This is a genomic window from Nostoc sp. (assembly GCF_036917315.1).
GTDB lineage: Bacteria > Cyanobacteriota > Cyanobacteriia > Cyanobacteriales > Nostocaceae > Nostoc.
In genome coordinates this window covers 1-57,671 of the sequence record NZ_JBALDR010000031.1, presented here as the reverse complement: position 1 = coordinate 57,671, position 57,671 = coordinate 1, and the positions used below count along the sequence as shown (strand labels likewise).

Annotated in this window: 54 protein-coding genes and 1 pseudogene (1 of these 55 running past the window's edge); 32 read left to right on the top strand and 23 right to left on the bottom strand. The window is 41.8% G+C overall.

Annotation, left to right across the window (positions count from 1 at the left end):
* A protein-coding gene (locus tag V7K84_RS14965) for a GAF domain-containing protein (RefSeq protein WP_334839167.1) crosses the window boundary here: on the top strand, nucleotides 1–1,569 show its 3' portion. 1,581 nt of this gene lie to the left of the window's left edge; the window shows 1,569 of its 3,150 coding nt (coding positions 1,582–3,150); its start codon lies beyond the left edge, outside the window; it ends in the stop codon at nucleotides 1,567–1,569.
* Between the two features lie 201 nt (nucleotides 1,570–1,770).
* Here V7K84_RS14965 and V7K84_RS14960 read toward each other — a convergent pair whose 3' ends face one another.
* Nucleotides 1,771–2,670 carry a DUF4351 domain-containing protein gene (locus V7K84_RS14960; protein ID WP_334839165.1) on the bottom strand — a complete coding sequence of 300 codons (900 nt, stop codon included), beginning with the start codon at nucleotides 2,668–2,670 and terminating at the stop codon, nucleotides 1,771–1,773.
* 7 nt (nucleotides 2,671–2,677) lie between these two features.
* On the bottom strand, nucleotides 2,678–2,842 hold the full coding sequence (locus tag V7K84_RS14955) for a hypothetical protein (RefSeq protein WP_334839163.1): 165 nt from the start codon (nucleotides 2,840–2,842) through the stop codon (nucleotides 2,678–2,680).
* Nucleotides 2,843–2,990: 148 nt separating this feature from the next.
* Between V7K84_RS14955 and V7K84_RS14950 the strand changes: the two genes are divergently transcribed.
* On the top strand, nucleotides 2,991–4,025 hold the full coding sequence (locus V7K84_RS14950; protein WP_334839161.1) for an HNH endonuclease: 1,035 nt from the start codon (nucleotides 2,991–2,993) through the stop codon (nucleotides 4,023–4,025).
* Between the two features lie 188 nt (nucleotides 4,026–4,213).
* Here V7K84_RS14950 and V7K84_RS14945 read toward each other — a convergent pair whose 3' ends face one another.
* The 3 genes from V7K84_RS14945 to V7K84_RS14935 form a co-directional block, all read right to left on the bottom strand.
* Complete coding sequence (locus V7K84_RS14945; protein ID WP_334839159.1) at nucleotides 4,214–5,620, bottom strand: NAD(P)(+) transhydrogenase (Re/Si-specific) subunit beta; 1,407 nt, start codon at nucleotides 5,618–5,620, stop codon at nucleotides 4,214–4,216.
* Complete coding sequence (locus V7K84_RS14940; RefSeq protein ID WP_109009004.1) at nucleotides 5,617–5,910, bottom strand: NAD(P) transhydrogenase subunit alpha; 294 nt, start codon at nucleotides 5,908–5,910, stop codon at nucleotides 5,617–5,619. Before V7K84_RS14940 ends, V7K84_RS14945 begins: the two co-directional genes overlap by 4 nt.
* Nucleotides 5,911–6,015: 105 nt before the next feature.
* Nucleotides 6,016–7,188, bottom strand: a complete 1,173-nt coding sequence (locus V7K84_RS14935) for a Re/Si-specific NAD(P)(+) transhydrogenase subunit alpha (RefSeq protein WP_334839176.1) — start codon at nucleotides 7,186–7,188, stop codon at nucleotides 6,016–6,018.
* A 766-nt stretch (nucleotides 7,189–7,954) separates the two neighbouring features.
* Between V7K84_RS14935 and V7K84_RS14930 the strand changes: the two genes are divergently transcribed.
* The 7 genes from V7K84_RS14930 (at nucleotide 7,955) to V7K84_RS14900 (ending at nucleotide 12,039) form a co-directional block, all read left to right on the top strand.
* Nucleotides 7,955–8,467, top strand: a complete 513-nt coding sequence (locus tag V7K84_RS14930) for a DUF2808 domain-containing protein (protein WP_334839158.1) — start codon at nucleotides 7,955–7,957, stop codon at nucleotides 8,465–8,467.
* A 106-nt stretch (nucleotides 8,468–8,573) separates the two neighbouring features.
* On the top strand, nucleotides 8,574–8,708 hold the full coding sequence (rpmH, locus tag V7K84_RS14925; protein WP_084227158.1) for a 50S ribosomal protein L34: 135 nt from the start codon (nucleotides 8,574–8,576) through the stop codon (nucleotides 8,706–8,708).
* Nucleotides 8,709–8,734: 26 nt separating this feature from the next.
* Nucleotides 8,735–9,157 (top strand): ribonuclease P protein component, encoded by a 423-nt coding sequence (gene rnpA / locus V7K84_RS14920; RefSeq protein ID WP_334839156.1) that lies wholly within the window; start codon nucleotides 8,735–8,737, stop codon nucleotides 9,155–9,157.
* On the top strand, nucleotides 9,144–9,536 hold the full coding sequence (locus V7K84_RS14915; RefSeq protein ID WP_334839154.1) for a PH domain-containing protein: 393 nt from the start codon (nucleotides 9,144–9,146) through the stop codon (nucleotides 9,534–9,536). Before rnpA ends, V7K84_RS14915 begins: the two co-directional genes overlap by 14 nt.
* A gap of 154 nt (nucleotides 9,537–9,690) precedes the next feature.
* Nucleotides 9,691–10,842: a membrane protein insertase YidC gene (gene yidC, locus V7K84_RS14910; RefSeq protein WP_289798075.1), complete on the top strand. Its 1,152-nt coding sequence runs from the start codon at nucleotides 9,691–9,693 to the stop codon at nucleotides 10,840–10,842.
* Nucleotides 10,839–11,366 carry a Jag family protein gene (locus V7K84_RS14905; RefSeq protein WP_190240917.1) on the top strand — a complete coding sequence of 176 codons (528 nt, stop codon included), beginning with the start codon at nucleotides 10,839–10,841 and terminating at the stop codon, nucleotides 11,364–11,366. Before yidC ends, V7K84_RS14905 begins: the two co-directional genes overlap by 4 nt.
* 154 nt (nucleotides 11,367–11,520) lie before the next feature.
* Entirely contained in the window at nucleotides 11,521–12,039 is a 519-nt protein-coding gene (locus V7K84_RS14900; protein WP_334839151.1) for a YceD family protein, read from the top strand.
* Nucleotides 12,040–12,131: 92 nt separating this feature from the next.
* On the opposite strand, the gene V7K84_RS14895 is transcribed toward V7K84_RS14900, so the two are convergent.
* The gene (locus V7K84_RS14895; RefSeq protein ID WP_334839149.1) at nucleotides 12,132–13,253 is read right to left on the bottom strand and encodes an HNH endonuclease; all 1,122 of its coding nucleotides are present in this window, start codon (nucleotides 13,251–13,253) and stop codon (nucleotides 12,132–12,134) included.
* A 130-nt stretch (nucleotides 13,254–13,383) separates the two neighbouring features.
* Here V7K84_RS14895 and V7K84_RS14890 point away from each other — a divergent pair, with 130 nt between their 5' ends.
* The 4 genes from V7K84_RS14890 (at nucleotide 13,384) to V7K84_RS14875 (ending at nucleotide 17,552) form a co-directional block, all read left to right on the top strand.
* Entirely contained in the window at nucleotides 13,384–13,584 is a 201-nt protein-coding gene (locus tag V7K84_RS14890; protein ID WP_334839148.1) for a hypothetical protein, read from the top strand.
* Between the two features lie 2 nt (nucleotides 13,585–13,586).
* The gene (locus V7K84_RS14885) at nucleotides 13,587–15,098 is read left to right on the top strand and encodes an AAA family ATPase (protein WP_334839146.1); all 1,512 of its coding nucleotides are present in this window, start codon (nucleotides 13,587–13,589) and stop codon (nucleotides 15,096–15,098) included.
* A 292-nt stretch (nucleotides 15,099–15,390) separates the two neighbouring features.
* A complete protein-coding gene (locus tag V7K84_RS14880; RefSeq protein ID WP_334839175.1) occupies nucleotides 15,391–15,900 on the top strand; it encodes an SH3 domain-containing protein in 510 nt (169 codons plus the stop codon).
* Between the two features lie 203 nt (nucleotides 15,901–16,103).
* Entirely contained in the window at nucleotides 16,104–17,552 is a 1,449-nt protein-coding gene (locus V7K84_RS14875) for a peptidoglycan-binding domain-containing protein (protein ID WP_334839144.1), read from the top strand.
* Here the strand turns inward: V7K84_RS14875 and V7K84_RS14870 are convergent.
* The 3 genes from V7K84_RS14870 to V7K84_RS14860 form a co-directional block, all read right to left on the bottom strand.
* Nucleotides 17,549–20,575, bottom strand: a complete 3,027-nt coding sequence (locus V7K84_RS14870) for an SMC family ATPase (RefSeq protein ID WP_334839143.1) — start codon at nucleotides 20,573–20,575, stop codon at nucleotides 17,549–17,551. The genes V7K84_RS14875 and V7K84_RS14870 overlap by 4 nt on opposite strands.
* Nucleotides 20,576–21,081: 506 nt before the next feature.
* Nucleotides 21,082–21,750 (bottom strand): hypothetical protein, encoded by a 669-nt coding sequence (locus tag V7K84_RS14865; protein ID WP_334839142.1) that lies wholly within the window; start codon nucleotides 21,748–21,750, stop codon nucleotides 21,082–21,084.
* The gene (locus V7K84_RS14860) at nucleotides 21,743–22,099 is read right to left on the bottom strand and encodes a hypothetical protein (protein ID WP_334839140.1); all 357 of its coding nucleotides are present in this window, start codon (nucleotides 22,097–22,099) and stop codon (nucleotides 21,743–21,745) included. The genes V7K84_RS14865 and V7K84_RS14860 overlap by 8 nt, the downstream gene beginning before the upstream one ends.
* Before the next feature lie 196 nt (nucleotides 22,100–22,295).
* Here V7K84_RS14860 and V7K84_RS14855 point away from each other — a divergent pair, with 196 nt between their 5' ends.
* The 4 genes and pseudogenes from V7K84_RS14855 to V7K84_RS14840 all read left to right on the top strand — a co-directional run bounded on the left by V7K84_RS14855 (nucleotide 22,296) and on the right by V7K84_RS14840 (nucleotide 29,556).
* Nucleotides 22,296–24,506 (top strand): NACHT domain-containing NTPase, encoded by a 2,211-nt coding sequence (locus tag V7K84_RS14855; RefSeq protein ID WP_334839139.1) that lies wholly within the window; start codon nucleotides 22,296–22,298, stop codon nucleotides 24,504–24,506.
* A gap of 400 nt (nucleotides 24,507–24,906) precedes the next feature.
* On the top strand, nucleotides 24,907–25,623 hold the full coding sequence (locus V7K84_RS14850) for a conjugal transfer protein TrbI (protein ID WP_334839137.1): 717 nt from the start codon (nucleotides 24,907–24,909) through the stop codon (nucleotides 25,621–25,623).
* A 1,634-nt stretch (nucleotides 25,624–27,257) separates the two neighbouring features.
* Nucleotides 27,258–27,899: pseudogene (locus tag V7K84_RS14845) on the top strand (S-layer homology domain-containing protein); the annotation flags it as partial.
* A gap of 415 nt (nucleotides 27,900–28,314) precedes the next feature.
* The gene (locus V7K84_RS14840; RefSeq protein WP_334839135.1) at nucleotides 28,315–29,556 is read left to right on the top strand and encodes an S-layer homology domain-containing protein; all 1,242 of its coding nucleotides are present in this window, start codon (nucleotides 28,315–28,317) and stop codon (nucleotides 29,554–29,556) included.
* Between the two features lie 62 nt (nucleotides 29,557–29,618).
* Here the strand turns inward: V7K84_RS14840 and V7K84_RS14835 are convergent, their stop codons facing one another.
* Nucleotides 29,619–30,974 carry a GAF domain-containing sensor histidine kinase gene (locus V7K84_RS14835; protein ID WP_334839133.1) on the bottom strand — a complete coding sequence of 452 codons (1,356 nt, stop codon included), beginning with the start codon at nucleotides 30,972–30,974 and terminating at the stop codon, nucleotides 29,619–29,621.
* Between the two features lie 287 nt (nucleotides 30,975–31,261).
* On the opposite strand from V7K84_RS14835, the gene V7K84_RS14830 reads away from it, so the two are divergent.
* The gene (locus tag V7K84_RS14830; RefSeq protein WP_041566316.1) at nucleotides 31,262–31,579 is read left to right on the top strand and encodes a DUF3155 domain-containing protein; all 318 of its coding nucleotides are present in this window, start codon (nucleotides 31,262–31,264) and stop codon (nucleotides 31,577–31,579) included.
* Between the two features lie 450 nt (nucleotides 31,580–32,029).
* Here V7K84_RS14830 and V7K84_RS14825 read toward each other — a convergent pair whose 3' ends face one another.
* Entirely contained in the window at nucleotides 32,030–32,560 is a 531-nt protein-coding gene (locus V7K84_RS14825; protein ID WP_289798054.1) for a cofactor assembly of complex C subunit B, read from the bottom strand.
* Nucleotides 32,561–32,612: 52 nt separating this feature from the next.
* Nucleotides 32,613–32,960: a PadR family transcriptional regulator gene (locus V7K84_RS14820; protein WP_334839131.1), complete on the bottom strand. Its 348-nt coding sequence runs from the start codon at nucleotides 32,958–32,960 to the stop codon at nucleotides 32,613–32,615.
* A gap of 668 nt (nucleotides 32,961–33,628) precedes the next feature.
* Between V7K84_RS14820 and V7K84_RS14815 the strand changes: the two genes are divergently transcribed.
* Together V7K84_RS14815 and serS are read left to right on the top strand one after the other, a co-directional pair.
* Nucleotides 33,629–34,207, top strand: coding sequence for a DUF3611 family protein (locus V7K84_RS14815; RefSeq protein WP_334839129.1), 579 nt, complete (start codon nucleotides 33,629–33,631; stop codon nucleotides 34,205–34,207).
* A gap of 587 nt (nucleotides 34,208–34,794) precedes the next feature.
* On the top strand, nucleotides 34,795–36,075 hold the full coding sequence (gene serS, locus V7K84_RS14810; protein ID WP_334839127.1) for a serine--tRNA ligase: 1,281 nt from the start codon (nucleotides 34,795–34,797) through the stop codon (nucleotides 36,073–36,075).
* Nucleotides 36,076–36,086: 11 nt separating this feature from the next.
* On the opposite strand, the gene V7K84_RS14805 is transcribed toward serS, so the two are convergent.
* The gene (locus V7K84_RS14805; RefSeq protein ID WP_334839125.1) at nucleotides 36,087–36,230 is read right to left on the bottom strand and encodes a hypothetical protein; all 144 of its coding nucleotides are present in this window, start codon (nucleotides 36,228–36,230) and stop codon (nucleotides 36,087–36,089) included.
* Between the two features lie 10 nt (nucleotides 36,231–36,240).
* Between V7K84_RS14805 and rseP the strand changes: the two genes are divergently transcribed.
* From rseP to rpsN, 3 genes are all read left to right on the top strand, one after another.
* Nucleotides 36,241–37,341 (top strand): RIP metalloprotease RseP, encoded by a 1,101-nt coding sequence (gene rseP / locus V7K84_RS14800; protein ID WP_334839123.1) that lies wholly within the window; start codon nucleotides 36,241–36,243, stop codon nucleotides 37,339–37,341.
* Nucleotides 37,317–38,009, top strand: a complete 693-nt coding sequence (gene nth / locus V7K84_RS14795) for an endonuclease III (protein WP_334839121.1) — start codon at nucleotides 37,317–37,319, stop codon at nucleotides 38,007–38,009. The genes rseP and nth overlap by 25 nt, the downstream gene beginning before the upstream one ends.
* 76 nt (nucleotides 38,010–38,085) lie before the next feature.
* Complete coding sequence (gene rpsN / locus V7K84_RS14790; protein ID WP_012410383.1) at nucleotides 38,086–38,388, top strand: 30S ribosomal protein S14; 303 nt, start codon at nucleotides 38,086–38,088, stop codon at nucleotides 38,386–38,388.
* 77 nt (nucleotides 38,389–38,465) lie between these two features.
* Here rpsN and V7K84_RS14785 read toward each other — a convergent pair whose 3' ends face one another.
* The gene (locus V7K84_RS14785) at nucleotides 38,466–38,795 is read right to left on the bottom strand and encodes a hypothetical protein (protein ID WP_012410384.1); all 330 of its coding nucleotides are present in this window, start codon (nucleotides 38,793–38,795) and stop codon (nucleotides 38,466–38,468) included.
* Nucleotides 38,796–38,897: 102 nt separating this feature from the next.
* On the opposite strand from V7K84_RS14785, the gene aat reads away from it, so the two are divergent.
* Nucleotides 38,898–39,473: a leucyl/phenylalanyl-tRNA--protein transferase gene (gene aat, locus V7K84_RS14780; RefSeq protein WP_334839119.1), complete on the top strand. Its 576-nt coding sequence runs from the start codon at nucleotides 38,898–38,900 to the stop codon at nucleotides 39,471–39,473.
* A 75-nt stretch (nucleotides 39,474–39,548) separates the two neighbouring features.
* Here aat and V7K84_RS14775 read toward each other — a convergent pair whose 3' ends face one another.
* The 6 genes from V7K84_RS14775 to V7K84_RS14755 all read right to left on the bottom strand — a co-directional run bounded on the left by V7K84_RS14775 (nucleotide 39,549) and on the right by V7K84_RS14755 (nucleotide 47,006).
* Nucleotides 39,549–40,916 (bottom strand): diguanylate cyclase domain-containing protein, encoded by a 1,368-nt coding sequence (locus V7K84_RS14775; RefSeq protein ID WP_334839116.1) that lies wholly within the window; start codon nucleotides 40,914–40,916, stop codon nucleotides 39,549–39,551.
* Entirely contained in the window at nucleotides 40,906–43,569 is a 2,664-nt protein-coding gene (locus tag V7K84_RS14770; RefSeq protein ID WP_334839114.1) for a hybrid sensor histidine kinase/response regulator, read from the bottom strand. The genes V7K84_RS14775 and V7K84_RS14770 overlap by 11 nt, the downstream gene beginning before the upstream one ends.
* 9 nt (nucleotides 43,570–43,578) lie before the next feature.
* Entirely contained in the window at nucleotides 43,579–44,556 is a 978-nt protein-coding gene (locus V7K84_RS14765; RefSeq protein ID WP_334839112.1) for an ABC transporter substrate-binding protein, read from the bottom strand.
* Nucleotides 44,557–44,756: 200 nt separating this feature from the next.
* Entirely contained in the window at nucleotides 44,757–44,993 is a 237-nt protein-coding gene (locus tag V7K84_RS34290; protein WP_442940954.1) for a WD40 repeat domain-containing protein, read from the bottom strand.
* 146 nt (nucleotides 44,994–45,139) lie between these two features.
* On the bottom strand, nucleotides 45,140–45,307 hold the full coding sequence (locus tag V7K84_RS14760) for a hypothetical protein (protein ID WP_334839110.1): 168 nt from the start codon (nucleotides 45,305–45,307) through the stop codon (nucleotides 45,140–45,142).
* Between the two features lie 61 nt (nucleotides 45,308–45,368).
* Entirely contained in the window at nucleotides 45,369–47,006 is a 1,638-nt protein-coding gene (locus V7K84_RS14755; protein WP_334839108.1) for an AAA-like domain-containing protein, read from the bottom strand.
* A 123-nt stretch (nucleotides 47,007–47,129) separates the two neighbouring features.
* On the opposite strand from V7K84_RS14755, the gene V7K84_RS14750 reads away from it, so the two are divergent.
* From V7K84_RS14750 to V7K84_RS14740, 3 genes are all read left to right on the top strand, one after another.
* Entirely contained in the window at nucleotides 47,130–47,816 is a 687-nt protein-coding gene (locus V7K84_RS14750; RefSeq protein WP_334839106.1) for a hypothetical protein, read from the top strand.
* A 226-nt stretch (nucleotides 47,817–48,042) separates the two neighbouring features.
* Complete coding sequence (locus V7K84_RS14745; protein ID WP_334839104.1) at nucleotides 48,043–48,357, top strand: hypothetical protein; 315 nt, start codon at nucleotides 48,043–48,045, stop codon at nucleotides 48,355–48,357.
* Nucleotides 48,347–48,715 carry a pentapeptide repeat-containing protein gene (locus tag V7K84_RS14740; protein ID WP_094350904.1) on the top strand — a complete coding sequence of 123 codons (369 nt, stop codon included), beginning with the start codon at nucleotides 48,347–48,349 and terminating at the stop codon, nucleotides 48,713–48,715. The genes V7K84_RS14745 and V7K84_RS14740 overlap by 11 nt, the downstream gene beginning before the upstream one ends.
* A gap of 144 nt (nucleotides 48,716–48,859) precedes the next feature.
* Here the strand turns inward: V7K84_RS14740 and V7K84_RS14735 are convergent, their stop codons facing one another.
* Entirely contained in the window at nucleotides 48,860–49,942 is a 1,083-nt protein-coding gene (locus tag V7K84_RS14735) for a LysR substrate-binding domain-containing protein (protein ID WP_334839102.1), read from the bottom strand.
* Nucleotides 49,943–50,152: 210 nt separating this feature from the next.
* Between V7K84_RS14735 and V7K84_RS14730 the strand changes: the two genes are divergently transcribed.
* From V7K84_RS14730 to V7K84_RS14720, 3 genes are all read left to right on the top strand, one after another.
* Entirely contained in the window at nucleotides 50,153–50,863 is a 711-nt protein-coding gene (locus tag V7K84_RS14730; protein WP_334839100.1) for a cadmium resistance transporter, read from the top strand.
* Between the two features lie 80 nt (nucleotides 50,864–50,943).
* The gene (locus V7K84_RS14725; protein ID WP_334839098.1) at nucleotides 50,944–51,606 is read left to right on the top strand and encodes a hypothetical protein; all 663 of its coding nucleotides are present in this window, start codon (nucleotides 50,944–50,946) and stop codon (nucleotides 51,604–51,606) included.
* A gap of 191 nt (nucleotides 51,607–51,797) precedes the next feature.
* Nucleotides 51,798–52,355: a YidH family protein gene (locus V7K84_RS14720; protein WP_334839096.1), complete on the top strand. Its 558-nt coding sequence runs from the start codon at nucleotides 51,798–51,800 to the stop codon at nucleotides 52,353–52,355.
* Between the two features lie 8 nt (nucleotides 52,356–52,363).
* On the opposite strand, the gene V7K84_RS14715 is transcribed toward V7K84_RS14720, so the two are convergent.
* Entirely contained in the window at nucleotides 52,364–53,086 is a 723-nt protein-coding gene (locus V7K84_RS14715) for a class I SAM-dependent methyltransferase (RefSeq protein ID WP_334839094.1), read from the bottom strand.
* 334 nt (nucleotides 53,087–53,420) lie between these two features.
* Nucleotides 53,421–54,125 (bottom strand): mobilization protein, encoded by a 705-nt coding sequence (locus V7K84_RS14710; protein WP_334839092.1) that lies wholly within the window; start codon nucleotides 54,123–54,125, stop codon nucleotides 53,421–53,423.
* 332 nt (nucleotides 54,126–54,457) lie between these two features.
* Between V7K84_RS14710 and V7K84_RS14705 the strand changes: the two genes are divergently transcribed.
* Nucleotides 54,458–54,784 (top strand): hypothetical protein, encoded by a 327-nt coding sequence (locus V7K84_RS14705; RefSeq protein ID WP_334839090.1) that lies wholly within the window; start codon nucleotides 54,458–54,460, stop codon nucleotides 54,782–54,784.
* Nucleotides 54,785–54,865: 81 nt separating this feature from the next.
* Nucleotides 54,866–57,671 (top strand): CHAT domain-containing protein (locus tag V7K84_RS14700; protein ID WP_334839088.1); only part of this gene is annotated, 2,806 nt, incomplete at its 3' end.

Below are 57,671 nucleotides of genomic sequence, written 5' to 3'. Positions count from 1 at the left end.
TCTCAGCCCCGTTATTGGCAAGATGAAGAAATCAACTTGTTAGCACAAGTTGGCGTTCAATTGGGGGTAGCATTACAGCAAGCTGAGTCCTTGAAACAGATGCAGGTGCAAGCCCAAAAACTGGCTAAAGCTGCCGAACGAGAACGGAAAGCAGCACAAAGGGAAAAGGCTTTAGCCGCAACGGTGGAGAAAATTCGCCAGTCTCTTGATATTGATACTATCTTTGCTACCAGTACAGAAGAAGTCCGGCGATTATTAGAAGTTGAGCGAGTGACAATCTATCGATTCCGCGCTGATTGGAGTGGCGAATTTGTTGCTGAGTCTTTAGCCCAAAGTTTGACACCAGTAAAGGAAATTGTGGCTGCGATGTCTACGACGGGCTATGCCTACGCAAGTAATTACTTGCAAGAAACCCAAGACGGAGATTTTGCTAATAATAAAACTCTTGTTATTAAGGATATTTACAGTACCGATTATTCTATTCCTTATATTGCCCTAATTGAGCTAATGGAGGCTAGGGCATATATTATCGTGCCGATTTTTCAAGGTGATAATCTCTGGGGATTACTAGCAGCTTATCAAAATATCAAACCCCGTGATTGGCAAGAAGATGAGATAGATTTGCTGATGCAGATTGGTACTCAGTTAGGGGTAGGACTTCAGCAAGCAGAATTACTCGAACAAACTCAAGTTCAAAAAGAAGAAATTACCCAGACTCTCAAAGAATTACAGCACACTCAGAGTCAGTTGATTCAAAGTGAAAAAATGGCAGGTTTAGGGCAGTTAGTTGCTGGTATAGCACATGAAATTAACAACCCGATTAGTTTTATTTACGGCAACATGACTTATGTTAAGGAACATACCGAAAATTTATTTAAATTACTGCGCCTTTATCAGAAACAGTATCCTAAGACAACAGAGGAAATTAAAAATCAAGTAACAGCATTAGATTTAGATTTCATTAATGATGACTTGCCCAAAATTCTTGCTTCAATGAAGATGGGGGCAGAGAGGATCTCTCAATTAGTCTTGTCGTTACGAATTTTTTCTCGACTTGATGAAACAGGAATAAAACCCGTTGATATTCATGAAGGCATCAATAGTACGTTGCTAATTTTACAACATCGACTGCAATCACAGACTAATTCTTTTGCTATTGAGGTAGTTAAGCAATATGGTGAATTGCCTCCAGTAGTCTGCTATGCAGACCAGATGAATCAGGTGTTTATGAATATTCTTAACAACGCGATTGATGCACTGGAAAACTCAGCAATTAGTGGAAAAAGAATTGACAATCCTAAAATTTGCATACGTACAGAAGTCATAGAAGAGAATACTATATTGATTTGGATTGCTGACAATGGGTGTGGGATTCCAGAGATTGTGCGATCGCGCATTTTTGAACCTTTCTTTACCACCAAACAACCTGGACAAGGTACTGGTTTGGGGTTATCTATTAGTTACCAAATTATTGTAGAAAAACACGGCGGTAATATCAAGTGTGTTTCTGAACCTGGTAACGGCTGTGAGTTCTGGATAGAAATTCCGATGAAAAGGAAAGTTAGTTAAGAAAAATCAATGACTTCTCTACAAGGCGCTACGCGTAGCTTGCTTAAGACTGAGAACAAGAGGCTACGCCAACGTCTACGCTCTTTTTAACGAACCACAGAGGCGCAGATAACACAGAGCAAGAAGAGAGCGATGCCTTCGGCGGGCTTTGCCTACACACGCTGAAGGTTTTGCAGGCGATCGCTTAGTGGAATCGATATTTTATTGCTGCTGTTGCAACCAAGTCACTAAATCAGCTTCAGTAGAGAAATCTAGTAAGGCTTCGGCTAAATCCTCTAACTGAGTTAACGATAACCCATGCAGTTGCTCTTGTAATTCAGCAGTAATTACACCAATTCGCTTTGTTAATAGACGCTGGATTATTTTCAACTCTCCTTGTTGTATCCCTTCTTCCATCCAACTGGTGACGATTTGCATAACTACCTGCTGTTGAGTTGGTTCAAATTGAGCAATTTCAGTCTGGAAAATTTCTTCTTCTTGAGCATTTAGCCGTAGGTAGGTGTCAATAAACCCAGAAATCAATTGTGTCCGTGCTGGATCTAGCTGCAAGGTAGCTAACAGGCGCAGACACTCAGATTTTACTCTGGGACGGTCTTTTGGCGCTATGTTCATTTTAGCCATGAGCGCACTAGCTACGGGATTTTGCTGTTGCAGATATTCTCGCCAATTCAGGCGATTTAACTGGATAACATCATAGTTGAACTGCAAGACAACTTTATTGGGAAATGCTACTTGATGAAAATTTTTTTCAGCTTTTTTGGGGCTATCGTAAGAAAACAACGCGATGGGATAGACTGGTAGAGCGTATTTTTCATACAGTCTTGCGAAGTAGCGATACATCCGTAAATCAAAAGCTTCTTGATAATAAGCTTGATGTTCTAGATGTACTAGGAAAAACGATTCTTGTCCTCTAAATCTCGCTTTTACTACTAAGTCAGTTTCATATTTTTCTCCAGCAGTCACATCGGTAAATACTTCTTTGTCAATGAAGGAGATGGTGTCCCGTTCCAGATAAGCTGTTATCTCTGGAAAAAATAACTCGATGAATTCCCAGAAGAAGGTTGTTAACAGTTCTTTGAATAGGCGATCGTGGTCTATCATGTCAAATTTATATCATGTTTTGATGGGCGATCGCACGCTGGAGATTTTGCAGGCGATCGCTCTTTTTAATGAACCACAGAGGCGCAGAGAACGCAGAGCAAGAAGAGAGCGATCGCACTGTAGAGATTTGGCGATCGCTCTTTTTAACGAACCACAGAGGCGCAGAGAACACAGAAGAAAAAGAGAACGATCATATACTGCAAATATAATGATATTACTAACATTAGTAATATTTAATTAGCAGATTAATATGAACTTTTTACTAAAGCTCGTTGTTTTTTGGTAGGTTTAATAATAATTACCAAGTAAAAAATTCTAAAATGGGCGAACTAAGTATAGTTGATTATCAGTCACGAGTATGGTTATTACTAATAGTTACGGATGAAGAACAACAGTATGCTGGTAATAGCGGATATGCTGATCAGTTATCGCAAATGTATGAGTATGATAACGATGTACCATACTGTAATCAAGTTTCTGAGGGTGATCTTGTTTTATTACGCAACACAACAAAACTGCTTGGAGTTGCACGAATTCAGTATATTGATGTTTATAAAGGTACTAAAGAAAGATTACTTTGTCCAGAATGTGGAATTTCTAAAATAAAACCACGAAAAAAGAAAAAACCTAAATTTCGTTGTCGTGAAGGTCATTTATTTGACACACCTATTCCTAAAATTGAAGAATGTAAGAAATTTAAAGCTAATTATAGTGGTAGCTTTGTTCCATCTGATGGAGCTGTAAGCCTTGAGGATCTAAAACAAGCTTGGCTTAATAAAAGTAAACAATTGTCAATGCGACCAATCGACTTTCAACGCATTGAAGCTACTTTAGTCAAAAACTCGCCTATGGTTGCTAAATTGTTGAAAAAAACCAACGATTGTAACTATCTCAAGGCTAATGATGCTGATGACAATAAAAATATTTCTGAGTATCTTTCTACAGAAGAAGATAGCCGCAAAATTGTATTTCGGCAAAGAAAAGAACGTCGTGGACAGTCAAAATTTAGAGAAGTATTGTGTAAACGCTATGGCGATCAATGTATGATTACTGGGCTGAAATTCCTTGATGTTTTAGAAGCTGCTCATATCTCACCCTATCGTGGTACTGATGATAATCATCCAGATAATGGGCTTTTGTTACGTGCAGATTTACATACTTTATTTGATCTTAATCTGTTGGGGATTAACCCAGAATCTCTAGAAGTGAAGTTTCATCCAAAAGTTATGGAAACTGGTTATCATAAATGGGAGGGTAGAAAACTTATATGCTCTAAATATAAACCAAGCCAGTCAGCACTTGAGTCTAGATGGAAGCAATTTTTAAACTGTCTTAACGAACATGATGAAAATTGAAAACTTAATTAAAAAGCTTACCTTAAAATTTTTAAATTCCAAAACAAATCAACTATCTTAATTCTTTCTCTTCTTTGCGCCTTAGCGTGAGACAACCTCAAAAAAACTCGCCTCAGAAGCATCACACCTCCAAGGCAAGCCAACTCTCTAAATTCTTTACTTTGCGCCCTTCGCGTCTTGGCGGTTCGTTACAGTTGTTTCACTTCCGAAACCAACTTCGCCACCATATCCTTCGCACTACCAAAAAGCATCGTAGTTTTATCCTTGTAGAACAACTCATTATCTACACCGGCAAAACCCGTACTCATCCCGCGCTTAATCACAATCGTCTGCTTCGCCCGATCTACTTCCAAAATCGGCATACCATAAATCGGGCTATTTGTATCACTCCGCGCCGCCGGATTTACTACATCATTTGCCCCAATTACTAAAGCCACATCTGCTTGTTCAAACTGGGGATTAATATCATCCATGTCATACAACTGCGTATAAGGCACATTTGCCTCTGCAAGTAACACATTCATGTGCCCCGGCATTCTCCCAGCAACAGGGTGAATGGCATACTTGACATCAACGCCCATTTTTTCTAACTGATCTGACAATTCCCGGACGCTATGTTGCGCTTGGGCAACCGCCATACCATAACCGGGCACAATTACCACAGAACGGGCATAACCCAACATCATCGCCCCTTCTTCAGGATCGATGCTGCGGACACTTTGATCGGTTGCACCACCACTAGCAGCACCACCACCAGAACTAGAACCTGTACCAAAAGCGCTGAACAGCACACTAAATAAGGAGCGGTTCATCGCCTTACACATAATTTCGGTAAGGATTAAGCCAGATGCTCCTACCAAAGCACCAGCGATGATTAACATATTGTTCATCACCACGAACCCCGCCGCCGCCGCCGCCACACCTGACAAGGAGTTCAACAGCGAAATTACCACCGGCATATCGCCGCCACCAATGGGGATGACGAACATCACACCCAGCACTAAGGAAACAGCTACCACTCCCAAGAATATGGGTAAGCTATCTGGTGTAATGATTAAATAGACACTGCCTACCAAATAAGCACCCAGAAGCAACAGGTTAAATGGTTGCTGGAAAGGAAATGTAATCGGGGAACCGCTAATTAAACCTTGCAATTTGGCAAAGGCTAAAAAACTACCTGTGAAGGTAACACCACCGATTAACACGTCCAACAGCATGGAAATGTTCACATCTATGGGTATGGGTGCGCCAGAATCCAATAATCGCCAGAATTCGGCAACGGCTACTAGTGCAGAAGCCGCACCGCCTAAACCGTTGAGTAAACCCACCATTTGGGGCATTTCGGTCATTTGGACTTTGTAGGCAACGATCGCACCAATTCCCGATCCAATTGCCAAGCCCAACAATATCATCTCGTAGTTCAACACATGCCGATCTAGCATTGTCGCCACAATTGCCAGCAGCATCCCCACAGATGCAATCACATTACCGTTTCGCGCTGTAGCTGGTGAACCCAGCTTTTTCAAACCAAAAATGAATAAGGATGCAGCGACTAAATATGTCAGCTGAATGCCAGTTGGTAAAAAGTCGCTCACGCCTTAATCTCCTTCTTCTTGAACATTTGCAGCATTCTATCTGTGACTAGAAAGCCACCTACAACGTTGACTGTAGCTAGTACTACAGCGATTAAACCGAGAATTACTGACACACTTGTTTCTCTAGCACCTGAGGCCACTATTGCCCCAAGTACCGAAATGCCAGAAATCGCGTTTGAGCCTGACATTAAGGGCGTGTGTAGAGTCGGTGGGATTTTATTGATGACTTCAAAGCCGATAAAAGATGCCAATACAAATACAAACAAAGCAGCAAGTAATGCCTCTGTCATGAAATCAAAACTCCTTGTATAAATGGGCATTGGGCGATTCAATTTTGGATTTTGGATTTTGGATTAAATTTCAATCTAAAATCTAAAATTCTTACTTGCCACTCCCTAATTAACCGCCGGTTGTTGAGTATTCGATGCTTGTAGCGCATCCCGCACTCGTTGATTGCGAATTTCACCTGCATGGGTAACACAAGCAGCATCAACGATGTCGTCGCTAAAGTCTACCTGCAAAGCCTTGTCTTTAATTAGCAATTGCATCAACGATGTTACGTTCTTGGCATACAATTGGCTGGCGTGAATTGGCATTGATGATGGGAGATTGATCGGGCCGATAATTGTTACACCGTTCCACACAATATCTTTGCCGGGTTCGGTGCAGGCGCAGTTACCACCCTGATCGGCAGCCAAATCTACAATTACTGAACCGGGTTTCATTTGTGCCACCATTTCTTCTGTAACTAGCCGTGGCGCTTGTCTCCCAGGCACTTGAGCAGTAGTAATCACTACATCAGAATTCTTAACGTGTTCGGCGACAACTTCTTGGGTACGTTGTTTGCTAGCCTCAGAAATTTCCTTGGCGTAACCGCCAGCAGCGACGGTTTCTTCGTCTAATTTGACTTCAACGAATTTTGCCCCTAAGCTTTGCACTTCTTCTTTGACGGCGGGACGAATATCAAAGGCTTCTACCACTGCTCCCAAACGTCTAGCGGTAGCGATCGCTTGCAATCCCGCTACACCAGCGCCCATAATAAATACTTTCGCTGGAGCGATCGTCCCTGCGGCTGTGGTTAACATCGGGAAGTATTTCGGTAATGCAGCTGCTGCAATTAATACTGCTTTGTAACCTGCTAATGAAGCTTGCGAGGACAAAGCATCCATACTTTGCGCTCTGGTGGTACGGGGGATCATCTCCATACTCAAAGCTGTGACTTTCCGATTTGCTAGTTGCTGCGCTACAACAGGATTTCCTAACGGATTGAGGAAACTGACTAAAACAGCCCCTTCTTTTAACAAATCAATTTCTGAGCGTCCATCTTCTCGTTCTTGCGGTGGACTGACTTTCAACAGAATATCTGTTTCGCCCCATAATTTGGCAGTATCGCTGATTATTGTGGCTCCTGCGGCTTCATAGTCAGGATCGCTGAAAAAAGATCGCTCTCCTGCACCTGCTTCTACCCACACTTCCAAACCTTGTTTTACCAATCGGGCAACGATGTCAGGAATTAATGCCACACGACGTTCACAAACTTCAATTTCTTTAGCAACTGCTATTCTCATGAAATCTCCTGAAGATAAATACTTAATCTCTGCCAAGTAAGTGATTGTCCAGATGATGCGTGTCCCGCACTCATGGTACTTAGGCAGGAACATCAGCCATGAATTTTACTTGTAGATTGAACCTTGAATCTTTCCTCTCCCACTCTTAGCTCTCCAGGCAAAGCCTCACTTTGCCGCTCGCAGATGTCATATTTTCAGATAGTTGCAAACAGGGTTATGTATTGCACATCCTAAATTGATTCCCAAATTTTGCATCTTTATCTTTAGCTTGTTTTCGGGATTGAGAAATTTTGGTATTCCTTTCTTATAGAGTAATATTGACCGGATTTTGAAAGCTTGATAATTTCCCAATCAAATTTTAATGATTACGACTTCGATTCCAATCCAACTTATTTTAATCAATTTAGCCCAACTTAACTGGCGATCGCTGATGACATGGATCAATTTTTATAACAAAATTCTCAAATTTAGATACACTTATACATATTTGGAAACACAATCCAACCCCCAACTGTGTTTATATCTAGTTCAAATTTGACCAACTTAGCAATCAAATCAGGGCTATATAAGGGTAATGAAGTAAATTCAATATCCGTTGTTTTTACACTAAGTAATTTTACTGTTGCCTAAAATTCAGATAGAATGACACTTTTTTTGGAAATTAAACGTCCATTGTCAGGAAGCGAGTAGTAAAGTTTAGTAAAGAATACTAACACACAGTCATTTTTAGATAACAGATTTATATTTTGGTAGAGGAAGCCCGATTATGCGACGTTTACTTTCTGCTTTAGCCGTGACTAGCTTTTTGGTTACTGGATTACCAGCCTTGACTTTGGCGCAAAGCTTACCTGGATTTACGCTGTTTAGCGGCGTCAAACAAGAAAATCAGCTACCCTTCCGGTTAGATTTTGGGGGACAAGCTAATGGTTGGGATCGATACATATTGAAGATTCCAGCCAAAAGAATGAAATTGGCAGTTGGTCAATTTGCCATTACCTACCCTGATTATTACAAAGGAACTTTTGACCAGAAAAAAATTGAAGTCCGAGTCAAAGGCAAAGCAGTTCCGCTTTCTGAGGTGAAGTGGGACAAAGAAGGTAAACTGATTAATATTTATCCTCAAGAGCCAGTACCAGCAGGTAGCGCAGTCGAAGTAGTGTTATCTAACGTGAAAAACCCATCCTTCGGCGGAGTTTACTATTTTAACTGTCAAGTGCTTTCCCCTGGTGATGTGCCACTACTGCGCTATATGGGAACATGGATTTTGAGCATTAGTTAAGAATAGGGAGTAGGGATATAACCAATCGGCGATTCCCAATTCCCTAACAAAGTGATAAAATTAGAGATTGTGAGTTTTTATAAAAATCACCTAAGAGGAGAACAGTATGAAAAGAACACTGGGCGGTACTAGCCGTAAGAGAAAAAGGACTTCTGGTTTTCGCGCCAGGATGCGGACACCAGACGGCAGAAACGTGATTAGCGCCAGAAGAAAAAAAGGCCGTCACCGTCTGGCTGTTTAGGAAAGATCGAGCGATAAAGAGCATCTGTGGCTTTGCCCAAAACAAATCGGCTAAAATCTCGAAAGGATTTCCAGGCAGTTTTCCGAGAAGGAATTCGGCGTCATGGCTTTTATTTAACATTGAGAGCCTTAAAGCCTTTATGTTCAAAAAAACCTTCTTTGGACACTGCCGCTCAAACTACACAAGCAATTGACTCAAAGCTCCTTGCCAGCACGCGGATCGGTATTTCAATTAGCACGAAAGTCAGCAAAAGGGCAGTGGTTCGCAACCGAATTAAACGGCAAATTACTGCTGCTTTATATAACCTGTTGCCAAAATTATCACCAGGATGGCGGCTAGTATTCATTGTCAAACCCACAGCAGCAGAATCTAAGTGCGTAAGCCCACAATTTCTGCAAGAATTAGAGCAGTTGTTGGCACAAGCTGAGGTCTTCGATGGGAATTCGTGAAGATGTTTATTATGAAGGTGGTCCCCATATTGGGGATTTAATTGTCAACCTGCTGATTGGGCTAACCATTGTCGGGCTACCATTAGCAGTCGGGGCAATTGTCAGGGCATTGTGGCTGCGTTTCCGCATCACCGATCGCCGAATTACTGTGATTGGAGGTTGGCAGGGACGCGATCGCACTGACGTAATTTACTCAGAAATTGTCAAAATCGTCAAAGTTCCCCGTGGCATTGGCTTTTGGGGAGATATGGCGATCACCCTAAAAAACGGCAGTCGTCTCGAATTGCGCGCAATTCCCAATTTTCGGGAAGTCTATGACTACATCAACGAAAGAATTGCTGCGAAAAATCCCGAATTTAGCGCCACTGCTAATCAGTGATGGGAGCAGGGGAAGATGAGGGAGATGAACCAATGCCCAATTCCCAATGCTCTATTTGAATGTGCGGCTATCCGTAGCGAAAGATAGTCGCCGACAAATCATGATTTAGATAAATTAGATTCAGTTTACAGTACCTCAGGTTGAATTCAGAATAATGGATTTTGGTATCGGCTTTCTCTCGAACAACGTGATGCTGCCAATCATAGATTTCTTCTATGGTATAGTGCCTAGCTACGGATTAGCGATCGTTGCTTTGACCTTGATAGTCCGCTTCGCGCTCTATCCCCTGAGTGCTGGCTCAATTCGCAATATGCGGAAAATGCGAATTGTACAACCTCTGATGCAGAAGCGGATGGCAGAAATCAAAGAGCGCTATAAGGATGAACCGCAAAAGCAGCAGGAGGAAATGGTCAATGTCCAAAAAGAATTTGGCAACCCCTTGGCAGGCTGTTTTCCATTACTAGTGCAAATGCCAGTCTTGTTAGCGCTCTTTGCCACCTTGCGGGGTTCACCTTTTGCAAGTGCGAACTACAGCGTTAACCTGCAAATTCTTCCCGCAGAACAAATCGAACAAATTCAACCACAAGCCTTTGCCACTGCTCCTCAAAATATTTATGTTGCAGATGGAGAACACGTTAAAGTAGCTGCCATTCTTCCTAGCGGAAGTAAATTAGCGGTGGGAGAACAAACCAAAATACAGTATCAGACTGTTGAAGGTAAACCATTTCAGGTACTCTTAGCAGAACACCCAGAAAATAAGCTGATTCCTGATTGGAAAATTACCAAGGGTGAAGATAGGATAAAAATTGATGCCGAGGGCAATGTAGAAGCCTTGCAACCCGGAGATGTGACCATTCAAGGAACAATTCCTGGACTAGCAGCAGAAAAAGGCTTTCTATTTATTGATGCTTTAGGCAGAGTTGGCGCACAAGATCCTGATGGCACAATCCACTGGGATATTGTCGCCATGATCGTCTTCTTTGGGATCAGCCTTTATGTTAGCCAAATGCTTTCCGGGCAAAATTCCAGCGGTGGCAATCCGCAGCAGGATACAGTTAACAAAATCACCCCCGTCATCTTTTCGGGGATGTTCTTGTTCTTCCCCCTACCAGCTGGGGTGCTGATGTATATGGTGATTGGTAATATTTTCCAAACCGCCCAAACTTATCTTCTCTCCCGCGAACCTCTACCAGAAGAACTGCAAAAAATCGTAGAAACCCAGGAGAAAGAAGCAGCAGTCACAGAACAAAAAGCATTACCGTTTGAACCAAAAAGTCCTAAGAAAAAGGCAACAGGGGGATCATGAGCGACATTCCGATGCAGCGAGGTCAGCAGTGGTTAAAAACCCTGTTGGAACTCACTGGAATACCTGCTGAGATTCAGGGTCATTTAGAAACTGCCCAATCTCAAGACGGCGATTCTCCAGAACCAGATAACTACTGGTTGACTATTGACCAAACTAATTTGACCTCAGAACAAATCCAAGTGTTAATTGGTGCTGATGGTTCTGTGTTAGATGCGATTCAGTATCTAGCAAATTCGGTTCTAAACCTTAGCCAACCCACGGAAGAACAAGCCTCTTACACCATTGAGTTAAATGGCTACCGGGTCAAAAGAGAAGCCGAAATTCGCGCATTAGCAGAAGCAGCAGCCGATGAAGTGCGCTTTTCTGGTAGAGAAGTAGAAATCAAATCTCTTAGTTCTGCTGAACGGCGTCAAGTTCATACCTTCTTGAAGGAATTTGGAGATTTAGAAACATTCAGTCGCGGTAAAGAGCCACATCGTCATCTGGTTGTCTGTCCAGCTTCGTTGGAAGGAGTTGGGAGTTAGGAGTTAGGAGTTATGAGTTTGGAGTTAATTGAAAACTCATAACCATATATAATTTCAAAATTTCTCTTGTTCTTAAGGGATAAAATAAAGATTCAGTATCAGTATAATTGCTGGTAATCGAGATAAATTTTAGTGAGGATGTCTCACAAATCCTATGGACGCAATTTATATTCCGCAGCTAACTCAAGCCCCGGAGCGGACAGAGGAAGTTCAGGTTAATGAATTTCTGCCTGGTCTGGAAACTTTGACACCAGTTCGCGGCTACGTGCGCGTACAGCATCATGGTAATTACTTACAAGTATCTACTCAGGCAGAAACAATTATTACTTGTACCTGCAACCGCTGTTTGCAGCAATACAATCGACGTTTAGGGCTTGATACGAAAGAGATCATCTGGTTAGACGAAACTGCAAATCAGGCAAATGACTTGCCCTTAGAAAGGGAAGTAGTTATGGAAGAGTTGCTGGAAAGCTTACCGCCCGATGGTTATTTTTATCCCAACGAATGGCTGTATGAGCAGATGTGGTTGGCAGTACCACAACGGCAACTGTGCGATCGCAATTGTCCAGGTATTCCTGTAAGTAGTACTGTTGAGAGTTCTGATAGTCCTGAAACTCCAGTTGATAACCGTTGGGCTTCTCTGGAAGCTTTGAAAAAGCAACTTCCGGGATAGATATTTAATGCGCCGTTTCCTGTATTACGGCGTAATTAATTATCTCTTTGTAAGTATAAATTGCCTAGACTACCTAACACGCCCTATAAACTTTACTCCTGATTAAAAAATCCGTTCTCGTGTAGCAAAGCAGCAATTTTATCAGTATATTCTATAGCTAATTCTGATGCCATTTCTTTAGTAAAAACTGTATCTTGTGGAATATCTTTGAAGGAATTTTCTATAACATTTTCAACTTTTTTGCTGAAGCTCTCATAAATTTGCTTATTATTTATAGTTTTAAATAGGCATCTCAAAGAATTCTGAATTTGCTGCAAGTTATTTTCTCGAAGTGTTACGGTTTTCAAAACTTCATCTCTAGAGAGATTAATCTCACTAACTTTATCCATATTTTTTTGACCCATAACATCAAAAGAATAGAATTCTTGATATTCTTTCCCAATGTAACGATCTGATAGTAAGACTATAAATTTGAAGGTACTAAAAAGCTCGATATAAGCATATAGTATTTTCTCGCTAGGATTGCCTACAACAAATAAAGTATGTAAAACTTCTATACTTTCTGAATTGGAATTAGTAATGTTTTCTGGATAATAGTGCCAAACAGTATTATTTAGCTGACCATCTCTTATATAAGGAATTAAGTGCGATATGTGATTTCGCTCTCCTCCTTTGTAAATATAGAAACTGGTTGCCATTTTACAGATAGCTCGAAATGCTTCATCTCCTCCAAAGGTGAGTTGATACTTAATAGGACTATCAATGAATTCTTGTCGCTTGATTGCATTACTCATAAATTCTTGAACGTCAATCCAGGGGTGATTACGTTTAAGCCCATTAAGCGCCACTTTCATCTGATTTTCATCTCTAGTAGAGACAGAAAGATAGACATTATCTCCATCGACTCTCACATCAATGTTTGGTTCTATTCGTGCTATTTTGCCGCCATGAAGTAGAAAAACTTTTTCAGATGTGCTAATTATTTCTGCTTTGGTGTGCGGATTCTTACCTCTATCGCGCTTGATATCAAGAATTAAACCTATAGTATTTAGCTGCTTACCAAGAGCAGCATCTATGCCATCCAACTGCGGAGCACATTTGTTACAAATCAAAGATGATGATTTGAGCCTGCCTCCTATGGAATTGAGTATTATATGTTCTTTGTAAATATTGTCTGAACTAATTTCGTATTCACAGATGTAACATTTAGACATATATTTTGCTTAACTCCTAGAATAGTCAATATTTATAAATTTTATTTAGCGAAATTAGGCTGAATTTGCTAACGATAAACAATGTTTACATCCAATTTTTAAGCATTTTGTGGCAAGAGTCTGTAAAAAATTGAGTAGTTTTAAGCACCTGATTATCCTGACAGATGATTCAACTATACCCACCACAAAAGAGCGATCGCTCACCCTTGAGGAATATCTCACATATAGCGCTCGCACTGGCAACCGCTATGAACTGGTAGATGTTGGTTTTTTAGTTGTTAGAGGCGATACAAACCTGAACAATGAGAGAAGAACAAATAACCATAGCTAAATATGAACTTCCGTGAAGAGTTTAAACTGCTGCTACGCGCTCGTTACCCCTTAATTTATATTCCCACTTATGAGGAGGAACGGGTAGAAGCAGCTATCCGGGAAGAAGCAACCAACCAGGGTAATCGCCCAGTATATACTTGGGATTTTGTCGATGGCTATCAGGGAAACCCCAATGATGTTGGGTTTGGGCGACGTAACCCGTTGCAAGCTTTAGAATTCATCGAAAAATTACCCGCTTCCGCACCTGCGGTATTGATTCTCCGAGATTATCATCGCTTTTTAGATGATGTAGCGATCGCTCGCAAACTCCGCAACTTGTCGAGACTTCTCAAGTCGCAACCCAAAAATATTGTCCTACTGTCGCCGCGCATCGCCATTCCTGACGATTTAACCGAAGTGCTGACAGTCGTCGAGTTTCCCTTACCCGCCGCCCTAGAAATTAAAACTGAGGTAGAACGCTTACTGCAAAGCACTGGTAACTCCCTTTCTGGCAAAGTTTTAGATGATTTGGTGCGCTCTTGTCAAGGACTTTCGATGGAACGGATTCGCCGGGTTTTGGCAAAAGCGATCGCAACTCACGGTGAATTGCAACCAGAAGACGTGGATCTGGTTTTGGAAGAAAAACGCCAAACTATCCGCCAAACCCAAATCTTGGACTTCTACCCCGCCACTGAGCAAATTTCTGATATTGGCGGACTAGATAATTTGAAAGACTGGTTGATTCGTCGGGGAGGCTCATTTACTGATAAGGCGCGACAGTACGGATTACCGCACCCCCGTGGTTTAATGTTGGTGGGTATTCAGGGAACAGGTAAATCGTTAACGGCAAAAGCGATCGCTCATCACTGGCATTTACCGCTGCTACGTTTGGATGTGGGAAGGTTATTTGGTGGTTTGGTAGGTGAATCAGAATCTCGGACTCGCCAAATGATCCAAGTAGCTGAAGCCCTCGCTCCCTGTATTTTATGGATTGATGAAATAGATAAAGCCTTTGCTGGGCTTGGTAGCAAAGGCGATGCCGGAACAGCCAGCCGGGTGTTTGGCACTTTTATTACCTGGCTAGCCGAAAAAAGCTCACCCGTGTTTGTCGTCGCCACCGCCAACGACATCCAAGCATTACCGCCGGAAATGCTCCGCAAGGGGCGATTTGATGAAATTTTCTTTGTGGGTTTGCCCACTCAAGAAGAGAGAAAAGCAATTTATGATGTTCATTTATCCCGACTGCGCCCCCATAACTTGAAAAGTTATGACATTGACAGGCTAGCTTATGAAACGCCCGATTTTTCTGGGGCCGAGATTGAGCAAACTTTAATTGAAGCGATGCATATTGGATTTAGCCAAAACCGCGACTTTGCTACCGACGACATTTTAGAAGCAGCCAGTCAGATCATACCCTTAGCACGAACTGCCGTAGAGCAAATTCAGCAACTCCAAGAATGGGCTGCTGCTGGGAGAGCGCGTTTAGCATCTAAACACAGTCCTTTGAGCGAACGCCTCCGGCGCACTACGTGAACCCAAAAATAAATGTAGAGACGTAGTATTCCTATGTCTCTACAAGGGTTCTAGATAACGCATATTTAATTTCACCAGATGTCTATTCAGCATAGCTACAATAATCAGTTAGTCAAAAGTCAATAGTTAATGATGAATTATTATGGACTATTGATTCTTATACTGATGGGTTACTTGCTTTTCTACTCGTAACCCTTGAGAGCCAGTTCAATACTGCTCCCCTCAATGGGGGGAAAATACGCAGATGACTGGCTCACCTTCACCCTTGACTCTTGATAATCAGGTTTTAATTATGTTGTCTGGCTTCACAAAGTTTATACTGGGGTTTTTCTTAGCGATCGCTGTGCTAGTAGGTGGCGGTGGTGCAATTGCACTCTATTTTATGAATCGCACCGGCATAGCACCTGCTAAACCCATTTATTCCAATGATAGTCCTTCGGTGAAAGCCCAAGCTCCTAAAAAAACTGAGCCTGGAGGAAGTAAGCCCGCTCTTACACCTGGGACATCTACTCAATCGTCTCCAAGCTCAACCTCTACTCCCACAGAATCACCAAAGGCTACCCCATCATCAAAACCATTACCAGCAGGAGCTTATCAAGGGCGTGTTAGTTGGGCTGAAGGCTTGAGTTTGCGATCGCAACCAAATCAAGAAGCTGAAAAGATTGGTGGGGTTCCTTTTAATCAAAAAATTATTATTTTGTCAGAAAGCGAGGATAAAGCTTGGCAAAAGATCCGTTTGGAAGGTAGCGAACAAGAAGGTTGGGTGAAAGCAGGTAATACTGAAAAAGTTGATGAACAATAAGTATGGGGCATGGGGCACAAGAGGCAGAGGTGCGGAGGGGCAGAGGGGCAGAGGGGCAGAGGGGAAAAACTTACTGAAACTTCTCCCCTGCTCCTCAATCCCCGCTCCCCAGGACACTTACTTGTAAAGAATCATACGAAAAGTAATTCTTACATATAGCTAAGTGGTATACTTTTTTATAGTCATTAACTTTAAAAAAGCAAGTGAAAACAGGGGTAGCTAGCCATTTAATCAAGCTTGCCTCAGTCTACGAGGCATCCGAAAGCATCAAGGTTGTTCCTATCGTAGTTAATTTTAAATTTTTAAATTGGAAAAAGTTATCGACTGGTGCTGCAATGCGTTTTTTGTCTGTGGCACTGATTACGGGGCTTCTAAGTATTGCTGGAGAAGCTTTAGCACTTCAGAAAATAGGAAGTAATGGGCCTGAAGTTAGCAGTAGCCAGAGATGTTTAAAAAAGTTAGGCTATTTTAACGGCCCAGTGACAGGTAAGTTTGCTAGCTTGACTCAAAATGCTACGATCAAATTCCAGCAAGCCAATAGAATATCATCTGATGGAGTTATAGGTATTAGTACTCAACGAGCCTTGCAACGAGCGTGTCAAAGTAGAAGTTCTAATAGAAATATCGGTGGCGCAGCGCGCTCGTCAGTTGGTCAATATCCTACTCTTTCTCAAGGTCAAACTGGTGCAGCCGTCACAAGATTACAACAGCGTCTACGGCAGTTAGGCTACTTTAATACTAATCCCACTGGGAATTTTGGACGAATTACTAAAGATGCTGTAATTGCATTCCAGCGAAGTTATCGCATAACTGCTAACGGGATTGTAAATCGACAAACTTGGAACGCACTAATGGGTTCCTCTCCGACTTCAGGAAGATCGAGTCTTTCCACTCAACAAGTCAGAGAACTGCAAGTGCGTTTGCGGCAGCTAGGTTATTTAAAGGCTGATGCCACTGGGAATGTTGGCCCAATGACTAAAGAAGCTGTAATGGCATTCCAGCGAAATAATGGATTATCTGTTGATGGCATTGCTAATGCCCAAGTTTTGGACTCAGTGCGTAGAGCCTCTGGTGGATCTACTACTCAACAACCAGGTAGAAATTATCTAACTGTAGGCGATCGCGGAGAAAATGTCAGATTAGTTCAAGAGCGTTTAGCGCAGTTGGGTTTCTCTAATACTAATCCTGATGGACTTTTTAACGATTACACCAGACAATCTGTGATCGCATTCCAGCAATCTTCTCGACTTAATTCGACTGGAAATGTAGATTGGCAAACTTGGGAAGCATTAGGGTTGAATAGCTCGACTGAGGGCAATTATACTGAGACGAATGGTTATGTATTCACTAATACTAGTGACTATGTAGCACCTCAGACTAGTCGCTATGTATTACCTCCTCCTAATGACTATGTAACACCTGTTACCAATGGCAACACCTTAGTTGCGAATAATCCTTACAGAGTGATAATTCCAATTTCCAATAATGATACTCTGAGTAAAGTGCAACAATATATACCGAATGCTATAGCGGAGCAATCCAATCTAGGGGATTATGTGAATGCTGGAGCATTTAGCGATCGCGCTCAAGCAGAAACACTATCAAAAAAGCTTCGCTCATTAGGTCTTGATGCACGGGTAAAATACAATTAAATTGACAAGCTCAACTGTGAACCTTCTTGAGTTTTATTGACTTCAATCCTAGCTTGGAAGGCTTCTTTGAGGTGGGGCATGTGGGTAACGGTGAGGATGCAGGCAAAATCGGAAGCGATCGCATTAATCGCTGCAATCAAGCGATCGCATCCTTCAGCATCCTGTGTACCAAAACCTTCATCTACAATCAACAATTGCAATGCCGCCCCCGCCCGTTGCGCTAATAATTTCGCCAAAGCTAAACGGATGGCAAAGTTAATTCTAAAGGCTTCACCACCTGAGTAAGTTTCATAAGCTCGTGTTCCTCTAGAATCGGCGATTAAAATATCTAAGGTGTCTATCAGTTTGGCATTTTTCTTGGTTGATTTAGCACTGCGCCCAGCTTTTTGAGTAATAAATTGTACATGAAATTGATTACCACTCAGCCGCGAAAGTAGTTGATTTGTCTCGGCTTCCAGTTGCGGTAACACATTTTCAATCATCAGTGCTTGGATACCATTTTTACCAAAAGCTTGCGCTAATTCCTGATAAACACGATATTCTTGCTTGCAAGATTGTAATTGCTGCTGCTGTTGTTCATACTGAATTTGCAACGTTTCCAGTTGATGCGCCAGCTGCTCTAAACGCCCCAACTTTGTAATTTGCTCATCGAGTTGCCGTCTGCGTATAGCTAACTGCTGCTCTAAAGCTTGAATTTGGGCAGATGGGTTAGCTGTTGCTTGTAGTTGCTGAATAATGCTTTCGATTTGTCCGCCGAGTTTTTGCCGCTCTGTTACTCTGGCACTTCTAGACTCCTCTAACTCTTGCAACCTCGTCTGGAGTTGCGGATACTGCTGCTGGGCTGATAGCAGTTGTTGATACCGCAAATGCCAAGATTGAGCTTTCTTTGCAGCCATACGCAGATTGTTGTGCTGCTCGGAACTGTAGCCAATTTCGACAATGTGACGCTCAAGAGCCGCGATTTGTTTAGCACATTCAGAATCAATCCGATCTTGCTGGATTCTGGCTTGTAATTGGACAATTTGAGATTGTAATTCTGGTTTTCGGGCTAATAGTTGCGCTTGTCGCTTAGTTGCATCTTTAATTTGCCCTTGTTTAATTTCTGCCCATCGCCACCGCTCAACTTCGCTCCGGGCGAGGGCGTGGTCTTGTTCATTATAATTAACTTGTTGCAGATATTGGTCTAGTTGTCGGAGTTCGGCTTGTTTATCGGGAGCGTAATCGCCAGCTTGGAGCGATCGCTCTAAATGCTGTTTTTCAGCAGCAATTTGTTGTAACTGTTGTTGGACATCAGTTGTCGCTTCTAATTGTGCTGCCAACTGTCCCCGCTGTTCGCGTAAACCATCATAGCCCGCCAATTGTTGGGATATATCGCGATATTCCTGTCTAAGTACCTGAATTTCTCGGTCAGACACAGCCATTTGTTCTCGCACTACCCAAAACTGCCCTTGAGTATCCTCTAACTCACTTTGGGTTTTTTCCACCACCCGACTCCAATGATGTTCGTCTAAAGGACGCTCACATAATGGACAAAGTGCTTCAGGATTTTGGAGCATTTGCAATTTCTGCTCTAATTCTCCCAGCAATTTTTCATAGTCTCGTTGATGAGCTTGCAGACGTTCGATAAAATGTCGCCTTTCTTGCCCCTTTTCTTGGACTCGTTGTAGATAAACCCGCTTTTTCTCCAGTTCCTCAATCTGGATTGCTACATCCATCACCGCTTGTTGTAGTTGCGGTTGGCGGCGGTGCTGGCGTTGCAATTGGTTCTCAGTACTTTGGAGTTGTTCGAGTCGCGCTACTAAACCAGCATGAGTGCGATCGAGTTGACTTTGTAAAGTTGCTCGTTGTTGCAACAAGGGAGTCACTTGCATTTGCAGTTGATCTAAACGAGCAACATGGTGACGGGCTGCGGTTAGCTGTGACAAAGCCGCTTCTACTTCACCTGATTTAGTCAGAGTTTGCTGAATGTCTCTCTCTTGTTGCTGTAAAGCTTCTAGCTGCGCTTGGGCTTGTTGCAGTTGCCGTTCTATTTCGTGAATTTGTTTGGTAAGCTGTTGTTGCTTTTGTTGGCGATCCTGTTGAGCGCGAGTATATTCTTCAAATTTGATAGCAAAAGCTTCTTCTTGAGATTGTAGACTTTGATATTGGGCATATCCAGCCTTAATTTCAGCTTCTTGGTGTAATATTTTTTCTAAATCTGATAGCTGAGAGCCAATAGCTGATTGTTCTTGTTGGAGGCGATCGCAGTCTTGGGTAAGATTTTGGTATTGCTGCTTTATAAAATTAAGTTGTTGTTCCCAATTTTGGCGCTGGTGCTGGACAACTTGCAAACTTTGTAATTGAATATTATCAAATGCTTGTACCTGTTGCAGTTGATTGAGTTCGGCTTCTAACTCCACTCTTTGCGCTTGGGTGATTTCGCGTTGTTGCAGCTGAATTTTTATCGACTCCAAAGAACGCTCTAACTCTACTGCCCTTGCTTTGAACTGACGAGAAGATTCCTTTGCCCGTTCTTCTAAATCATCATACTGATTGAGTTTCAACAACTCCGCTAAAATTTCTTTGCGTTCTGTGGGACGCTTGAGCATGAATTCATCTGCACGACCTTGACGTAAGTAGGCAGAATTAATAAATGTATCGTAATCGAGCTTGATGTGTTCTAAAATCAAATCCTGTGTTGCTCTTACCCCTTTGCCGGTGAGGGAGCGAAACCCAGATGGTATTTCTATTTGAAATTCAAGGACGCTAGTACCTCCCCGAATTCGGGTACGAATCACCCGATATTTTTGCTGGTTACTTTGGAAAGTAAAATCAACCCGAACTTCTTTTGCACCAGAATAGATGACATCATCTTCAACAGTGGCGCGGCTTTCACCCCAAATTGCCCAAGTGATTGCTTCTAAAAGGGAGGATTTACCCGCACCATTGGAACCACAAATACAAGCCGTATGCAAACCACCAAAATCTAAAGTTGCATCACGGTAACTGAGAAAGTTTTTGAGGATAAGTTGTACTGGGATCATTCACCCTATAGCGCCACATCTACTTTTAATAAATAACAGTACAGATGCACTGTTTGTTAGTTTAGCTATCTAGATATCAGGTTTCTAGTCTTGAAGACATCAATTTTACAAAAATTTACAATGTTATGAGTGAATTTTTCTTGTTGCATGAAAAAGTTTTGCTGTCTTTGGAGAAAAATGAAACTTTCCTGGAGGCTTTTGTTATTTCTTTCTGTTGTCTGGGAGGAAAATATGAAAATAATAGTTGCTCTCGGAGTTGTGGGAGATTATTTTGGCTTGATTTTTCCAAGATTCTTTACTTTTTAAAAGGAAGGGTAGCCGGAAATTGTCTTCGCTATGACTGTTTTAGGAGATTAGGCGTAGATCCGAAGGAGCTAGTCATCAGATGTCGCTTTTTGTAAAAAATACTAAAATAATCAAACCCTGCTAAGAAGGTTTTGATAGTGTCAAGTATCACCACAGACCAGAAAATATCTGGGCATGAGTATTGATAAAGAAGCTAAGGTTTACTTAAGCCTTGCTTGAGGATCGCCCCAGCGCCGATCAACAGAAGGTGCACAAAGATGATCGCGATCAGTCTCAAGATACTTAAATGTATTCAAATCACCTTGCCAGAAGCTTTCATCAGCGTATTTAGTGTAGAGAGTATAAACACGTTGATAAACTTCCTCAGCAGTCAAGCCTTCAGCGAAAGCGCGATCAATTTCTGAATCACATTCAAAAAATATATCAGCACTTTGAACAGTAAAAATAAAGTCTATATCGTAACCGAAAAAAGCACGACAACCATGTTGGACAAAATCAACTCCGAGCAGTGCAGCTATTTGGCAGGATAAAAAATGAATAATTTTGCCTTGAGATTCTTCTGTACTGTAGTTTCCGACTGTAAAAATTGGATTATTATATTGACCAGTAAAGGTGTCGTAGCTACCATGTCCCACCCCTGTCAAATATACAACATTAGACCTTCTTGCTGCTGACGTAACATAGATACGGCTAGCCAATTGACCTTGGCAACGTTCAATAAAAAAGCCTCTTTCATATACATAAGGATAAACTTTCTCTTGCCTATAATTAAATGCGGCTGTAGTAGCGAAATCATGGTTAGAATCAATTGCTACTACAACCGCATCCATTTTAATTTTAATTTTTCGGCGCTGAGGCTTATCAATCATTGATAATTCCTTTTAACCGACCACTTTCTGCTTCTTTAATTAGTCGGTTAATTAAACGTTGTTCTGCCTCAACTAAAGTTTGTCCAATTGGTGTTTGTGACTGAATCTCAGCAATTGCCCGCTCTTTACTGATAACATCACCTCCAATAGTGGCAATTGTCACTTCTGGTTCGCGTTTTATCCGTTCTACGGTAAGGTCAACTCGTTGCTTTGGAGTCAAACTTGATATAGAAAGGGACTCTTTATTCTTATCCTTAAGGAAGTGACGCAGAGTAACCTGTTGACCTTTGTAGTCAAAACTTACAGGTGAATCTAGCTGTTCAATGATTGCTTTCGGGAAAGTAGACATTCTTTGACCTCCAAGGTTAAAACTCTAAGTTTTACAAAAATAGGAAGTTAGTTTATCCCTTATATCATTCTCACAGAAGCATGTTTGAGTTTAGATTGAATTCAGGCTTGCGATGAGTATGATTAAAGATTGCAATGGGTATGATTTGTATATAAATTTTTATTTATTATATAATTGATATTATGAATATTTTTATATGACAGGGCGATCGCTTTGCTGTTCTCCAGAAGGTATCCAAAAAGCAAGAAGAGCTTTAATTGGTTATTCTTTAACTCAAAAGGTATTAGCTGATGAGTTAGAAGTAACTCGCCAGCCGATCGGAAAATTCTTTACAGGTAAACCTGTTGACCGTAATCTTTTTATCCAGATTTGTGACAGGCTAGACCTAGAGTGGGAAGAAATAGTTGCTGAACCAGCCAGTGAACCAGAGGTAAATCAAGATAACAGCATTGATATTGATGCGATCATACAATTAGTGCGCGAAAAGATAAAACCCCTCATTCAAGAGCGCTGCGGCACAATGCGGGTGTTAGATATGACTCAACCCATTGGGTTGAATGACATTTACACCAGCGTTAATATCCTGGAAAAAATCACTGGGCAACAACGGCTAGGAATTGATAAATTATTAGAACAGTATAAGAGCCAGGATTTTGACCGCTTTGGACTCAATAAAATTCCTGAAAAACGAGTGCCAGGACTGGAAGCGGTTGAGAAATATTCCAAGCTGATGATTTTGGGTAAACCAGGTGCAGGTAAAACCACATTTTTGAAGTATTTAGCGATTCAGTGTATTGAAGGTAAGTTTCAGGCTGAACGTGTCCCGATTTTTGTTAACATCAAAAACTTTGCGGAAGCTGCCAACAAACCTGGATTATTGCAACACGTCACTGAAGAGACGATAAATTCTATCTTTTCTATCCGAGATGTACTAACCTATGGCAAGGCATTAGTTTTACTCGATGGGTTGGATGAGGTTAGAGAAGAGGATAGCGATCGCATCTTAAAAGAAATTCGTGAGTTTTCTGATCGGTTCCTAAAAAATCAGTTTGTGATGACTTGTCGTATTGCAGCACGGGAGTATACCTTTGAGAAGTTCACAGAGGTAGAAGTTGCTGATTTTGACGATGACCAAATTTCTAACTTTACCAATAACTGGTTTAAGGATAAAGCTGTAAAACCAGAGACTTTTATCAAACGTCTCGAAGAGAATAGCCGAATCAAACAACTTGCTGCAAGTCCTCTGCTGCTGACGTTGCTTTGTTTAGCATTTGAAGAGTCAGGAGATTTTCCTGCAAATCGTTCTGAGTTATACAAAGAAGGACTGGATGCGTTATTGAAAAAATGGGATGCCAAGCGGGGAATTCAACGTAATCAGATTTACAAAAAGCTATCAGTCCAGCGTAAAGAAGATTTACTCAGCAAAATAGCGTTGACTACTTTTCAAAGGAGTGAATATTTCTTCAAGCAGAAAGTAGCAGAACATTACATTACAGAATACATTCGCAATTTACCCGGTGCTAATACTGACGAAGAAGCATTGCAAGTTGATAGTGAGCAAGTTTTGCGTTCAATTGAACATCATCATGGACTAGTTGTAGCAAGGGCAAAAGGGATTTACTCATTTTCTCACCTGACATTTCATGAGTATTTCACAGCTAGAGAATTTGTGGTTGTGAGACAGTCATCAGAGGAAGTGCTACAAAATCTTGTTAGCTATATCACTGAAAAACGCTGGCGGGAAGTCTTTTTGCTGGCGGTTGGGATGTCTCCAAGTGCAGATCGGTTATTGCTGTTGATGAAAGAGAAAATTGATTTTATAGTGGTTGATGATCAGAGGTTGCAGGAGTTTCTTCTGTGGGTAAAAGAAAAATCTCTTTCAGTTAATTTTCCTTACAAACCAGCAGCAGTTAGGGCCTTTTACCTCTCCTTCGACCAATCCCTCTCATTCTCCCTCGACTTTGATCTCTCCCTCTCCCGATCCCTTGATCTCTCCCGAACGTTCGACCTCTTCCTCTTCCGAACCGTCAACCTCGACCTCTCCCGAACCGTCGACCTCGACCTCTCCCCATCCCTCGACTCAGAACTCAAGAATTTGCTGCAAAAACTTCGAGAGCAACTACCAAGTAGACAAAACACGAAAGAATATCAGAAATGGTGGTTAGCTAATTGGAACACTTGGTCTGAAGAATTAAGAGAAGTAATGATTAAATATCGTAATATCGGTCATGATTGGCAGTTCAGTAACGAGCAAAAGGAATTGCTTCAGCAGTATTATGATGCCAATCAATTACTGGTAGATTGCTTAAATAGCGATTGTTATGTTAGCCATGAAGTGCGACAGCAAATTGAAGATACTTTGCTATTACCGATCGCAGAGATTAAACAGCGCCAGCAGCAATCTTAAATACCCGTATAACAGATAGTGAATCATTCGTTAAAAAAGCGAAAATGTTTTCCAATTCATAGCAAATAAATTTATAATAAAAGTAATAGTTCGCAGTCAGCCTATTCGCCTCTATTCAATGGCTTAGATATGTGTATATGAGTAATAAAATAGCATTTTAGAACAAAATGATACTCATTTACGTCGTATAAATGTCTCGCCTCTATTTTAGTGACGCACATTAGCAGGATACAAATTCTGAACAGCGATATCTACGACGGTCTACGCCCACGCGATCGCAAAGACTTCCCATCATAATAAGTACTTGTATACGTCTATAGACAGGTTTAAAAACAGTCAGAAACAAACTCAGTGAATCCTCGTCATTAAATACATCACATACACAAAGGATAACCCTCTTATGACACGCTTACATCAATGGAAATATGGAACCGCTGCATTTATGGCAATGGCCGTTACTACAAGCGTCATTAGCCCCCTATTCAGCTTGGCTCCTGCTAATGCTCAATACAACATTGGGCAAAACAGAACTGGGCAATACGGAAACGCTACCATTCCTTCTGGAGTTGCTCTTCCTGTCACCTACGAAAAAGAGACAATTACTATTGCTCCTGGGGAAAGTAAATCTCTAACCTTGAGAATAGCGAACGACATTATCGACAGAAATAGAAATGTCTTAATTCCTGCTGGTACTAAAATAAATGGACGGCTAGAATCTGTTGACTTAGATAGTTATTCCAGAGATACAAGAGATGAGGATAACCAAGGAAAAGGCGTAAGATTTGTCGCTCAAGAATTAGAATTTTCTAACGGTCAGCGTCAGTCGATTAATGCAACTTCTCGGACATACACCACAACTCAAAGAGTTTCACAGAAGCCCAACACAACTCAGGTTTTAACTGACGCAGCTATTGGTGGGGGTGCTGGTCTTTTAGGTTCATTAATTACTGGTAATCGCAGAATTGACGATTTAAAACCTGTTATTGGTGCGGCTGCGGGTGCGGGTGCTAGTGTGCTATTGCGGAAAAAAGAAGGAAATGCCTTTGTCCTCAGACCTGCACAGGATTTAAAGCTCACTCTGAATTCTAACTTGAATTTAGTACCAAGATCGCGCTAATAAATTTAACTTCATTCAAGTTGTGAATTTAATCATTCCTTATATGCGATCGCCATTTTAACTAGAGTGTGCGATCGCCTTTATTTTTAACCCTAAAAACTTCTATTGAACAGCAACTATTACACCTCTATATCGTCTTAATCAGTATCGATATTTATTCTAATACTTATTTAAAATTTGGCTCTATTCTATTCTGTATCTAAAAGAGTATTCAAAATTATAGAATATCCTGATACTTTTATTAAGTAGTAGCGATCGAGGAGCTTTTTCTTGTGGTAATTCAAGGTTTAAATTTAAGCACATATCTTGCAATTCCCGTAGTATTAAGTCTTTTGGTTCCGGGAGACAATATAAAAGTATCTTTAGTTGAAAACGTCCGTCAGGTATCCACTAACAAGGAAATGAGTCTATCTAGCCGTGAGCTAATCAGCGCAAATTCAACACCGAAAACATACTATGTTAGTGGTAGTGGAAACGACAATAATAGCGGACTTTCTACTTCATCCGCCTTTAAAACAATTCAAAAGGCAGCAGACCTTACTAACCCTGGCGATACAGTATTAATAATGAACGGAGTATACACAAATACAGGCAAAGCTGGGAGTGTAGTAAGTATTAAACGTTCTGGAACTGCAAATGCATGGATTAGGTATAAAGCATATCCTGGGCATTTCCCAAAAATTCAGCACAATACATGGAATGGGATCACGATTTCAAATAAAGCTTCATATATCGAGATTAACGGGCTAGAGGTTATAGGAAACAATGCCAATATAACCCTTGATTACGCGATGAGTGAGAAGACTAACAAACAAAACCCACTGACAAATGGAAACTGCATCAGTGTGGATGGACGAACCAATGGTCACGTTCATCACATCCGTATTTTGAACAATAAAGTGCATGACTGTGGAGGAGCAGGTATTTCAGCGATTCAAGCGGACTATGTGACGATAGATAATAATGTGGTATTTAATAATGCCTGGTACAGCGTTTATGGTTGCAGTGGCATTTCAATGTTGAGTAATTGGAATTCTGACAACAACCAGGGATACAAGATGTTTGTTACCAACAACAAGACCTACAACAATCGCATGTATATCCCTTGGATTGCAGTTGGCAAGATCACAGATGGTAATGGCATTATTATCGATAGTACAAGAAATGATGAAAACCCAAAATTGGGTGCATATAAGGGACGTACTTTAGTTAAAAACAATCTTGCATTTAATAACGGTGGATCGGGTATTCATGCATTTTTAAGCGAGCATGTTGATATTGTAAATAATACAGCTTTTTTAAATAATCAGAGTCCAGAACTTAATGGGGGGCAAATATTTGCTCATACCTCATCCGATGTCAGAATTCTCAGAAACATTCTCTATGCTTTTCCTGGAAAAAATATTAATAACAACACTAAAAATGAAAACGTTGTTTATGATTATAATATCTACCTCAATAGCTCTAAGATAACTGCTAAGGGACCTCACGATATTGTTGCAGACTCAGAGTTTTTAAGTAAGCATCCCACTCTCGAAAAAATCTCTGACGATTGGAAATCAGAATTAGATAAACAAAATCCGCCAACGCGAACATCTATAGAGGCTAACTCAGCAGATTTTGTTTGCGATCCAGTGAATTATCCTTTGCAAGACAAACTCATCAAAGTGGGATGCTCCCCGCTATCTTTAGCTCAAACTGCTTTTTCTGATGTTTCACCTAACTATTGGGCGGCACAATTTATTCAACAATTGTCTCAGCAAGGTGTAATTGCCGGATTTCCCGATGGTAGCTTCCGCCCTGAAGAACCGGTGACACGCGCTCAATTTGCCGCGATGGTTGACAAAGCTTTCCAAAAAGCACAGCAACGGCAGGCAATTAATTTTGCTGATGTACCCAGCAACTATTGGGCATCCAGTGCGATTCAGCAAGCTTATACCATTGGTTTCTTATCTGGTTATCCTGGAAATCGCTTTGAACCTAATCAAGCTATTCCCCGCGAACAGGTTTTAGTTTCCCTCGCTAACGGTCTGAAATATAGTCCTAGTGGCAATACTGAAAGCACTCTGCAATACTTCAACGATGCCCCTAACATCGCTAGCTATGCCCGTAGCCCAATCGCCGCAGCAACCCAAAAGCAAATTGTGGTGAACTATCCAAATGTAAAGTTACTGAATCCAACCGCAACTGCTACACGGGCGCAAGTAGCAGCTTTTATCTACCAAGCATTGGTTAGTTCTAATCAAGCCTCAGCAATTAACTCGCCTTATGTTGTGTTAAGACTTAGCAATTAACTCGCCGTATACAGTGGTTGTCGGGTCTACGACTTTAACACCTGTATTAGTCACAATTAGAATCTGTTGACTGAAATAGTTATTCAATAGGCGATCGCTACTTTAACTAGAGTGTGCGATCGCCTTTACTTTTAACCATAAAATTTTCTATTTAACAGCAACTATTCTTTTTCTACATCGTCTCACTCAGTATCTATATTTTTGGAAATTTGCTAATAGGTAATAGTGTGATGACATTACTTCTATCAGCTAGTTCGCTTGGCATATATTTTTTTAATGATGACTGTATGACTAAAGTAATGGTTTTTACCAAAAGCAGAAAAATTAGGAACCTTGTACTTTAGTAAATGTCTAACTAATTAAGAGTTAAAAAAATAATTGTACCGGAGTAAAAAAAATGTTTAACTTAAATCGTTGGCAATCTAGAACAGCTGCACTCATGGCTTTGAGCGTTACAGTCGGTACTGTAGCACCTTTCATTACAGCTTCACCATCTTTAGCTCAAACGACTTTTTCTGATGTTTCATCTAACTATTGGGCGGCACAATTTATTCAACAATTATCTCAGCGAGGTGTAATTGCCGGATTTCCTGATGGTAGTTTCCGCCCTGAAGAACCGGTGACACGCGCTCAATTTGCCGCGATGGTCAACAAAGCTTTCCAGAAAGCACAGCAACGTCAGCCAATCAGTTTTGCTGATGTACCTAGCAACTATTGGGCATCCAGTGCGATTCAGCAAGCTTATACCATTGGTTTCTTATCAGGATATCCCGGTAATCGCTTTGAGCCTAATCAAGCTATTCCCCGCGAACAGGTTTTGGTTGCCCTCGCTAACGGTTTGGAATATAGTCCCAGTGGCAATACCGAAAGCACTCTGCAATACTTCAACGATGCCTCTAACATCGCTAGCTATGCCCGTAGCCCGATCGCCGCAGCAACTGAAAGGAAAATTGTGGTGAACTATCCGAATGTGAACTTCCTGAATCCAACTGCAACCGCCACTCGCGCCCAGGTAGCAGCTTTTATCTATCAAGCATTGGTTAGTTCTAATCAAGCCTCAGCAATTAACTCACCTTATGTTGTGGCTGTCGGATCTACTACTCCAACACCTACATCAGTGACAATTGCTCAAGGGACTGCTATTCCTGTCAAGTATGATAAGGCAGAAAAAATTCTCGTTACAAAGGATGAAACATCACCCTTGACATTGACAGTATCCCAAAACGTGGTGACGCAAGACGGAGCCGTAGTGATTCCTGCTGGTAGTCAAGTTGTTGGTCAACTCAAACCTGCTACGGGTGGTTCTCAATTCGTTGCTGAGAAACTGGTTTTGACCAGTGGTCAAGAGTATCAGCTGAACGCTACTTCTGACGTTATTACCAAAACTGAAACCGTCAAGAAGGGTACTAGTCTTGGTTCAATTATCAAGAATACTGTATTGGGCGCAGGTGCGGCAACTGCGGTATCTGCTGTCACAGGCGATCGCGCCATTGCCACAGAAGAAGTCTTGGGTGGCGCTGGTATCGGTGCATTGGTTGGTCTGTTCTTCGGTAAGAATAGTGTTGACTTAATCGCCATTGACCCAAATACCGATTTACAAATGACCATCAATCAAAACTTGTTGGTTTCACTCAGATAGTCATTGGTCATTAGTCATTAGTCATTAGTATTTACAAAGGACAAAGGACAAAGGACAAATGACTAATTTTGAACTTCCGGCAACCAAATAATAAATGTAGTTCCTGGAGCATTGGGTGAAGTTAATTTAGAGTTGATTGCAGGGCTGAAAACCTCGATTTCGCCCTGCATTTGCTCTATTAATTGTTTAGCGATCGCTAACCCCAAACCTGTGCCAGGAATTTCTGTTTGCGCTTGTACTCCGCGATAATGCCGTTCTCCGAGATGTTCTAAATCTTGGGGTGGAATGCCAGGCCCGTTATCACTAATAACTATTCCCTGAAAATTAGCTTTTTCTTGTCCCGCCTGAATCAAAATTTTGCCACCAGTAGGAGTGTATTTCAAAGCATTATCAATAATGTTAGTTAACACCTCTCGTAATGCTTTGACGTTGGCACGTACTAGGGATGAATTCTCTTTAATTTCAGTTATTAGTTTTAGGTTTCGCTCTTGGGCGATCGCTTTGGCTGATATTAATAATGGTTCTAATATATCTGCTAGAGAGCAGTCAACTGCTTTATCTCCCGTTCCCGGTAATAATAGCGGCGGTTTAGCGTCTTTTTGGATAGTTGCTTCTACAAATACTCCATCTTCCGGTAGATGTAGTGGTGCTAAATCTGCCTCTGTCAAGTCAATTACTTGTTCAAATTGTTGCAGTAATTCTTTAAGGCGATCGCTTTCTCGGACAATACTATTTGCTACATCCCGGTTAGCGTCTGCTGGTCGTAGTCGTTTCAATAGCAGTTTGCCAAAAGTCCGTAACGCCGTTAATGGGTTACGAAACTGATGCAATAGATTATCCAGCAAATCCCGCTGTTTTTCTTGGAGAATTTGTTGCTCGCGCAACTGTTGCTCAAACCATGCTCGCCGCTGATCTAAAATACAAGCGATCGCTAATGTTTGAGCTATCCGTTGAATTTGATTTTGCTCGTGTTCGTTCCATACCCGATCTTTCCTGCGTGTCACCAGTAACCCCATCATCACACCCTCATAAATCAGAGGTAAAACAATTTGGTTGCCACTAAGTAGGTATTCCTCTTTGAGATCGGGTTGAGATGGATCTGGTATCTCAGACTCCCGTGACGAAGTTGGAGATTCTGAAGCTGCTGTCAATAACCTTCCCTGATGATTGGGTAATATAAACGCATTTCCAACTTGAAGTTGCTTATATGCCGTCGCTTCAATAGTTTCCTCTCCTGGCAGCAATAATGCTGTTTCCGGGTAAATCACCACAGGAATAAGTTTGGCATCGCCAGAAGGAGTATCTACCAATTCTTGTGTTAGGTACACAATACTTAAAGTTGCTCCCAGCCCTTGGGTTAGTAGCGCTATTTGCTCTCGACACAGAGCAAGAAAATCAGAACTGGCAGACATTAACATTTTTTAGCTCTTGCTCAAGATTATAGATTTTGAGGCATGATGTAAGAGAGGATACTTAATTTTTACCTCACTCATTTCATAAAGCTTAACTAAAATTTTCTTAGAGATGGTTTCTACTAGGGGATTATATTCTTAGGTGATTTTATTTTCTCGATGTTTCAAAGATATTAACTTTCTTATATTAAAAGGTTAAAAACTATTGATATTCTGAACTAGAACCTATATAATGACGACGGATTTTGTAGCTATCACTACAATCTATAAGCTTGAAAGAGGAGGACAATAGATTGGCAAGGAGACGCAAAAGGAAGAGTCGTCGTCGTCAGGAAGGACGGCGCATTTTGGAGCACGTGCCTCAATATAGCATCGAAAGTGGCGAAGAAAAGCCTGTAACAGCAGCTAGAAGATTCATTCAAGCTGAAGGAATTTTGCCACCAGCGTTGCTACTTGTAAAGCGAAATGAACACACTACAGATCGTTATTTCTGGGCAGAAAAGGGACTGTTTGGTGCTCAATACGTAGAGGAAAACCATTTCTTGTTTCCTAGTTTGAGGGTGTTAGAACCTTCACCAGGTCAAGAACCTCTTGCTTTAGCTAGTCGGTAAACCATAGATGGTCATCTTGAGCATTGAATGTGGCTCCTGACTATTATTAACTGGCAAAATTGCTAAGTTTATGCAAAATTTAATTTTTTTTTAGTTTGTAGCTGATTTGCCAGTAAATCTAGTCCAGGTAGTTGGAAAGTGAACCTGTTTCAAACCACGCTAGATTGCATGGGTTGATACTAATTTGATGATGCAGAAGGGAGTGAGTATAGAGCCAAGCGCGTCTAAAAGGAAGAGTGAAGTTGCGCTCTTATGCCGTAGATGGTTAAGTAAGCTCTGTCAATGAATTTAAGTTAATGAATTTAAATTTTTTCCCCACGACCAAAGTCGTGGGGAAAACTGACAAAGCAGCAGTCTTGATTTTCTCCTGACTACTTTCCATTGCCTAAAGAGTAGGTTAGGTCAGAAGTCTGCATATCATAGTTAAGAGATGGTCGCAAAAATCAACAATTATTTCCCAGGCTTGAGCTGTAGAGTCCTCTGCAACTCACTGAGTTCATCTCGATGGGCGACTACAGTTATCTTACTTGAGGAGGTTTGTTCGCTCTGAGTTGTTTCTACTTTGAGCGACACCTTCTCAAGTCTTCCAGATTTTTTCCAATAAAATAGACCACTTAAAGGCGACAGCAGTACCATCGCCAGAACAAGGGTACTGAGGCTAGGAAAAAGCAGGTATGTAACCAGAGATAGACAAACAATCCCAGTCGCTGCCAGTAAAGTTAGAAATATAGCTAAGAACCAGCTGGGACGAACATTACCTTCAAAAATTACCTGATTTTGTTCTCGGTCTACCGCTGCCACTCGGTAAGACCGCGATCGAAAGTACTCTTTTAATTGAGACATTAAAACAGCTTCATCTTGCTCAGATACCAGTTGCGCTATTTCTATGCGGTCTTTAGTCGAGGCACGAATAAAGAAAAACAGCCCAACCGATAACAACAAGGTTAGCAGGAACGTAGATGGCAGAATAGCAGTATCCATAACTAATTGTTAGTGTTTGACTGGAGGAGACTTATTCATTATCAATGATTCGTTACTTTTTCCTCCCGTTGATGTAGTGAAGCCATTGAAAAGCTAAATCCTGAGCTTGAACTTGCCATTCGGGAGAAACTTGGTACATCCGCCTGGGGCGCCCCCGTCCTTCGAGTTTCTTCCAATATCCAGTGATTGCCTTTTGGTCTTCCAGAAATTTGATTGCACTGTAAAGTACGGTATCTGAAAGCCGATAAACGGGATACTCAGTTTCTAATTGCTCAATCAACTCGGTTCCGTAGGATTCACCTTGTAATAAAACAGACAGTATGTAACAAACTGCTAGTTCCTGACAAAGGTAAGTTGGCGGAGGATTCTCAAAAAATTGATATATATCCTCAAGTTTCATGGTTAGGTGAATGGCTAAAAAAATGCCTTAGGGTAAATTCTATAATCCTTGTAGTCAGTATACAGTGCTACTACTACGCGAGTAATACATATAAAGCTACTTAGACTAGATATCCATTGCGTAAACATCAAACAGTTACCCACGCCTGTGAAGTTGTGGGGCGAGTTTGTGAGTTTTAAGGGCACAAAACAATGTACCCCCACTCAAGCTCGATACGGTGTGGTGAGGAGCGAACAGACAGTGAGAGAGTCACTATCTTGGTGTTAACTGATGCCGAGCTGCTTAGAACTGCTTAAGCAATAAAATGCCATCGAAGAAATTTTACAGGTAAAATGCTGTTTTGTCTGTAAAACTTAATAAACACTTTTTTTTACAGTGATTTTCCCAATGCAAATTCTAAAAGCTTAAGCTAAGGGATATATCTGGGATCGAGCTGCTATGTCAGTGGACACACTTAAGCAGTAACCATTTCTGATTTCCTCGATCGCAGAATTTCTTGTCTTATTTGGCAAGTGTGATAGTAAATTTATCAAAGAAGGCGCTAAACCACTAGGGGAAAGAAGACAGGAGAGGGGAGACGTAGGGAAAGAACTCTCCGTGTCCTCGCATCCCTTCGTCCTCTTGTCCTCGCCTTCTTTTATCAAGCACCCAGCATATTCGCGATCGCTATGTCACAAACTCCCGATGCCCCATCATCTTCCTCGACTCTTAGGGCAATTGCCCAAACTTTTCGCCTTACAGGTTGGATTAGCTTCTGGATTCAGCTAGTACTAGGCGTTGTTTCTAGCATAATTGTGCTGCTGTTCGCTATCTTTAATCAAAGAACTGGCAGTTCTAGTAATAATCCTGGGACTGGCTTTGGCGTATTTTTAGCAATTTGTGGACTGGTTGTTTTAGGTGGGGGGATTTATTTAGCTTACCGTTACACTAGGATTGGCAAGCAACTGGAATCCTCCAATCCCAGCAACCGTCCCAGGAAAAGTGAGACTGTGCAAGTATTACGCTTAGGGGTGTGGGTGAATTTAGGAGGAACGCTAGTGACTCTTTTGGGGGCACAAGCGATCGTTGGCACACTGGTAGCGCGATCCATATCTCCACAAGCGATAACTACCCAATTTTTTGACCCTACCCGAATTATTAGCGGTCTCGATATGCTTGTAGTACAGGCAAACACCAACACCGTCTCAGCCCACTTTGCAGGGCTGGTGGCGTCACTTTGGTTACTCAATCGCATTAACCGACCTTAGAAAAGGCAGTCAGAAGAAAAGGTAATAGTCAAAAATCAGCAATTCTTTTGACTTCTTTTCTCCTCTTTTTCAGCGGTTGTATAGCAATAATTCAAATATGTTGATTGAAGTTTTCCGAAATTATTAAATTAGAGTGTGAACCATAATACAAGTTACTTATATTAGCACCCATCTAAAGAGTGATATTAGAACCGTGATCAGGGTTAATTAATTTTTATTAGAGGTCTGACACTATGAAAAAACTATAAATATGGAAGTTTGGTATACAAGTATTTTTTAGCACATTGATGATTGGATTATATAGTTCTCTAATCTTTATGGAACGCGATAATAGCCAAAATCAGGCAGTGTACTGGAGTGGTTTCTCAGGTGTACTTGCCTACTGGCTACCCTCACCTACAAACACTCAGGAGTCTAGAAAATCAGAAGATTAATACTAAATTTTGGATTTTCAATTTTTCTAGCCCTGGCAATATTGCCAGGACTAGAAAAATTGAAATGCTTGCTTTTCTGCTCATACAAAGCCAAAATCAGTATATGCTGATGTGTTGGCAGGTAGATAATAGGCTAAAAACTGAGAAAAATCTGTGCTGGATATCAAGCAAATACGGGAAAATCCGCAATTAGTTCAAGAACGATTGAATAGTCGTAGTGGTAAATACGACATCGAACCGATATTACTGTTAGATCGGCAACAACGGGAACTTGAGGGGAGGCGTAGTCAACTCCAAGCCCGTAGCAACGAAATTGGTAAAATAGTTGGCCAAAAGATTAAATCTGGGATTAATCCTCAAGACCCAGAAATTCAAGCTTTGCGGGATGAAGGTAACTCTGTCAAAGCGACATTGAGTCAACTGGAACCCCAAGAAAAAGACCTCAAAGCTGAAATTGCTCAACTTGTGTTGGCACTTCCCAACTTGCCAAGTGACTCTACACCCCTTGGAAAGAATGAGGAAGATAACGTAGAAGTGCGCCGTTGGGGTGATGAGTACATTCCCCAAAATCCGAATATTCTTCCTCACTGGGAAATTGGCGAAAAGCTGGGTATTCTCAATGTTGAACGAGCTGTAAAAGTTGCCCAAAGTCGCTTTGTGACATTAATAGGTGCTGGTGCGGCATTGGAGAGGGCATTAATTCAATTTATGCTGAGTCTCCATACTCAAGCTGGGTATGTGGAAGTCAGTCCGCCACTGTTAGTGAATACTGAGTCTTTGACGGCGACAGGTCAGTTACCCAAGTTTGCAGAAGAAAGCTTTAAATGCGCTGATGATGACTTATGGCTGATTCCTACAGCTGAAGTTCCAGTTACAAATCTCTACCGGGGTGAAATTCTCGCTGCTGAAGATTTGCCTATTTACCACTGTGCCTTTACTCCCTGTTTTCGCCGCGAAGCTGGTAGTTATGGGCGCGATATGCGGGGATTAATTCGCCTGCATCAATTTAACAAGGTGGAAATGGTGAAATTTGTCGAACCCAGTACGTCTTTTGATGAACTGGAGAAATTGGTGGGGAATGCAGAAGCAATTTTACAGGCTTTGCGGTTGCCTTATCGAGTAGTAAATTTAAGTACTGGGGATTTGGGATTTGCCTCTACCAAAACTTATGATTTAGAGGTTTGGTTGCCCTCTTCTGGCAAATATCGCGAAATTTCTAGCTGTTCCAATACTATAGATTTCCAGGCGCGACGGGCTGATATTCGCTTCAAAGAGGCGGGGAAGAAAGGCACTCAGTTCGTACACACTCTGAATGGTTCAGGTTTGGCGGTGGGAAGGACGATGGCAGCAATTTTGGAGAATTATCAACAACCTGATGGGACGGTGAGGATACCAGAAGTGTTGCAACCTTACTTGGGACGTGAAGTTTTATAATTTGTCATTAGTCATTTGTCCTTTGTCCTTTGTCCTTTGTTAAAAACTAATGACCAATGACCAATGACCAATGCCCAATGCCCAATGCCCAATGCCCAATGCCCAATGCCCAATGCCCAATTAGAATGGAGATAACTATAGCTTAATATCTTCACAATTTACTCTATGTCAGTTTTAGCAGCGATCGCAGTCTTGGCTGTTTTGATCTTGGTACACGAGTTGGGGCATTTTGTTGCAGCACGTTCTCAAGGCATTCTCGTTAACCGTTTTTCTTTGGGTTTTGGCCCAGTTCTTTTAAAGTACCAAGGTTCACAAACCGAATATGCTGTCCGCGCCTTTCCTTTGGGCGGTTTTGTGGGCTTTCCCGATGATGACCCCGATAGCGATGTTCCACCCAATGACCCAAATCTGCTGCGTAACCGTCCAGTTTTAGACCGGGCGATAGTTATCAGTGCTGGAGTAATCGCCAATTTAATATTTGCTTACTTGGTGTTGGCTCTGCAATTGGGTATTGTCGGCATTCCCAAGGAATTAACCTATCAAGCTGGTGTCATTGTACAGCCTGTTAATCAAGAATCTGTTGCCTATCAAGCAGGAATTCGGGAAGGAGATATTATTCTGGCTGTTAATGGTCAAGAACTCCCGGCTTCTGACAAATCAACTCCTTTGCTGACTAAAGAAATTCAAACTCATCCCAATCAGCAAATCGAACTGAAAATTCTGCGTGAAAACCAACAACAAACCCTGAAATTAACACCGAAATTGGGAGCCGATGGTAAAGGCGTAGTTGGTGTGGCACTCAGTCCAAATGCTACAGCAATTTATCGCCGTCCTAATAGTCCTTTTGAAATTTTCGGTCTTGCTGCTAATAGATTTCAACAATTATTTGTTGGGACACTCAGCGGTTTTGGGCAGTTAATTACCAACTTTCAACAAACTGCTGGACAAGTTTCTGGGCCAGTTAATATTGTCAAAATAGGTGCAAAATTAGCTGAGGATAATAGCGTAAATCTGTTGTCTTTTGCGGCAATTATCAGCATTAACTTGGCTATTATCAACATTTTGCCTTTACCCGCTTTGGATGGCGGACAACTCGCTTTTCTGCTGATTGAAGGTTTACGCGGTAAGCCTGTACCCGCCCGGATTCAAGAAGGTGTAATGCAAACCGGTTTGGTGTTACTCTTAGGCTTAGGAATTTTTCTAATAGTCAAAGAAACTACCCAATTAACTAGCCAATTGGAATGGGTACAAAAATTATTCCAGTGAGCGTTACTACCCGCAAATCGTTATCTAAAAAGCAACGGGCAATAGAAATTTTAGCTCGTTTGAAGCGTCTTTATCCAGATGCTACTTGCTCTTTGAACTACTCAACGCCAGTACAACTATTGGTAGCAACGATTCTCTCGGCTCAATGTACTGATGAGCGGGTAAATAAGGTGACACCAGCTTTATTTGGTAAGTTTCCTGATGCTGAGAGTTTAGCGATCGCTGACTTGGTAGAATTAGAAACTTTGGTGCGTTCAACCGGATTTTATCGCAATAAAGCCAAGAACATTCAAGCCGCCTGTCGGATGATTGTCACTGAGTTTAACTCTGTTGTCCCCAACCAGATGGAGCAATTATTAAAGCTTCCCGGTGTGGCGCGCAAGACAGCAAATGTAGTTCTGGGTCATGCTTATGGGATTAATGCTGGCGTGACAGTAGATACTCACGTCAAGCGCCTCAGCGGACGTTTGGGTTTAACTGAACATACAGACCCCGTTCGGATTGAGCAAGATTTAATGGGTTTATTGCCTCAGCCTGATTGGGAAAATTGGTCAATTCGGCTGATTTATCACGGTCGTGCTATTTGTAAAGCCCGCTCTCCCATCTGCGTTGCTTGTGAGCTTGCCGATTTATGTCCTGCTGCAAATAAGCCAGTGGTTGTAGGGTAAGCGACACAAGTAACCCCAGAATTGATGGAGAGACTGTAGAATGGAAAACGGTGTCTTTAAATAAGTTAGAGAATATATGGCTAAAAAGAGCATGATTGAGCGCGAGAAAAAGCGCACTAGGTTGATAGAAAAGTATGCTGACAAGCGGGAAGCTCTTTTAGAAGAGTTCAGAAGTGCAGCATCTCCTTTGGATAAGCTAGAAATCCACCGGAAGATTCAACAGCTACCCCGGAATAGTGCGCCCACCCGCCACCGCAACCGTTGCTGGTTGACTGGTCGTTCTAGAGGTGTTTACCGCGATTTTGGGTTGTCTCGGAACGTACTACGAGAATGGGCGCATGAAGGTCTTTTACCTGGAGTTGTTAAGTCTAGTTGGTAGTCAAGAGTCATTAGTCATTAGTCATTAGTCATTGGTAAAGAACAAATGATAAAGGACAAATGACAAATGACAAAATATTATTGACCACAACACTTATCAATTCCCAGACTTTCTAAGAGTAGATCGCTGACGGCGTTAGCGATCGCAAACTCTCCGTAGAAGCTATTGGAAAAATCATAGGACTGCATCTCTGTGACAATGGCAATTACCAGAGAACCAAGGTCGTTTTCTCCTTCCATCCGTTGACGCACAAAAATCTGTGCGGCTCGTTGGGCAATATTTTGGTTGACTGCTTCGGGGATAAATTCTGTATCTAGCCACCGTTGTAAGCGTTCTCGTAACCATTCACCTTCGAGTAGAGGGTTTTCGGGCGGTGGTAGGGTGATGGGTGGAATTGGTTGAGTCATTTTTTTTTAACGCAGAGGGACGCGGAGGGAAACGCAGAGGAACGCTAAGGTTGACTGTTAGCATCAAATTGCGTTTCTCTAGTGTTTTTTTATTATTTATTTATGCAATATGATATCGCCGCTATTGTTGAGGGCTATGCACAAGGCTATTTTCTCATGGCTGATGAACGCGATCGCTTGAGTTGGTACGGAAGTCGCGATCGGACTTTTATTCCTTTGGATGAGCGGTTTCGTTACCCCAAGTCTTTGCAGCGCGTTTTGAATCAAGAACGGTTTACTGTGGCGATTAATCGGGACTTCCAAGCTGTGGTGGCTGGGTGTGCTGACAGAGAGACAACTTGGATTTCACCGGAATTGGCAAAGATTTATTCGCTACTTTACCAGAGTGGTTATGCTTATAGTTTTGAAACTTGGCAGGGTGACGAATTAGCTGGGGGAATTTTAGGGATTGTGATTGGTGGGGCTTTTATTGGCGAGTCAATGTTTTACCGCATTCCCGAAGGCTCAAAGGTGGCGATGGTTAAGTTGGTGGAAAGATTGCGTCAGAGGAAATTTGTGTTTTTTGATGCCCAAATGATGAATCCCCATTTGGAAAGGTTTGGGGCTTATCGGGTTGAGGATAAAAAATATCAATCTTTACTTCAGCAAGCGTTGCAACGTGCTTGTAAGTTAGTCTAATTTGAGAGAAAAGCCGGATGTAAATGTTACTGATGTATTAATGGCGGAAATGAAGGTATTGCCATAAAAAATGTTTTAATCATTACAATAGCGATCGCGCCCATTTTGTTTGGCATCGTACAGTGCTTTATCTGCTGAAGCAATGAGTGTGTCTGGCCTAATGTTCCAAATAGGTATGCGAGAGGTAATTCCTAAGCTAACGGTGATAATATTCTTGACATCAGACTGTAGATGGGGAATAGCCAGAGCATGAATTGCTTGCTGAATACTTTGCGCTACTTTAATCGCTCCCGCTAAGTCAGTATTGGGCAAGAGTACCAAAAATTCTTCTCCACCGTAACGCGCCACTAAATCGGCAGGACGACGAATTGTCTGTTGCACTGTTTGCGCTATCCTCATTAGACAATCATCGCCTGCAAGATGACCATAGTAATCGTTGTAAAGTTTGAATTTATCAACATCAAACATAATCAGTGACAGGGGTTGTTGTTCTCGTGCAAGGCGTTTCCATTCTGCTTTCAGTCGTGCGTCAAAGCAACGACGGTTAGCCAGCTGAGTCAAGCCATCTAAATTTGCCAGTTGTTCTAGTTTCTGATTTGCATCTTGCAGAGCCAATTCAATTTGTTTTCGTCCAGTGATGTCGCGTATGGTAATAGCAAAACCATCATCTAGTTTGACTGCAACAAAGTGATACCAGCAAGAATTGCCTAATGGATGGTAAAAATCTCGTTTTAAAGCTTCTCCCGTTTCGACAAGATTAACGAAGCGATTAAAGAGTTCTGGTTCTAGATGAGCTAAGAATTCTTTGAATAGTAATTTGCCAATCATCTCTTCACATTTGCTTCCGAAGGCTCTAGCAATGACAGGATTGATAACTAAGCAACGAAAATCCTCAATGTATCCGGTTACAGGGTTGCGGACAGCTTGCATCGCGGCTATACCATCTAGCGAACTATTCAAAATACTGGCTAGCATTGCCCTAGACTGATACAGTATCTCTTCTGTTTCCCTACGCTTAATATTTTCTTGTTCTAGAAGCCGTTGCTGGCGTTGAATGGTTAATTGATTTTCTAGACGCGCTACAACTTCTTCCATCTGAAAGGGTTTAGTGATGTAGTCTATGCCCCCTGACTCAAAGGCTATCACTTTATCGAACACATCATCTAAAGCACTAATAAAAATAACGGGAATGGTGCGTAGAACTTCATCCGCTTTCAGAGTTCTACAAACTTGATAGCCATCCATTTCTGGCATCTTAATATCTAAAAGAATGATGTCTGGTTGCTTGGCCTTTACTGTTTTTAGTGCCATCCGTCCACTTGTGACACTGCGAACAGTGTAGCCGAGTTTGACCAGACAATCACTTAATAAATGTAAATTTTTGGGATTGTCATCTACTAGGAGAATATTACCTTTATTTTCTTTATCATAATTAAGATTCATTGCTTCTCAGGGGTTCGACTAAATCAACTAATTCCTCAAATTCAAATTGACGAGCAAGTTTTGTTAAATATTTAATTAAAAAAGTTTCTCTTTTGGGAATATCTCTAATTAATTCTATGACACGATTAGTATTTGCTTCTAATGCAGCTTCATAAAATTGATTAATCCATTCTTGAGACATACAAATTAGATTGTTGGATGTTAAAGGATTTTTTTCTATATACTCCAAATTTGAATAATTATTTTTAGCAAATATATATTTGACACCAAGATGTTTGGTTAGTGTGTCAAAAATTGTATGTTCTGCAAAAGGTTTGCGGAGAAAGTCATCACATCCGGCTGAAAGAACGATCGCTTTTTCTTCTTCTAAAACACTTGCCGTCAGAGCAATTATAGCTGTAGCATTTCCCTTTGTAGTGGACTTGATATATTTTGTAGCTTCGTAACCGTCCATGACAGGCATTCGCATATCCATCCAAATCAGGTGGGGTTCCCATTCATTCCAAATAGCGATCGCTTCTTTGCCATTACTAGCTTCTTTCATTTCAAACCCTAACGGTTGTAAAAGTTTAATTAATAATTTGCGATTAATAGGTTTATCATCTACTATTAATAGTTTATATATAGGTTGTCCTGGTGCAAGTTCTAATACTTTTGGGTGTACTTCTAAAATATTTTTATTGGTTGGTTGACCTAACTTTGCTTGAATATAAAATTTAAAAGTTGTCCCGACTCCTAATTTACTTTCAACAGCAATATCTCCTCCCATTAACTGAATAAACTTGTGACTAATTGCTAAACCTAAACCCGTTCCTTCTTGAGATTCTTTTCCAGCTTGGGCTTGAGAAAAAGCATTAAATATTTTGGGTAATTCTGCGGCTGCAATCCCCACTCCTGTATCGCAGACTTGAAAATCAAGATTGAAAATATCTGTAATTTCTTCACTAGTATTATTTACTGTTAAACTAATTGTTCCTTTTTGAGTAAACTTAATGGCATTAGTAATCAAATTAATTAATACCTGCCGGAGTTTTAACTCATCTGTGCAAATATAGCATGGGACATTTTCACTACGTTGAAATATTAAATTTAAGCCTTGATTACTTGCTTGTAAGTGTAGCATATCTTCTAAGTCATCTAGCAAGCGATATAGATCGAAGTCTCTAGGATTAAGAGTAGTTTTACCCGCTTCTATTTTTGATAAATCGAGAATATTATTGATGAGCGTTAGTAAATAATCACCACTGTGATAAATGATCCCGGCATTTTCATAATGCTCGGCAGGCAAGTTTTTAGCGCGTAACATTAACTGAGAAAAACCTAGAACAGCATTGAGGGGCGATCGCAACTCATGACTCATATTGGCAATAAATAAACTTTTAGCTTGATTTGCTACTTCGGCTTTGTCTTTAGCAATGGCTAATTCTGCTGTTCTCTCTTGTACCCGTTGTTCCAAAGTTTCCAAAGATGTTTGTAACTGAAGTGCCATGTTATTAAACGATTTTGCCAGTTGACCTATTTCGTCTTTTGATTTATTTTTGGCGCGGATATCTAAGTTACCTGCGGTAAACTGGAAAACTATATTGGTAAGGTGAATTATTGGATTTGTTAGCAGTTGCCCAATGACAAAAGCGATGATTGTCACTACTCCAGCGATAAATGCAAATAGAAAAATTGTGTCACGAATTTGCTTTTCTACAGGTGCTAGGGCAACGGCAAGGGGTCGTGCAAACAACACAGACCAAGGTTTATATTGCAAACGAGCGATCGCAATCAGATTAACCCAATCGCCTGTTGCTTCCAAGGATGCAATTAAATACGACTGTTTATTATCCAATGCTTGTTTAAGTTTTGACTCATTAGTTGCCAATTCTTTGAGAGAAGAATTAGGCAAACGACCTTCCTGTTGCAGTTGAGTTACAACATCATCAGGCAGAGGCACAATTGATTTAAAAAGTAGTTCTGGTGCAGTACTATGTGCCAGATAAATATTATTGTCATCTAAAAGAATCGCAAAAGATTTTGCCCCGGCTCGTTCAGTTTGTCGAGTTACTAACTGCTGAACAACAGTAGCATTATATGAAACACGCAATATACCTAATATATCTCCCTTGGCATTGCGAACCGGACTACTAAAAAAGAGGGTAATAAGATCGGGAATTGTCGGCGATCGCTTCATGCTAGAAACAAAAGAAAAACCAGTTTGTAGCGGTTTTTTAAAATAATCTTGAACTGATTCATCTTTGCCAATATTCAGCGTGCGTGTATCCAATACATTTTTACCGTTTAAGTCGAGCAAAGCATACGAGAGAATATTGAGCATATCTTTGCGACTGAGACGGATTAATGTTTCTGTCGCCAATTGCATTTCGGGGCTGCCATCTCGCTGTTTTGGAGTTAGGCTGAGGTAGCGTGCCAAACCTGGTAAAATCGCCTCCACGCGCACGGCATTGAGATTTCCATCAATAAAGGCATCTATTCTGTTAGCAGTTTCGTTAGCCGCCGCAGATAGGGCTTGTCGGGCGTTGTCAGTTAGTGCTTTTTCAGTTGTCTGTTTGTTGACAAATGCCAATAACAGCAACGGAATCAAAGCAACAACGAGAAACGAGGCGATCAACTTTGTACGGATGCCGCCCAAAAAGGAGTGCTGCATAGCTTCAAACTAGGGGGGATTCAAGAAGGAAGAATTAAACAAACTTTTTAGCTCAGGAATACGTGTCATGTTTCCAGAGCGAATAAAAAAGTCTGCATATATCTTGGCAGTTTTGTAAATGGAGTTAGGGTTACTAGATTGAAAATATTTTTGATTTTTACTTAAATCAGTTAGGTCTATTCCCTCCAGTGAGAGAGTATCGATCGGAATTTTTAACGCTTTGCTGACGATAGCTTTTCCTTCCTCAACATTTGCTTTCCAGTAGGTCGAAGCTTGCAGCCATCCTCGCACAAATGCACGAATGTCTTCGGGGCGATCGCGGATTGTCTCACCGCGAAAGATAATTAAATCTAAAATCAAGCCAGGGGTTTGTTTGCTAGTAAATAGGATATTTCCCCCTAATTTCATCGTTTCAGAGAGATAGGGTTGCCAAGTGTGTCCGGCTTGAATAGTATTATTTTTCAAGCGTTGAGGAATTTCTGAAGCCTCTAATTGAACTAAATTCACATCATCACTGGTTAAATTGGCAGTTTTTAACATTTCAGTCACGAAAACTTCGCTAAAACCGCCTAGATTTGCACCCAGCTTTTTACCTTTCAAGTCAGCTACAGTATTAATTTTTGATTGGGCGACTACCACATCTGCTCCTATTGATTCATCTATAACGATCGCGCCTTGTATATCTGGATTTGTGGCACTCAAGATTATAAAATTCCCTAAAGACGATGTAATCCCATCATACTTACCCGCATTGAAGTTTGCTTGTTCCAATTGGGCGTATTGTGTATGAATTAGTTCCACATCTACCCCTTGGGCTTTGAAGAATCCTTTTTTTTGAGCAATGATGCCTGGAAGCTCTCCAACAAAAGATCCAAATATCACTTTCAATGGAGGGCGTTTTACTTCAGTTGGTACTGAAGTATTACAAGCAACTAGTAAACAGGCGGTAATCAGGAAAATACTAATGTATCTGAGCGGTTTAAGCATAGAATTTTTGATGTTTTTTAATTATTGTTAATCAAAGATTCAGCTAAACAAACTAATTGTTTAAATTGAAATTGCCGTGGAAATTTCGTCAGTAATTGTATTCAAGGAGTTTTGGTTGTTGGAATTGCTTCAAAGCGGCTTGAGAATTTAATTCACAGGTATTGTTTTGCAGCCGCCCCAACAAGGTATTATGGTTCAAATCAATGAAAAAGACTGTAATTGCAAAGAGAGCGATCGCTCTTTTCCACTGTTATATTAGTCTTTAAATAATCCCGTACCCAATCACAACTGTATTTCAGTAGGTTGAGATGGAGAATTTGTTCTAAATCCCACAGAATCACAAGTTGGTCATCTCCGCCAGAGGCAAGGGTTTTACCATCGGGGCTAAAGGCAACACTCCAAATAGTTGCGCTTCCGGCTGTGAATGTTTTGAGCAGCGTTCCATGTTTTGTCCATCAAGGCTAAGAGGTTGTTTGAAAAGTGGTTAGCTGTGATAAAAGCACATCTCGATCCCCCCTAGCCCCCCTTAAAAAGGGGGGAAACTTCTTAAAGTCCCCCAATTTATCGGGGGATTTAGGGGGATCTAAAACTTTTTGCTACCAACAACAAGATTTTTCAAACATCCTCTAAAGGCAACTCGCCACACCGCAGATTTGTGCCCTTTGAAGATGGTTGACAATTTACCATCGATCGTCCAAAGACGGATAGCGCCATCAATACCGGCAGGGACTATCCGGGCTGAAGCGGACACTTTGTATCGTTGCAGTATGTGGCAATACGGTTCAGTTAAGGCTAAAACTCTGCTACCAAAGTCAATTTTTTAACGAACCGCCAAGGCGCAGAGGACGCAGAGAGAAAGCAGATGCGATCGCCCGTACCTCACTTAGTGATGCTTGTCGATCGGCGTAAAGTGTTGTGAACCCCAAGACAATAACTGCTAGTAGGGCCAAACTTACCCCTAGCAGGAGGCGTCGCTGAAGGCGGGCGCTCTTTTGTTCGCTCGCCAATCGCGCTTCCATTTCTTTGAGCCGTTCTACTTCCATTTTTTGCTGGACTTCCCGACGCTCCAATTCTTGGCTGGCTGCTAAAAATCGATAGTCCAAATCGCTGAGACTTTGACGCTGAGTCCAGTCCAAAACCTCTTGTAAGGCATTACCCCGCAGTAGGCGTGACTCATCTTGAAAGCCCGATGCTACCCAAGCATTGAATGGCTGTGAATAAGGGCGCAGATTGTTTAACTGCTTTAACACCCATTCAGCATTAAAAATACTGCGGTAGATGGGATTTTTAATTCTGAGATAGCCGTTGTGTTTCTCGACTAATCCCGATAGTAAAAGCTCCGTCTGTTCTCGACTATCATCGGTAGGCACGGGAGATATTGCAGGTAGAAGATGCAAAAAGTCGCTAGTGTCTTTCCTTTTTGCATCTCCCCGTCCCCCCATCCCCCCATCTTCTATTTCCTCGGCTTGCAAAACCTGCTGATAAAGACTCAATAACCGTCCAGCTTGTTGTTGGTTGAAAAGTAGGCGATCGCGAATCGTGCGGAGGTGTTCGGGTTCATCTTGTGATTCCCAGTGTTGGATAATGTGCGATCGCACTAATTCTTCTACCCAATACGCCTCAGTTTTTGGGGGTAGAAAAATTTTCCGCTCTGATGTCTTTAAGGCAGTTTGGAGAATTAATTGACAGAGTTTTTGAGTGAGAAACGGTTGTCCTCCTGTCCAATAGATCGCCTCTTGCAGCACAACTTCTGGTTGACTGATTGCTCCTTTTAATCCGTTTAGCAATGGGCTAGCTTCATGCAATCGAAAGCCGTATAACTCTATAGCTGTCCCAATGTTAAAAGGTGTTCGGCGTTTGTCAGCAATTAAGTCAGATGGACTGGCGACTCCAAACAATGCAAATCCCAGGCGTTGAAAATTTGGATCGTGTGCCTGCTGATTGTAGCAATGACGAATCCAGGCAAAAAAGTCATTGACCGGAAAATTCAAACTCAGCAAACTATCAATTTCATCAATTAAAATAAAAATGCCTTTAATTTCGCCGCCTTCAGAATCGCTCTTGACATTTGGCAGCAATACTTCCTCAACAAACTGGTGTAGCTTTTGTACAGGAGAAAGACCTGTTTGCATATTCCACCATTGCTTAAAGTTGACGTGTTCCGCCAGATTTAACCCGTAGAATATGCTGACAATGATTCCTTTATACCACTGTGCTGATGTGGTATCCTCGCTACCCAATTGCGTTACGTCTAAGTAAACACATTTATAGCCTTCTGACTTGAGACGACGACTTATTCGCTGTAGTAGGGATGATTTACCCATTTGGCGAGAGTTGAAGACGTAGCAAAAATCACCATTTTTCAGACTGTTATAAAGTTTTTCGTCTGCTTGACGCACAACATAAGTGGGATCGTCACTGTGGAGGCTACCGCCAACTTGGTATCTCATGGGCAAAGTGTGATTAGAAAAGGAAGGATAAAGATGGAGTCAGAATTCAGAATTCAGGATTCAGAATACTATATCCATGCCACACTATCCCGTTCGTGACGCTTTGCGAACAACCCCCACCTTATGAGTACATTAAAGCTGGGGACTTCCGCGACAGGTTATAATCCGCCAAATTTATCAAAGCAATTTCGTCTTTGTCTAACCATCGCTAACCTTGACCCGGAAAACATGGCAGATTACTTGAATAAGTACCAAAAGTCTGATAGGAAAACCATACTAATGAGAATTTGGACTACTACTGCTGTGCTAGCTGCTTTTTGGCTAATATCTGGGGTCATCGGTTCTAAGCCAATCAACGCTACTTCTGTTTTGGTAGAAAATGGCATATCATCTCCAGCGCCAACGAATGCAAAACAGATTACTGTCAGTAACACCGAGTTTGGTCTGAAGAGAGTTGATTCCAAAGGAAACGTTATCATTTTCCAGACAACAAGAGTGCCACTTCAGGAAGGAAACACCTACGGGTGGCGGATTAAACTCAAAAACTACCAAGGTGAAGTGAAATGGCGTGAAGTCTTGTATTTACCAAAACCTCCAGAAACTTGGGGTACAGATAATGGTGAAGATTTCTCAATATCAGCAGACGGGAAGACATCTGTAACACGGCGTACACAGTCGGCTCCAGAAGGTGTAATTGAGAATTTTTGGACAATCGCCCCTGGCGATCCAGTCGGTAAACATAGAATAGAAGTCTATATTGATAACCGTTTGATCGGTACTTTCCAGTTTGAAGTTATTCCAGTTAAGTAGAGATGAAGGGCATTGGGCACATGAGGCACATGAGGCAGAGGGGCAGAGGGGCAAAGGGGGAAAACTGACTGTAACTTCCTTCTTACTTTCCTGCTCCCCTGCTCCCCTGCTCCCCTGCTCCCCTGCTCCCCCGGTTACTGAGCGCAGTCGAAGTATGCTCCCCATCCTCCCCTAAAACTGAGGAGTATCTTAGAAATAGAAGTTTAATTTTTGTTAGGTGGCGATCGTGAATACAGAAGAATTCCTGCGATTGATCGAAAAACAGCGCCCATGTCCTCAGACACTACCAAAAGGGCTGCAAGCAATGTGGTATGACAATAAAGGTGATTGGAACAAAGCTCATGAAATAGTTACAGATGCCAGCGATGCTGACAGTGCTTGGGTTCATGCTTATCTGCACCGCAAAGAAGGCGATTTGAAAAATGCCCATTACTGGTATCAACGCAGTGGTCAGCCAGAATTTTCAGGAGAACTAAGCCAAGAATGGGAACAAATAACTTCTGTATTGCTAAAGAAGGTGAACGTGACGCATGAATGCTGAAGAATTAAAAAGGCGTTTTGCCGCAGGAGAAAGATATTTTCCAGCCGTCAACTTGAGTAGTAACAAGCTGATTGGAGCCGATTTGCCTGGAATTAATTTATGGGGATCTGACTTGAGTGGAGTTAACTTAGCTAAAGCTAAACTCTGGGGAGCAGATTTGAGTAGTACTAATTTAGCCAAAGCAAATTTGACCAGAGCTAATTTGAGCGGTGCCAATCTGAATGAAGCAAATCTTCGAGGAGCAAAACTCAACTATGCCAAGTTGTATGGAGCGAATCTAACTGGCGCTTACTATGATGAAAGTACGCGGTTTTCTAGAGGTTTTGACCCCATCAGTAGAAATATGCGGAAGGTGTAGGAAGCAGGGGAGCAGCACTTCGGCTACGCTCTGTTACCGAGGAGAAGTTGCAGTAAGTTTCTCCCCTCTGCCCCTCTGCCCCTCTGCCCCTCTGCCCCTCTGCCTCTCTGCCCCTCTGCCCCTCTGCCCAATCCCCAATCCCCTTTAAATAACTGAAAAATGTTGATGTGAACCATCCAACACAGACGATATCAACATTTGTTCAAAGACTTTGGAAAGAGCAGTTTGAAAACGCTGACGGTGTTTGATTTTGAAAAAAGGTCGAACTATTTCTGCGTAGGCGTAGCCCGCACTTCGGCTCCTTTCGACTTCGCTACCTCGGCTCCCTTCGACTGCGCTCAGGGCAAGCCGCTCGGCACTAGTCAAGGCAAGTCGCTCTGTTACCGCCGAAGGTATCGCACCGTTGCTTTCTCTATTATCAACAACTCGAATTGCCCGCAGAGTTCCAAGCTGGATTTCTTTTTTTACCATCAACTCAGAAATTCCAGTTGCACCTACGCCATTTTCAATCGCGGCTTTTGCCATCTCACCACTGGTGAACACTAAAATTACATTCAGTTCGCTGAGGTTGATCCCCCAATTTTGCAACGCTTCCTCAAACCTTTGCTGTGTTCCAGATTCCCGCACCCGCATCACCCACGGAGTCTGAGTTAGTTGGCTTAAATCAACTTCTCCCCACTCAAACCAAGGGTGTTTTTGACCAACCACAATTTGCAAGCGATCGCTAGCTACTATTTCATAGTCTAAAGTATTCTGAAGGGCTGGCTTCACATCTCCTTCCACCAAACCTAAATCAAACTGTCCCATCGCTGTACCGACACAAATCGTTTCTGCATTGGCTAGGGTACAGTCAATCTGGATACCAGGATATTGGCTCTTAAACTCACTAATCTTACTTGGTAGCCAGTAGTTGCCAATTGTCAGACTTGACCCTAATTTCAATTCACCCCGTTGCAGATTGTTCAATTCTCGCAATCCCCTTTCTGTTAAGGAAACTTGATCGAGAATTTTCTGCGCTTCCACTTGCAGTAATTTACCCGCCTCAGCAATCTCGATATGGCGACCAATCCGATGAAATAGTTTCACTCCGTATTCTTGCTCTAAGTTGTGAATCGCTGCACTGACGGCAGGTTGTGTAATATAAAGCTCCTCGGCTGCGCGAGTAAAGTGTAAGTTCTGCGCCACAGCCAGAAATATTTTTAGCTGCTCAAGCGTCATTCCTGCCATTTATCGTATCCCTAAGACTTGATGTCAAAATTTTAATCACTTTCATTTATCATTTTGACAAATAAAAGCATTTGATTCTATCGGTTAATTTGACTAAAGTATAAATCAAAGCTTCGGCACGGACTCAAACGGCCAAGTAGAGAGCAGGGGGAGATGAGGGAGAGTAACCAATGCCCCATGCCCAAGCATGAAAATAAGGACATCAACGAAATGAACGATTTAGTAACTGCAATTACCACAGGGATTACCGCATTCACTGCCACCAACATCGATGATATTGTCATTCTGACGTTGTTTTTTTCACAAATAAGTAAAACGTTTCGCAGTCGTCACATCCTTGCTGGTCAGTATCTCGGTTTTGCAGCATTGATCGTTGCTAGTCTTCCTGGTTTCTTCGGTGGACTAATTATACCGCAGGACTGGATTAGACTACTTGGGTTAATGCCAATAATCATTGGTATGAGCAGTTTACTAAAACGCGAAGAGGATTCACCAGAGGAAGCCGAAGAAGATACCGAGCCATCTTGTCCCTCTATAGTTAGTAGTTTTCTCTCTCCGCAAACTTGCAATGTAGCCGCGATCGCTTTTGCTAATGGCAGTGATAATATCAGCGTTTACGTGCCCCTGTTTGCCAACTCAGAATTAGATAGTCTGCTGGTGATTATAAGTGTATTCTTTACCCTAGTGGGTGTATGGTGTTATACCGCTTACAAGTTAACCTACTTGCCTGCGATCGCCAACTTTTTAACTGAAAATGGCAACACTTTTGTCCCTTGTATATTGATTGGTTTGGGCGTGTTTATTGTCACAGAAAATGTTACTTGGACTCTTTTATCTGTAGTTTCTAGTTATATATTCTCATTAATCTTAGGTTTGACTACTCAGCCGTCGAGTGAAGAACAAGAAAAATTAAGTGTCTAATAAAGAGGTGCATCATCAATTTTCTGAGCAAAATGAATTCTAAACTGGAAAATATCTTACCCATCAACAGGAATCAAAACATGAAAATCTGGAAATCTCTGCTAATTGTCTTAATGATTGTCGCTAATCTAGCCTTTGCTCAACCTTCTTTTGCTGATAGACCAAAATTTAGCAAAAACCCTGATTACATCGAAGTCACTAAAGCACTTAAGCAACTCTCGCAGACAAAAGATACTCAAACTCAAGTTGAAGGTCTGACACCAGAAGAAATTAAAACAAGAACCGAGGAATTAACACTGCAAAAATATGCTTTAGAGACGGGAATCAATTGGGGTCAATGCAGCAACCAAACAGGTAATACCATAGCGGTATATGGTAAAAGACCAAATGATGATGAAGATGAAGATGCAGTATACGAGAATGGTCTATATTTTCTAGCTGATGGTCAATCCACTAAAAATAACTGGGATTGTGATGGCATCTATCTACCGAATGATGTCCAGGTAGAAAATTTCACTTCTAGTCCTAATGGGCAAGGTGAAGAATTGACAGGATCGGCGGCTCTGAAGATCCTTGATGGAACTCAGTTGGTAATTAAGAGGAATCCAGATACTGCTGCGATTGAATTGAATGTCCCGACTGTAAAAGTTATAGACAGCAAAGAGGCTAACTGGTTTATCCCAGATATATCGCAGGATCTCATAAATACACGAGTTCCTAATGCGCCTAGCAATCAGTCTTGAAATAGAACTGCATAGTCTATTTTTGAATGATTGTTCTGAATTTAAATAGGGTAACAGCCAAAATCAGAGAAAAACAGGACAAACACTGGTGAAACATCTCTCCGATCTTGGCTATTTTTTTTGAATTTATCTATCCTCAATTTTAGGCTTGTTTTATTTTCATATCTGCATTAAGATAAATTTTGTAAAAAATGTACAATCACAACAGGCATATTTCAGTAGCGCAACTATTGCGCTGGGTGCAAGTAATCTGGAAAGAGATTTCCTACTACCTCCGCATTTTTTTGATAAGAGCCGCTTTGGGGATAAGGGTGTTATTGATGCAGTTAAAATTGAAACCTACAGAAGAAGAAAAAGATAAAAAAAAGCCAGGACGACTGAATCCGTCCAGAATCCGAGATCACTTGGCAAATGAGCGTACCTACCTCGCTTGGATGCGGACAGGGATTGCTCTTTTAGGTTTTGGTGTCGTCATCGTGCGTTTGCGTGCCTTCCATGTACCTTTAGTACCTCGTCCCGGTAACGGCTGGAAGTTAGGTTTAGTTTTCTCGCTAGTGGGTTTAATTACGGTGTGGCTTTCAACGTCACACTATTTCGCTGTCCGTCGTGATATCGAAGAAGATACTTACGAACCAACAGACAGATGGGTATTGCTGTTCAGTCTCGCTGTGATGATTCTCGGAACTGGGGTAATCTATTTTGTTTTTACAACTTCTTTAGATCCAATGAGTCCAGTTATCCCTGAGTAATAGTATTTTTAAAACCGCACCTTATACACCTCGAATAATTCCCCTGATTTGTGCGTTACAACTTTAGCACCAGCTGCCTTAATCGTTTTTTCCCACTTAGCCAAAGGCTCTAAAAACACCTCAGCCCCTAAATAGGTTTCCAGAACTGCCCAATCTTCTGCTAAAGGCTGTTCTGGATTGAGAACGTCAAATACAAAATGTCCACCTGGCTTTAACACCCGTTTGACTTCTGCTAGTACAGCATCCCAATATTCAAGGGGAAAATAGCAGCTAAATCCGGTGGCGATCGCTAAATCAAATTGCTCTGATGGATAGTTTAACTGATGAGCTGCTCCCAACTCAACCCCTTTGAACAGCTTAGAATTCAACTGGGGCCCGCGAGAATTCAGGGTATCGCGTGCCACGTTACTGATTTCTTGCCCATGAAAAAATGCTTGCCAATCCCGCCAAGGATAGATTAAAAAGCTGATACCACAGCCGATATCTATACAGTGTTGGTTCTTTTTAGGTTCAGCAACTTCCCAAAAAGGGGAAGCAATTCTACTTGAGAAACTACCTCCAATCCACTCGCGGAATATCGGCATCGCCTGTACTTCTGCTGGGAGTTCAAAGGTTTCACGTTGATACTCTCGGTTAAAGCGATAGGCTATTTGGGCTAATCTTTCGTCCCAGTTGCTTGATTTGGGTGAACTAAAGAGATTTTGAAACTGAGAATCGGACTTTTTAGACATTTAGGTTTTTGCTACTCTTTCTAAGAATTGTAGTCAAATTCGCTTTGCGATCGCCTACAGAGCGCGGGTACGTCATCGCACCCCCATCCAATCTCCTGCTAAGAGGTTGTTTGAAAAGTGGTTAGCTGCGATCAAAGCACATCTCGATCCCCCCTAGCCCCCCTTAAAAAGCAGGGAAACTTCTTAAAGTCCCCCAATTTATCGGGGGATTTAGGGGGATCTAAAACTTTTTGCTACCAATAACAAGATTTTTCAAACATCTTCTAAGGTTTGTCCGAAGTCATTGGTACTAATGACAAATGACCAATGACTTCGGACAAATGACTAATGACTGCTACTCAACTTTTTCATACCAGATACCTACTTTCTCAAAAGCACCATAAGCAAGCTTCAGAAAATTCACTATTCTCTGTTTTCCAATTATCCCAAATTCTTTATATTCTCTAGCCTCTGCAAAAGTTAGGCGATTTTGGTCAATTATGTTTCTTTCTCTGTATGCTAACTTCGGAAAATCTATAACTTTTATCTGATATTTATTTACTATGTTTTGATAGTTGGAGTCTGAGTCTAGATGCTCCCAATCATCACACAGCCCTAAATTTCTTACCAGAATATGAGGGATTTTGTCACCGTAAGTATTCACTGACTGAGCAAACAGGTTGATGCTGTCGTATCCTCCTGTCGATACAAACCATTTGCAAAACAGAACTCCCTGCGAACTTCCTAGTTCAAGTAATTGATTAGATTCAATCCACCCTTGCACTGCTCTATGCGATTGTGCTGCTAAATTCACAATTACTGGCTTCTCTATCGCCCACTCAAATATTCTATCTGCCTTATTTGCCTGTCGTTCATTCTCGCTAAACACAGCATATTTACATATCTCTTTATATACCCCTGCGACATCTGGATTCGATCTATCTGTCTCCACTGGTACAAATGGGATTCTCTTATCCAGACAATACTGAATCATTGTTCTGGCAAAGAGAGATTTTCCTACTCCGCCTTTTTCACCATCCACAAAATGAATCGTCGGCATTACAGCCACCTCTAATAGTTATTAAAGTCTGATATGTCTTTCCCAAACTAAGAACTTTTTGGCCATTGCCCCCAAGTATTTTGATGGTTTTATGAGAAAGTATAGCCGTGATTTGGATATATTCCAACAGTCTCATTTTACACAGGCAAAGTCAGTCTCGCGGACTCAGACAAAACAAGAGGCTTAAGCTCCTTGTTGTAAGTTGATTGAGAACTAAAAACCGAAAATTTAGGTTTTCAGACATTCTTGACGACAAGAATTAGGAATTTTTAGAATAAATTGCCAAGGGAAGTTGTTTAAAATAAGCCTGGAGTTACTTGCAGATCGACACTATGGCAGAAATTCAGTTGGCGATTGAGGGTAAAGATGCGATCGCAGCAACAGAGGCGCTTTTGGAAATTCCTGGTATATCTGGTAACTATGCAGTGAATTCAGATGCACCGGAAAGAGAAGGAGTAACCGCAACAGTTGCTACCATCGTTGGTATTGTTGGGGGTGCGATCGCTATTGCTGAACAAATCCGCAAGTGGTATCAAGAGTATAAAGCTAAACAGTCTGGTAAAAGAATTGAAAAGGTGTTGATTGTCGGGCGCAATGGTAGGCGACTCCTTTTAGAGGATGCAACCCTGGAAGAGATTCGTCAAATTTTAGAATCGTAGAGACGCGATTAATCGCGTCTGTTTTTACGGAATTGGCGGTGGTAGACTTGGGGTAAATACTGAAGTCTCAAGATTCAAAGCGTGCAAACCCTCCACCTCGACCTTAAGCCGATTAATGAGAATTACGTAGAGTTACGTTATTTTGTTGATAATCCTAATCAGTATGAAAAGCGATCGCTCTGTTTAACAGAAATCGCCGACTTGATTAAGTTGGCGGAACGAGATTATTACGTTTCGTTTTTCCCAGAGGATTATACGGTAACTGGACGGCGGTTGTATAACTGGTTGGATGGGAGCGATCGCATTCTGCAACCCTTGCTAGATAAGCATCGGCGGGAGGGGATTGTGTTAGCGATCGCTACATCTGAAAAACTTGCTCATCTGCCTTGGGAAGTGCTGCACGATGGCAATGGTTTTTTAGTGCAGCGAGTCCCGGCTATTGTCCCGGTGCGGTGGGTGTCGGATAGCACAGTAAAAAAATTGACCATTGACGGGGAAGCAGAAAACCGGGCGCTGCAAGTTTTGTTTATGGCGACTTCGCCGTTGAATGTCGAGCCTGTGCTGGATTTTGAGGGAGAGGAAGCACGGATTTTGGAGGCGACAAAGCGGCAACCTTTAGCCCTGACGGTGGAAGAAAGCGGCTGTTTGTCGGAGTTGGGTTATTTAGTCGATGGTTACGGCAGGGATTATTTTGATGTTTTACACCTGACGGGTCATGCTACTTTACAAGATGGGCAACCCCGCTTTATTACAGAAACGGCAACAGGTGAAGCTTTCTATGCCAGTGCTGGGGATATCGCCCAAGAATTACAATTTCGATTGCCTAAACTCATCTTCCTCTCTGGTTGTCGCACTGGGCAAGCTGGTAATGGCGGTTCTGTGCCGTCAATGGCTGAAGAATTGCTGAAATCTGGTGCAAAAGCGGTTTTGGGTTGGGGTCAAAATGTTTTAGATCCTGATGCTACAGCCGCAGCTGCCGCATTATATGAGGAATTATCAGCCGGAAAGCAAATCATTGAGGCTGTTGCTTGTACTTATCAAGCATTAATTAAGAACAAAGCGCGGGATTGGCATTTATTGCGGCTTTATGCAGCAGGCAATTTACCGAGTTCATTAGTCACACCTTTGCGGACTCGTGGACGTAAACCAGCGCCACTGCATTCTGTTGCTACCCAGTTTTTAGATCCTGCGGGTAAGGTGAAAGTCCCGACGCGAGAGAGTTTTGTTGGTCGTCGTCGTCAATTGCAAAATTGTTTGCGGGTGCTGAGTCAATCCACCGATGAAGTTGGGGTGTTGATTCATGGCATGGGCGGTTTGGGTAAAAGTAGTTTAGCAGCTAGGCTTTGTGACAGACTGCCGAATTTTGAGCGTGTTGTCTGGGTTGGGCGAATCGATGAAGCTAGTTTGGTGAATCGCTTAGTGGAAAAGTTGGATGACAACGAACAACGCAAAAGCTTACAAAATTATGATGAAGAATTGAAGTTTCGGCTGCGGCGAGTTTTCCAGCAGTTGCATGAGGAAGCGAAGCCGTTTTTGTTGGTGCTGGATGACTTTGAAGTGAATTTAGAACCTCGCAATCAGAATTATGTCTTGCAATCAGAAGCAGCAGAGGTAATGAAAGCTTTAGTTTGGGCAATTAGAGAAAATTCCACTTCCCACCGCATCATTATTACCTGCCGTTACGATTTTGAATTTACCCAGTTGCAGCATTTCTATAAACAGCCGTTGGAGGGGATGCGAGGCGCAGATTTGCGAAAAAAGTGTAATCTCCTCACAGCCTTTGGTGCAGAATCTCAGGTGGATGAGGCGTTAAAATCACAAGCGCAGAAGTTAGCGGATGGTAATCCCCGCTTGCTGGAATGGTTGGATAAGATTCTGCAAAATACAACAGTTGATGTGGCGGCAATTTTGAATCGGTTAGCAGCAGATCCGGTGGAGTTGCGAGAGCAAGTTTTGGCAGAGGCGTTGCTGCAACAGATGGATACAACCATGCGGGAGATGTTGTCACGGAGTTTGGTGTTTGAGTTGCCAGTACCAAGGGAAGCTTTAGCCGCAGTTTGTGACACTATCCCCAATTTAGAACATTATATTAGTCGGGCGGTGGCGTTGGGGCTGTTGGAAGTGAGCCATGATCAGGCGTTACGAGTGCCACGTATTTTGCCTGTGCAGTTACCGGAAGATGGGGAAGCTTTGCATAAGCAAGCGGCTGAGGTGCTGTATCGTCTTTGGTGGGAGGAGACGGAAACCACAACTGAGGAACAAGGCTTAGAAATTCATCGGTTGGCGTTGTTGGGTAAACAAGAAAAAAAAGCCGCAGAAATAGCAAGCAGTTTAGTACATCGCTGGTGGCAACAAAGTCGATTCAGGGAAGCAGTGCTGCTGTGCAAATCAACCTTAGAAATTACTCAAGACTATCGTGTTCTCAGGGAAATGGCTTATTGTGAGAGCCAAGTTGGTGAAGTTGATAAGGCACTAGAGCATTATCAACAAGCATTAAATCTTTGTCCCTTAGAAGACAAACAAGAACAAGCATCAATTAGTCACTATTTGGGTATGCTCAAAGCTGATACAGGAGAAATAGAAGAAGCGATCGCCCTTTATCAACAATCCCTTGCTATTAATGAACAAATCGGCAATGTCCAAGGCAAGGCAGCGACGTTGTACTGTTTGGGGAAGATCAAAGCCGATATCGGAGAAATAGAAGAAGCGATCGCCCTTTATCAACAATCCCTTACCATCACTGAACAAATCGGCGATGTCCAAACTAAAGCGGCGACGTTGCACAATATGGGGATAAGCTGTTGCGCCTACAATTTGCATATAATAAAGATGAATATAACTTCGGGTACAGGTTGTTATGCCGGCTATTGGCTTTCTAAGTTTAGAA

Excerpts from the sequence above, each read along its gene's own strand:
- V7K84_RS14735 (WP_334839102.1), bottom strand. The coding sequence starts at position 49,942 with ATGGCAGGAATGACGCTTGAGCAGCTAAAAATATTTCTGGCTGTGGCG.
- V7K84_RS14940 (WP_109009004.1), bottom strand. The coding sequence starts at position 5,910 with ATGACAGAGGCATTACTTGCTGCTTTGTTTGTATTTGTATTGGCATCT.
- V7K84_RS14770 (WP_334839114.1), bottom strand. The coding sequence starts at position 43,569 with ATGCAGCACTCCTTTTTGGGCGGCATCCGTACAAAGTTGATCGCCTCG.
- V7K84_RS14900 (WP_334839151.1), top strand. The coding sequence starts at position 11,521 with ATGGACGCAATTTATATTCCGCAGCTAACTCAAGCCCCGGAGCGGACA.
- nth (WP_334839121.1), top strand. The coding sequence starts at position 37,317 with ATGGGTACAAAAATTATTCCAGTGAGCGTTACTACCCGCAAATCGTTA.
- V7K84_RS14755 (WP_334839108.1), bottom strand. The coding sequence starts at position 47,006 with ATGAGATACCAAGTTGGCGGTAGCCTCCACAGTGACGATCCCACTTAT.
- V7K84_RS14750 (WP_334839106.1), top strand. The coding sequence starts at position 47,130 with ATGAGTACATTAAAGCTGGGGACTTCCGCGACAGGTTATAATCCGCCA.
- V7K84_RS14730 (WP_334839100.1), top strand. The coding sequence starts at position 50,153 with ATGAACGATTTAGTAACTGCAATTACCACAGGGATTACCGCATTCACT.
- V7K84_RS14765 (WP_334839112.1), bottom strand. The coding sequence starts at position 44,556 with ATGCTTAAACCGCTCAGATACATTAGTATTTTCCTGATTACCGCCTGT.
- V7K84_RS14710 (WP_334839092.1), bottom strand. The coding sequence starts at position 54,125 with ATGCCGACGATTCATTTTGTGGATGGTGAAAAAGGCGGAGTAGGAAAA.
- aat (WP_334839119.1), top strand. The coding sequence starts at position 38,898 with ATGCAATATGATATCGCCGCTATTGTTGAGGGCTATGCACAAGGCTAT.
- yidC (WP_289798075.1), top strand. The coding sequence starts at position 9,691 with ATGGATTTTGGTATCGGCTTTCTCTCGAACAACGTGATGCTGCCAATC.
- V7K84_RS14895 (WP_334839149.1), bottom strand. The coding sequence starts at position 13,253 with ATGTCTAAATGTTACATCTGTGAATACGAAATTAGTTCAGACAATATT.
- V7K84_RS14725 (WP_334839098.1), top strand. The coding sequence starts at position 50,944 with ATGAAAATCTGGAAATCTCTGCTAATTGTCTTAATGATTGTCGCTAAT.
- V7K84_RS14850 (WP_334839137.1), top strand. The coding sequence starts at position 24,907 with ATGACACGCTTACATCAATGGAAATATGGAACCGCTGCATTTATGGCA.
- V7K84_RS14935 (WP_334839176.1), bottom strand. The coding sequence starts at position 7,188 with ATGAGAATAGCAGTTGCTAAAGAAATTGAAGTTTGTGAACGTCGTGTG.
- V7K84_RS14905 (WP_190240917.1), top strand. The coding sequence starts at position 10,839 with ATGAGCGACATTCCGATGCAGCGAGGTCAGCAGTGGTTAAAAACCCTG.
- V7K84_RS14880 (WP_334839175.1), top strand. The coding sequence starts at position 15,391 with ATGTTGTCTGGCTTCACAAAGTTTATACTGGGGTTTTTCTTAGCGATC.
- V7K84_RS14705 (WP_334839090.1), top strand. The coding sequence starts at position 54,458 with ATGGCAGAAATTCAGTTGGCGATTGAGGGTAAAGATGCGATCGCAGCA.
- V7K84_RS14835 (WP_334839133.1), bottom strand. The coding sequence starts at position 30,974 with ATGTTAATGTCTGCCAGTTCTGATTTTCTTGCTCTGTGTCGAGAGCAA.
- V7K84_RS14720 (WP_334839096.1), top strand. The coding sequence starts at position 51,798 with ATGTACAATCACAACAGGCATATTTCAGTAGCGCAACTATTGCGCTGG.
- V7K84_RS14950 (WP_334839161.1), top strand. The coding sequence starts at position 2,991 with ATGGGCGAACTAAGTATAGTTGATTATCAGTCACGAGTATGGTTATTA.
- V7K84_RS14960 (WP_334839165.1), bottom strand. The coding sequence starts at position 2,670 with ATGATAGACCACGATCGCCTATTCAAAGAACTGTTAACAACCTTCTTC.
- V7K84_RS14820 (WP_334839131.1), bottom strand. The coding sequence starts at position 32,960 with ATGAAACTTGAGGATATATATCAATTTTTTGAGAATCCTCCGCCAACT.
- V7K84_RS14715 (WP_334839094.1), bottom strand. The coding sequence starts at position 53,086 with ATGTCTAAAAAGTCCGATTCTCAGTTTCAAAATCTCTTTAGTTCACCC.
- V7K84_RS14785 (WP_012410384.1), bottom strand. The coding sequence starts at position 38,795 with ATGACTCAACCAATTCCACCCATCACCCTACCACCGCCCGAAAACCCT.
- V7K84_RS14885 (WP_334839146.1), top strand. The coding sequence starts at position 13,587 with ATGAACTTCCGTGAAGAGTTTAAACTGCTGCTACGCGCTCGTTACCCC.
- V7K84_RS14915 (WP_334839154.1), top strand. The coding sequence starts at position 9,144 with ATGGGAATTCGTGAAGATGTTTATTATGAAGGTGGTCCCCATATTGGG.
- V7K84_RS14825 (WP_289798054.1), bottom strand. The coding sequence starts at position 32,560 with ATGGATACTGCTATTCTGCCATCTACGTTCCTGCTAACCTTGTTGTTA.
- V7K84_RS14860 (WP_334839140.1), bottom strand. The coding sequence starts at position 22,099 with ATGTCTACTTTCCCGAAAGCAATCATTGAACAGCTAGATTCACCTGTA.
- V7K84_RS14775 (WP_334839116.1), bottom strand. The coding sequence starts at position 40,916 with ATGAATCTTAATTATGATAAAGAAAATAAAGGTAATATTCTCCTAGTA.
- V7K84_RS14740 (WP_094350904.1), top strand. The coding sequence starts at position 48,347 with ATGAATGCTGAAGAATTAAAAAGGCGTTTTGCCGCAGGAGAAAGATAT.
- rpmH (WP_084227158.1), top strand. The coding sequence starts at position 8,574 with ATGAAAAGAACACTGGGCGGTACTAGCCGTAAGAGAAAAAGGACTTCT.
- V7K84_RS14865 (WP_334839142.1), bottom strand. The coding sequence starts at position 21,750 with ATGATTGATAAGCCTCAGCGCCGAAAAATTAAAATTAAAATGGATGCG.
- V7K84_RS14815 (WP_334839129.1), top strand. The coding sequence starts at position 33,629 with ATGTCACAAACTCCCGATGCCCCATCATCTTCCTCGACTCTTAGGGCA.
- V7K84_RS14855 (WP_334839139.1), top strand. The coding sequence starts at position 22,296 with ATGACAGGGCGATCGCTTTGCTGTTCTCCAGAAGGTATCCAAAAAGCA.
- V7K84_RS14840 (WP_334839135.1), top strand. The coding sequence starts at position 28,315 with ATGTTTAACTTAAATCGTTGGCAATCTAGAACAGCTGCACTCATGGCT.
- V7K84_RS14870 (WP_334839143.1), bottom strand. The coding sequence starts at position 20,575 with ATGATCCCAGTACAACTTATCCTCAAAAACTTTCTCAGTTACCGTGAT.
- rseP (WP_334839123.1), top strand. The coding sequence starts at position 36,241 with ATGTCAGTTTTAGCAGCGATCGCAGTCTTGGCTGTTTTGATCTTGGTA.
- V7K84_RS14930 (WP_334839158.1), top strand. The coding sequence starts at position 7,955 with ATGCGACGTTTACTTTCTGCTTTAGCCGTGACTAGCTTTTTGGTTACT.
- rpsN (WP_012410383.1), top strand. The coding sequence starts at position 38,086 with ATGGCTAAAAAGAGCATGATTGAGCGCGAGAAAAAGCGCACTAGGTTG.